The 57671-nt window shown below is 54.2% G+C and carries 45 protein-coding genes and 1 tRNA gene (1 of these 46 running past the window's edge); 19 read left to right on the forward strand and 27 right to left on the reverse strand.

Annotated features, from left to right (window positions below):
- The first annotated feature begins 157 nt into the window (after positions 1 to 157).
- Positions 158 to 940, forward strand: a complete 783-nt coding sequence (locus tag ACLL9E_RS08270; protein WP_411291264.1) for an SDR family NAD(P)-dependent oxidoreductase — start codon at positions 158 to 160, stop codon at positions 938 to 940.
- A 179-nt stretch (positions 941 to 1119) separates the two neighbouring features.
- Here ACLL9E_RS08270 and prfB read toward each other — a convergent pair whose 3' ends face one another.
- From prfB to ACLL9E_RS08285, 3 genes are all read right to left on the reverse strand, one after another.
- The gene (gene prfB / locus ACLL9E_RS08275; protein WP_411291265.1) at positions 1120 to 2247 is read right to left on the reverse strand and encodes a peptide chain release factor 2; all 1128 of its coding nucleotides are present in this window, start codon (positions 2245 to 2247) and stop codon (positions 1120 to 1122) included.
- A 118-nt stretch (positions 2248 to 2365) separates the two neighbouring features.
- Complete coding sequence (locus tag ACLL9E_RS08280) at positions 2366 to 4894, reverse strand: penicillin-binding protein 1A (RefSeq protein ID WP_411291266.1); 2529 nt, start codon at positions 4892 to 4894, stop codon at positions 2366 to 2368.
- 91 nt (positions 4895 to 4985) lie between these two features.
- Positions 4986 to 6191, reverse strand: a complete 1206-nt coding sequence (locus tag ACLL9E_RS08285; RefSeq protein ID WP_411291267.1) for an N-acetylmuramoyl-L-alanine amidase — start codon at positions 6189 to 6191, stop codon at positions 4986 to 4988.
- Positions 6192 to 6729: 538 nt separating this feature from the next.
- On the opposite strand from ACLL9E_RS08285, the gene ACLL9E_RS08290 reads away from it, so the two are divergent.
- From ACLL9E_RS08290 to ACLL9E_RS08300, 3 genes are all read left to right on the forward strand, one after another.
- The gene (locus ACLL9E_RS08290; protein ID WP_411291268.1) at positions 6730 to 9378 is read left to right on the forward strand and encodes an Rne/Rng family ribonuclease; all 2649 of its coding nucleotides are present in this window, start codon (positions 6730 to 6732) and stop codon (positions 9376 to 9378) included.
- A gap of 136 nt (positions 9379 to 9514) precedes the next feature.
- The gene (locus ACLL9E_RS08295) at positions 9515 to 10852 is read left to right on the forward strand and encodes a M48 family metalloprotease (protein ID WP_411291269.1); all 1338 of its coding nucleotides are present in this window, start codon (positions 9515 to 9517) and stop codon (positions 10850 to 10852) included.
- A 40-nt stretch (positions 10853 to 10892) separates the two neighbouring features.
- The gene (locus ACLL9E_RS08300; RefSeq protein WP_411291270.1) at positions 10893 to 11717 is read left to right on the forward strand and encodes a DsbA family protein; all 825 of its coding nucleotides are present in this window, start codon (positions 10893 to 10895) and stop codon (positions 11715 to 11717) included.
- 13 nt (positions 11718 to 11730) lie between these two features.
- On the opposite strand, the gene ACLL9E_RS08305 is transcribed toward ACLL9E_RS08300, so the two are convergent.
- Both ACLL9E_RS08305 and ACLL9E_RS08310 read right to left on the reverse strand, forming a co-directional pair.
- Entirely contained in the window at positions 11731 to 12417 is a 687-nt protein-coding gene (locus ACLL9E_RS08305) for an RlmE family RNA methyltransferase (protein WP_411291271.1), read from the reverse strand.
- A gap of 3 nt (positions 12418 to 12420) precedes the next feature.
- A complete protein-coding gene (locus ACLL9E_RS08310; RefSeq protein ID WP_411291272.1) occupies positions 12421 to 13605 on the reverse strand; it encodes a Ppx/GppA phosphatase family protein in 1185 nt (394 codons plus the stop codon).
- Positions 13606 to 13774: 169 nt separating this feature from the next.
- Between ACLL9E_RS08310 and ACLL9E_RS08315 the strand changes: the two genes are divergently transcribed.
- From ACLL9E_RS08315 to ACLL9E_RS08345, 7 genes are all read left to right on the forward strand, one after another.
- Positions 13775 to 13848, forward strand: a tRNA-Gln gene (locus ACLL9E_RS08315).
- Between the two features lie 171 nt (positions 13849 to 14019).
- Positions 14020 to 14697 (forward strand): ABC transporter ATP-binding protein, encoded by a 678-nt coding sequence (locus ACLL9E_RS08320; protein WP_411291273.1) that lies wholly within the window; start codon positions 14020 to 14022, stop codon positions 14695 to 14697.
- Entirely contained in the window at positions 14687 to 17212 is a 2526-nt protein-coding gene (locus ACLL9E_RS08325) for an FtsX-like permease family protein (protein ID WP_411291274.1), read from the forward strand. Before ACLL9E_RS08320 ends, ACLL9E_RS08325 begins: the two co-directional genes overlap by 11 nt.
- The gene (locus ACLL9E_RS08330; protein WP_411291275.1) at positions 17209 to 18285 is read left to right on the forward strand and encodes a lipocalin-like domain-containing protein; all 1077 of its coding nucleotides are present in this window, start codon (positions 17209 to 17211) and stop codon (positions 18283 to 18285) included. Before ACLL9E_RS08325 ends, ACLL9E_RS08330 begins: the two co-directional genes overlap by 4 nt.
- Before the next feature lie 343 nt (positions 18286 to 18628).
- The gene (locus ACLL9E_RS08335; RefSeq protein ID WP_411291276.1) at positions 18629 to 19747 is read left to right on the forward strand and encodes a sensor histidine kinase; all 1119 of its coding nucleotides are present in this window, start codon (positions 18629 to 18631) and stop codon (positions 19745 to 19747) included.
- A gap of 23 nt (positions 19748 to 19770) precedes the next feature.
- Positions 19771 to 20208 carry a response regulator gene (locus ACLL9E_RS08340; protein ID WP_411291277.1) on the forward strand — a complete coding sequence of 146 codons (438 nt, stop codon included), beginning with the start codon at positions 19771 to 19773 and terminating at the stop codon, positions 20206 to 20208.
- Positions 20209 to 20586: 378 nt separating this feature from the next.
- A complete protein-coding gene (locus ACLL9E_RS08345; RefSeq protein WP_411291278.1) occupies positions 20587 to 21618 on the forward strand; it encodes a PAS domain-containing protein in 1032 nt (343 codons plus the stop codon).
- Positions 21619 to 21720: 102 nt separating this feature from the next.
- Here ACLL9E_RS08345 and ACLL9E_RS08350 read toward each other — a convergent pair whose 3' ends face one another.
- The 3 genes from ACLL9E_RS08350 to ACLL9E_RS08360 are packed head-to-tail and all read right to left on the reverse strand — an operon-like array spanning position 21721 to position 26087.
- Positions 21721 to 23001 carry a glycoside hydrolase family 130 protein gene (locus tag ACLL9E_RS08350; protein ID WP_411291336.1) on the reverse strand — a complete coding sequence of 427 codons (1281 nt, stop codon included), beginning with the start codon at positions 22999 to 23001 and terminating at the stop codon, positions 21721 to 21723.
- A gap of 9 nt (positions 23002 to 23010) precedes the next feature.
- Positions 23011 to 25275 (reverse strand): glycosyltransferase family 4 protein, encoded by a 2265-nt coding sequence (locus tag ACLL9E_RS08355; protein ID WP_411291279.1) that lies wholly within the window; start codon positions 25273 to 25275, stop codon positions 23011 to 23013.
- A 59-nt stretch (positions 25276 to 25334) separates the two neighbouring features.
- The gene (locus ACLL9E_RS08360; RefSeq protein ID WP_411291280.1) at positions 25335 to 26087 is read right to left on the reverse strand and encodes a DUF899 family protein; all 753 of its coding nucleotides are present in this window, start codon (positions 26085 to 26087) and stop codon (positions 25335 to 25337) included.
- Positions 26088 to 26798: 711 nt separating this feature from the next.
- Here ACLL9E_RS08360 and ACLL9E_RS08365 point away from each other — a divergent pair.
- Positions 26799 to 27263 carry an alkaline phosphatase gene (locus tag ACLL9E_RS08365; RefSeq protein WP_411291281.1) on the forward strand — a complete coding sequence of 155 codons (465 nt, stop codon included), beginning with the start codon at positions 26799 to 26801 and terminating at the stop codon, positions 27261 to 27263.
- A 56-nt stretch (positions 27264 to 27319) separates the two neighbouring features.
- On the opposite strand, the gene ACLL9E_RS08370 is transcribed toward ACLL9E_RS08365, so the two are convergent.
- On the reverse strand, positions 27320 to 28360 hold the full coding sequence (locus ACLL9E_RS08370; protein WP_411291282.1) for a phytase: 1041 nt from the start codon (positions 28358 to 28360) through the stop codon (positions 27320 to 27322).
- Positions 28360 to 31197 carry a TonB-dependent receptor gene (locus ACLL9E_RS08375; RefSeq protein ID WP_411291283.1) on the reverse strand — a complete coding sequence of 946 codons (2838 nt, stop codon included), beginning with the start codon at positions 31195 to 31197 and terminating at the stop codon, positions 28360 to 28362. The genes ACLL9E_RS08370 and ACLL9E_RS08375 overlap by 1 nt, the downstream gene beginning before the upstream one ends.
- 236 nt (positions 31198 to 31433) lie before the next feature.
- Between ACLL9E_RS08375 and ACLL9E_RS08380 the strand changes: the two genes are divergently transcribed.
- A complete protein-coding gene (locus ACLL9E_RS08380; protein ID WP_411291284.1) occupies positions 31434 to 32258 on the forward strand; it encodes a hypothetical protein in 825 nt (274 codons plus the stop codon).
- Between the two features lie 58 nt (positions 32259 to 32316).
- Here the strand turns inward: ACLL9E_RS08380 and ACLL9E_RS08385 are convergent, their stop codons facing one another.
- Positions 32317 to 33357: a rod shape-determining protein gene (locus ACLL9E_RS08385; RefSeq protein WP_411291285.1), complete on the reverse strand. Its 1041-nt coding sequence runs from the start codon at positions 33355 to 33357 to the stop codon at positions 32317 to 32319.
- Positions 33358 to 33662: 305 nt separating this feature from the next.
- Here ACLL9E_RS08385 and ACLL9E_RS08390 point away from each other — a divergent pair, with 305 nt between their 5' ends.
- Positions 33663 to 34901 (forward strand): cation:proton antiporter, encoded by a 1239-nt coding sequence (locus ACLL9E_RS08390; protein ID WP_411291286.1) that lies wholly within the window; start codon positions 33663 to 33665, stop codon positions 34899 to 34901.
- Positions 34902 to 34926: 25 nt separating this feature from the next.
- Here ACLL9E_RS08390 and ACLL9E_RS08395 read toward each other — a convergent pair whose 3' ends face one another.
- Both ACLL9E_RS08395 and ACLL9E_RS08400 read right to left on the reverse strand, forming a co-directional pair.
- Positions 34927 to 35724, reverse strand: a complete 798-nt coding sequence (locus ACLL9E_RS08395) for a DUF1206 domain-containing protein (protein ID WP_411291287.1) — start codon at positions 35722 to 35724, stop codon at positions 34927 to 34929.
- 247 nt (positions 35725 to 35971) lie between these two features.
- Positions 35972 to 36178, reverse strand: a complete 207-nt coding sequence (locus ACLL9E_RS08400) for a hypothetical protein (protein WP_411291288.1) — start codon at positions 36176 to 36178, stop codon at positions 35972 to 35974.
- 269 nt (positions 36179 to 36447) lie between these two features.
- On the opposite strand from ACLL9E_RS08400, the gene ACLL9E_RS08405 reads away from it, so the two are divergent.
- The gene (locus ACLL9E_RS08405; RefSeq protein ID WP_411291289.1) at positions 36448 to 37329 is read left to right on the forward strand and encodes an OmpA family protein; all 882 of its coding nucleotides are present in this window, start codon (positions 36448 to 36450) and stop codon (positions 37327 to 37329) included.
- A 45-nt stretch (positions 37330 to 37374) separates the two neighbouring features.
- On the opposite strand, the gene ACLL9E_RS08410 is transcribed toward ACLL9E_RS08405, so the two are convergent.
- Positions 37375 to 38097 (reverse strand): winged helix-turn-helix domain-containing protein, encoded by a 723-nt coding sequence (locus ACLL9E_RS08410; protein ID WP_411291290.1) that lies wholly within the window; start codon positions 38095 to 38097, stop codon positions 37375 to 37377.
- Between the two features lie 230 nt (positions 38098 to 38327).
- On the opposite strand from ACLL9E_RS08410, the gene ACLL9E_RS08415 reads away from it, so the two are divergent.
- Complete coding sequence (locus tag ACLL9E_RS08415) at positions 38328 to 38729, forward strand: UrcA family protein (RefSeq protein ID WP_411291291.1); 402 nt, start codon at positions 38328 to 38330, stop codon at positions 38727 to 38729.
- 123 nt (positions 38730 to 38852) lie between these two features.
- Here the strand turns inward: ACLL9E_RS08415 and ACLL9E_RS08420 are convergent, their stop codons facing one another.
- From ACLL9E_RS08420 to ACLL9E_RS08475, 12 genes are all read right to left on the reverse strand, one after another.
- The gene (locus ACLL9E_RS08420; RefSeq protein ID WP_411291292.1) at positions 38853 to 39392 is read right to left on the reverse strand and encodes a YybH family protein; all 540 of its coding nucleotides are present in this window, start codon (positions 39390 to 39392) and stop codon (positions 38853 to 38855) included.
- 592 nt (positions 39393 to 39984) lie between these two features.
- Entirely contained in the window at positions 39985 to 42543 is a 2559-nt protein-coding gene (locus tag ACLL9E_RS08425; protein WP_411291293.1) for an ATP-binding protein, read from the reverse strand.
- A 119-nt stretch (positions 42544 to 42662) separates the two neighbouring features.
- Positions 42663 to 43064, reverse strand: coding sequence for a response regulator (locus ACLL9E_RS08430; RefSeq protein WP_411291294.1), 402 nt, complete (start codon positions 43062 to 43064; stop codon positions 42663 to 42665).
- Positions 43065 to 43263: 199 nt separating this feature from the next.
- The gene (locus tag ACLL9E_RS08435; RefSeq protein WP_411291295.1) at positions 43264 to 43935 is read right to left on the reverse strand and encodes a hypothetical protein; all 672 of its coding nucleotides are present in this window, start codon (positions 43933 to 43935) and stop codon (positions 43264 to 43266) included.
- A 244-nt stretch (positions 43936 to 44179) separates the two neighbouring features.
- On the reverse strand, positions 44180 to 44344 hold the full coding sequence (locus tag ACLL9E_RS08440; RefSeq protein ID WP_411291296.1) for a hypothetical protein: 165 nt from the start codon (positions 44342 to 44344) through the stop codon (positions 44180 to 44182).
- A gap of 47 nt (positions 44345 to 44391) precedes the next feature.
- Positions 44392 to 44574, reverse strand: coding sequence for a hypothetical protein (locus tag ACLL9E_RS08445; RefSeq protein WP_411291297.1), 183 nt, complete (start codon positions 44572 to 44574; stop codon positions 44392 to 44394).
- Entirely contained in the window at positions 44571 to 45659 is a 1089-nt protein-coding gene (locus ACLL9E_RS08450; protein WP_411291298.1) for an aldose epimerase family protein, read from the reverse strand. Before ACLL9E_RS08450 ends, ACLL9E_RS08445 begins: the two co-directional genes overlap by 4 nt.
- Before the next feature lie 325 nt (positions 45660 to 45984).
- Positions 45985 to 48423, reverse strand: coding sequence for a PAS domain S-box protein (locus ACLL9E_RS08455; protein WP_411291299.1), 2439 nt, complete (start codon positions 48421 to 48423; stop codon positions 45985 to 45987).
- 145 nt (positions 48424 to 48568) lie between these two features.
- On the reverse strand, positions 48569 to 49225 hold the full coding sequence (locus ACLL9E_RS08460; protein ID WP_411291300.1) for a GNAT family N-acetyltransferase: 657 nt from the start codon (positions 49223 to 49225) through the stop codon (positions 48569 to 48571).
- Between the two features lie 96 nt (positions 49226 to 49321).
- Positions 49322 to 50047 (reverse strand): hypothetical protein, encoded by a 726-nt coding sequence (locus tag ACLL9E_RS08465; RefSeq protein ID WP_411291301.1) that lies wholly within the window; start codon positions 50045 to 50047, stop codon positions 49322 to 49324.
- 84 nt (positions 50048 to 50131) lie between these two features.
- Positions 50132 to 51340, reverse strand: coding sequence for a toxic anion resistance protein (locus ACLL9E_RS08470; protein ID WP_411291302.1), 1209 nt, complete (start codon positions 51338 to 51340; stop codon positions 50132 to 50134).
- Positions 51341 to 51421: 81 nt separating this feature from the next.
- A complete protein-coding gene (locus ACLL9E_RS08475; RefSeq protein WP_411291303.1) occupies positions 51422 to 52126 on the reverse strand; it encodes an arylesterase in 705 nt (234 codons plus the stop codon).
- A gap of 42 nt (positions 52127 to 52168) precedes the next feature.
- Between ACLL9E_RS08475 and ACLL9E_RS08480 the strand changes: the two genes are divergently transcribed.
- Both ACLL9E_RS08480 and ACLL9E_RS08485 read left to right on the forward strand, forming a co-directional pair.
- Entirely contained in the window at positions 52169 to 52840 is a 672-nt protein-coding gene (locus ACLL9E_RS08480) for an ABC transporter ATP-binding protein (RefSeq protein WP_411291304.1), read from the forward strand.
- A gap of 142 nt (positions 52841 to 52982) precedes the next feature.
- Positions 52983 to 55493, forward strand: coding sequence for an ABC transporter permease (locus ACLL9E_RS08485; protein WP_411291305.1), 2511 nt, complete (start codon positions 52983 to 52985; stop codon positions 55491 to 55493).
- Between the two features lie 83 nt (positions 55494 to 55576).
- On the opposite strand, the gene ACLL9E_RS08490 is transcribed toward ACLL9E_RS08485, so the two are convergent.
- The gene (locus tag ACLL9E_RS08490) at positions 55577 to 56659 is read right to left on the reverse strand and encodes a bile acid:sodium symporter family protein (protein ID WP_411291306.1); all 1083 of its coding nucleotides are present in this window, start codon (positions 56657 to 56659) and stop codon (positions 55577 to 55579) included.
- A 39-nt stretch (positions 56660 to 56698) separates the two neighbouring features.
- Between ACLL9E_RS08490 and typA the strand changes: the two genes are divergently transcribed.
- A protein-coding gene (gene typA / locus ACLL9E_RS08495) for a translational GTPase TypA (protein ID WP_411291307.1) crosses the window boundary here: on the forward strand, positions 56699 to 57671 show its 5' portion. It continues 863 nt past the right edge of the window; the window shows 973 of its 1836 coding nt (coding positions 1-973); the start codon lies at positions 56699 to 56701; its stop codon lies beyond the right edge, outside the window.

The raw sequence follows: 57671 nt of genomic DNA on the forward strand, positions 1-57671 counted from the left end.
TGCTCTCTCCCGTGGCGCGCCTTATGCTTGCGAACTGCATAAGTGGAGTAGGTCCCGTGATTCAAGGCTAAACCGTGCAAATGCACTTCCACCCGGCCCAGATAGATCCGCGCCCGAGCGCGGCGCAACGATATCGCCTGAACACAGGAACAAGAATATGCCCAAGTTACAGAACAAATCCGCCCTCATCACGGGCGGCGCACGCGGCATTGGTGCCGCGATTGCCCGGCTTTTCGCGCAGGAAGGCGCGCAAGTCATCATCGCGGATGTAGATGCCGAAAACGGTTCGCTCTTGACGGCTGAACTGTCTGGTGCGTTTTTCCATCTGGATGTGTCGGCAGAAAAAGACTGGGATTTGCTGGCTGCAGCGCATCCCGTCGTGGACATCGTGGTCAACAATGCGGGCATCACCGGGTTTGAGGATAGCCCCGGTCCACATGATCCCGAAAACGCCACCCTCGCAGAATGGCACCGCGTCCATGCCGTCAACCTGGACGGAACGTTTTTGGGGTGCCGTTATGCGATCAAGGCGATGCGCGCCAAGGGTTCAGGCTCAATCATCAACATGTCCTCCCGCTCGGGGCTTGTGGGCATCCCGGGCGCCGCAGCCTACGCCTCGTCCAAGGCAGCCATTCGCAACCATAGCAAGTCGGTTGCACTCTACTGCGCAGGTCAGGGTCTCAAGATCCGCTGTAATTCGATACATCCGGCCGCTATCTTGACACCCATGTGGGAGGCAATGATCGGCGACGGACCGGGCCGCGATGCGCGGATGGCGGCGATGGTTTCAGATACCCCGCTCAAGCGTTTCGGCACTGTCGAGGAGGTTGCGGCTGTCGCGCTGCTGCTCGCATCGGATGATGCGAGCTACATGACGGGCAGCGAAATCCACCTCGACGGCGGGCTACTGGCCGGAAGCGCAGCCTCGCCGGGGGAATAGACTTTAGCGCCGCCGGAATGCTGTATTATCTGCCCCGTCGGCTTGCTGCATTGAGCAGATCAAATGTGGCCGATAGTTCTTTCATGCTGAACTTGTTTCAGCATCTTACTTTCACTTAAGTGCGACATTAGGATCCTGAAACAAGTTCAGGATGACCGAACTCGGCCATAGGGTTTGGTTCAATCCACATCGTCCACAGAAACCGCCTCGCCAGTCACGCGCTGTGCAAGCGCGGCGGCGATGAAGTTGTCGAGATCGCCGTCGAGTACGTCGCCGGGATTCGGAGACGTTACGCCAGTGCGCAAATCTTTCACCATCTGATAGGGCTGGAGCACATAGGAGCGAATTTGATGGCCCCAACCGATCTCGGTTTTGGCGGCATATTCGCCACTTGCCACTTCCTCGCGCTTGCGCAGTTCGGCTTCATATAGCCGCGCTTTCAACATCCCCATGGCGGTGGCTCGGTTCTTGTGCTGGCTGCGATCATTTTGGCTTGCAACAACAATGCCTGAAGGTTTGTGCGTAATACGGACGGCGGAATCAGTTGTGTTTACGTGCTGCCCGCCCGCGCCCGACGCCCTGTAGGTGTCGATCTTTAAATCGCCTTCGTTGATGTCAATCTCGATATTGTCATCGATAACGGGATAGACCCAGACACTTGAAAAGCTGGTATGCCGCTTGGCCGCGCTGTCATAAGGCGAGATGCGCACCAAGCGGTGGACGCCGCTTTCGGTCTTGGCGTAGCCATAAGCATTTTCGCCTTTCACGAGCAGCGTAGCCGACTTAATGCCTGCCTGATCGCCCGCCTGATAGTCCACCATTTCGACTTTATAGCCGCGCTGTTCTGCCCAGCGATAATACATGCGCTGAAGCATTTCGGCCCAATCCTGGCTTTCAGTGCCGCCTGCGCCCGCATGAATTTCGATGAAGGTATCGTTGCTATCTGCTTCGCCCGACAGCAATGCCGAAACCTTATCACGGTCCGCACGGTCAGCGAGCGCCTTCAGGGACTTGGCGGCGTCATCGCCAAGCTCGGCATCGCCTTCCATCTCGGCAAGCTCGATCAACTCAACCGTGCCCGCTTTGTCCGCATTGATTTCGCGCACAGTGCCAATGGCTGCATCCAGCCTGCGACGTTCGCGCATCACTTCCTCGGCGGCTTTGGGATTGTTCCACAGGGTTGGATCTTCAACCTTTGCATTCAACTCATCCAAACGACGCAAAGCGCGATCCCAATCAAGCGACATCTTGACGAGGTTAAGGGCGGCATCAATGCGGGCAACATAGCCTTCTGCGTCGGCGCGCATAAGAAACTCCAAGGGAATGAAAGAACAGCCGCGGCCTTTAACCGATTGGACGCTCAAGTCAAAGGTGGCAATGTCCCAAGGATATCAACGCTGCCACAAAAACATCAACATCCACAGACTAATAAATACCGCCTTCTTGTTGGATAAACTCTTGGTCGCGCTTTGTGCCAACACTGGCGCTGGGCGAAGTTGTCGTGCTCGCTGCACCGTCAGTCTGGCTCGTCGTTTTTTTCTTGGGCTTGTCCCCCCGCGCGGCAAGTTCATCCTGGCGAATGGAACGCTTTGGTTCAGTCTCGGCTTTAAAGGCTTCCCAAATGACAGCGCCTTTGGGGTCAGCCCCCGGCCATGCTCCATAGACCCGTTTCCCACTCTTGCGATCGATCCGGACAAGCCGTGTGCCCGCTGGGGCAACGAATGGTGTTTTAGGCATTCCGGCCATTGCAGTGCGTGCAAATTGCTTGAAGATTGGGGCAGCAAGTGAACTGCCCTGCGCGTAACCGCCCATGTTGCGTGGCTGGTCAAAGCCCAGATATAGCCCTGCGACAAGATGCGGTGATCCGCCAATGAACCAGACATTGGTTGGGCCAGTGGTGGTTCCGGTTTTGCCAAACAATGGCCGATCGAGTTCGCGCAACGTGACTGCTGTCCCGCGCTCAATGACGCCTTCCAACATGTGCACGACTTGATAGGCTGTAATCGGGTCCATGACTTGCTTACCCGCTGCGGCAAAGCGAGGCATCGGCTTGCCATTCCAATCGGGTGCGCGGCAGCCAGTGCATGACTTCCACTTGGCCGGCCAGATGACCTTGCCTTTGCGGTTCTGGGCGAAATCAATCAGCGTAGGTTTCAACTCGCGGCCATGATTAACCAGCATCGAATAAGCGTTGACCATTTTCAGCACGGTCGTGTCGCCTGCCCCTAACGCGTACGACAGATAATCAGGATAATCGCCTATCGACATGGCGCGGAATGTATCCGTCACATTGTCCATGCCCGATTCCGCGGCAGCTCGCACCGTCATCAGGTTGCGCGATTGTTCAAGGCCCCAACGCATGGTTTGCGGCCCTGCTCCGCTGCCGCTGAAATTGCGGAAGCATTTCTGACCCAGATTTGCACCTTGCCACACGCAATACGGGCCATCGACGATGATGGAGGTGGGTGTCATGCCATTGTCCAGCGCTGTTGCGTAGACAAAGGGCTTTATCGTAGAACCTGGCTGACGTTGGGCCTGTGTCGCACGATTGAAGCTAGAAATGCGGTTGTCAAAGCCGCCTTGAACGGCAAGGACGCGGCCATTATTCGGATTTTGTACAACCATACCGCCGCCAACCTCGGGCACACTACGGACGACAAAACTGTTTGTACCTTGCGGCGCGACTGCAATGACATCACCAGCCTTCATGGCCGCTGGACCACCGTTCAACCGGGCAATTGTGCCGTCGGCAAATCCCACCCGGCCCTTGCCAAGCGCAACCCCGGCCCGCCAGTTCGCGTAATCGATGCCGATGTTCGTAGACGCAAAACGTGATGGCCATTCATCGTCGGTCACATCGATCGTGCCGAGATTTGCCTTCCAGGCTTTCCCCGCATTGTATCGAAGCAGACCATCGCGCAACGCCTTGGTTGCAAGCAATTGATATTCAGGGTTCATGGATGAGCGCACCCACAAGCCGCCCGAATAGACGCTATATGGTCCTGCGCTGTCGGTTTCCCCGAATTTTTCGATCAGTTGGCGGCGCACTTCTTCCGCAAAATACCCACCAATATTTTTATATCCGGTTCCGCGCTGGGTAACGAGACCAAGCGGCTGAGCACGGGCAGAAGCAAGCTGCGGATCGGTAATCCATTCATTGGCGCGCATTTCGCCAAGCACCCAGTTGCGCCGCGCAATCGCTAGTTCAGCGTTTTTTGCCCGGCCATACCGTTCGGGGGCCTTCGGCAAAATCGCCAAAAACGCCATTTCATGCAATTGAAGCTGATCAACACTTTTCGCAAAATAGGCTTGTGCCGCCGCTTCGACGCCGAATGCCTGCCGCCCAAGCGCGATTTCGTTAAGGTATAGCGATAGGATCTGCGGCTTGGTCAACGCATTCTCGATACGCTTTGCAAGTATCGCCTCTTTCACCTTGCGGGTGTAGCTATATTCGTTTGTCAGCAATAAGTTTTTTGCCACCTGCTGCGTAATAGTCGACGCACCACGCGAGCGTTTGTTGCTAAAAATGTTGTCAAAGAGGGCTGACACAATACCTGGATAATCGATCCCGCCATGGCTGAAAAACGTCTTATCCTCAGCCGCAAGATAGGCATGCACCAGTGTTTTTGGAAAATCAGCATATTCCAACTGAACGCGCCGTTCACGGGCGTAACTATGAAAAGGCTCGCCATTGACGTCGCGCACTACTGTGGGCAGTGGCGATTCATACTCGATGAGTGCCTCGGCATCAGGAAGGTTTCGGGCAAATATAGTCCATGCCAAGAGAATAAGGGCGAAAAACACGAGAACGGCATAAGTAGCCAGACGAAAGCGCTTGCTTTGCCACCAACCCAGCCATTTATCCCGCCACCGTCCGAAAAATCCCTCGGCATCGCGTTTCAGGGTGTAGCTGATGGGCTTGGGCCCTTCGGCGGGTGGGGGGGCGTTATTCATTGCGGGCCCTATCTAGCCGATTTGCTGGGCAGGTCCAGAATCTTAATGCGCAAAAAGACGGGAAACTGTCGTGTCAACTCAAGCCAACACTTTAACGCACAGAGATCCGCCTTGCGAAATGGACCTGGATTGCGTCGGCGAGGGCCCTTGCCACCTTGCGCTGTCCACCAGCGGAGGACAAAAATTTGACGTCACCTTCATTACTTAAATAGCCCGTTTCAAACAACACCGAGGGTGTGTCAGGTGCCTTCAAAACAATGAACGAGGCAAAGCGGTGCGAATTGCCACGAATGCGCATATTTGGCATTGCCTCGCGCAGCAACAATTTTGCAAAATCGGCAGAAACATTCATCGTCTCGCGTTGCGTAAGGTCAATGAGGATTGATGAAACATTGGCGTCCGCCCCGCCCAGATTCACGCCATTGATGATATTCGCCTTGTTTTCGCGTGCGGCCAGCCGCTGTGCCTCCCGGTCCGAGGCAATTTCCGATAATGTATATACCGTGCCGCCATTTGCCTCGGGGTTTTCGGCGCTATCGGCATGAATGGAGATGAACAGGTCTGCATTGAGCTTTCGGGCCAACTGATAACGGTCTTGCAGTACAATAAATTTGTCCGAATCCCGAGTTAGCGCGACGCGCACGCGTCCGCTTTTGAGCATTTCATCTCGCACGGCCTTGGCAATCGCCAAGGTTACATTTTTTTCCTGAAGCCCTCCGTGCGGACTGATCGCGCCGGGGTCATGACCGCCGTGGCCCGCATCTATCACAACCAATGGAAGGCTCTCATCGGCAGGGCCGCTTATTGCAGGTAAGCTCTTTCCGACATTTGTCCGAATGGGCGCAGTGACTTCGTAACGTCGCTTCGGCGGCTCTGCGCGAAATGCCAGCGGGGGCAGAATCTCGGTTTTGCCATGCGCAATCCTGACCGAGAATTCTGTCGGTGCCGCTGGCGTCAAGTTAACCCGAAAGCTCTTGCCATCCGCAGTAAAAGTGCCGCCTGTCACAAGTGCAGGTTCAGCAAGGTCCAATATAATTCGCGCCGTGTCAGTGCTGAGCTGTCCCTGACGGATGGTCTGGATAGGTCCGCGTGCTAATGCTGATCGGCCGGCAATCGCGCCAAATATCTCCACGGCAATGCCATTTGGCTCTGCAAGCGCGAAGCTGTTCACTTTATCAACTACGTCGGCAAACTCAACAATGACCGCGCCGTCCTGCGTCGATGTCTTCTGAATCGTTCCACCCATCGCAGGCGAAGCTAAAATTGGTATGGCAACAGACAGCAAAATGGAAAACATGGATGACTTATGCGACTGCGCAACAATCTTCGTCCAGAATTTTATTTGTCCCACATTGCTGCTACCCCGCATATTCGTGACAATATCGGCCAATGCGGGATGGTCTGGAGCTGTCGCGACATGGTTAATGACAAATTAAGAATAAAAACAGATCACCTATGACGTAAATCAGCAGCAGAATCGCGCGACGCCCTTGCCGACAACCTGCGGGAGTGCTAGCGCCTACGTACAGGGAGTTTTTCGTGAATTTCCCGATAATCCGCCGTTCGGACATTTCTGCACGGCAACGCAACAGGTTGACGCTACATGAGGCATGATATTTCCAACAACGCCGCCCGATCAGGGAATGGCGCATGGGTTGGAATTCAAGCGCGCGCGATACACGCCCGCCATGCACAAGCAGCAGACGCAATTCTCTCTTTTCCACCATATCGCTTTGCCGACATGAACGCTTTGCGTCGGAACCGGCAATGCATCAACAATGAAGCGAGCGGCCTTTGGGTCACAACCAGGCGTTATGCTCGCTGGAGTAAATTACATGACAACGCGTATGCTAATCGACGCGCGTCACCGGGAGGAAACCCGGGTCGCAGTCGTAACAGGGAACCAAATTGAGGAATTTGATTTTGAATCAGCTGAGCACAAGCAGCTCAAAGGAAACATCTACCTCGCGAAAGTAACCAGAGTCGAACCGTCGCTTCAAGCGGCCTTTGTCGATTATGGCGGCAACCGCCACGGATTTTTGGCTTTCGCCGAAATTCACCCGGACTATTACCAAATTCCGCGCGAGGACCGTGAACGGCTGTTGGCTGAAGAAGCCGAAGCTGCAGCAGAAGAAGCCGCCCTGCGTGAGCAGGAGGAAGAAGAAAGCGACGAACCTGCAGACATTATGCAGGGTTCTGCAGAGCGCGAAGACGACGTTACTGACCTGATCGAAGTCGACTCCGACGACAGCATCGACACCATTGACATGACGGAGGGCGAAGAACCCGACCTCAACAATGGCGACGAGTCCGATGAAGACGACCGCGGCGAAACCGAACGTGGCGAAGGTGAAGGCGACAACGGCCGCAATAACCGTCGCCGTCGTGGTCGCGGCGGACGCAACGGCGAGAGCCGTGCGCCAAAGGCAAGTGACGAGGTGCGTGCCAAGCGCATGAACTTGCGCCGCAGGTACAAGATTCAGGACGTCATTCATCGCCGGCAGGTCTTGTTGGTTCAGGTTGTCAAAGAGGAACGCGGCAACAAGGGTGCAGCGCTCACGACGTATTTAAGTCTGGCCGGACGATATTGCGTGTTAATGCCAAACACATCGCACGGTGGTGGTATCAGTCGCAAAATCCACAGTGCAGCGGATCGCAAAAGGCTGAAGTCGATCATTTCCGACCTCACCTTGCCCTCCACGATGGGTTGCATCATCCGAACGGCGGGCCTTGCCCGCACAAAGCCGGAAATCAAGCGGGACTTTGATTACCTGGCGCGACTTTGGGACGAAATCCGCGAGCGCACATTGCGCGGTGCAGCACCCATGCTGATCCATACCGACAGCGATCTGATCAAACGTGCCATCCGCGATATTTATAACAAGGATATCGACGAGGTGTTTGTCGAAGGACCCGATGGCTACAAGGCCGCCAAGGACTTTATGAAGCTGCTGATGCCGAGCCATGCAAAGCGCGTTCAGCATTATGCCGATCCAGTTCCGTTGTTCCAGCGCTATCATGTCGAAGACCAGCTGAACGCAATGTATCAGCCAATCGTCCAATTGAAATCCGGTGGCTATATCGTCATTAACCCGACTGAAGCACTGGTTTCAATCGACATCAACTCAGGCCGTTCGACCAAAGAACACGGTATCGAACAAACCGCGCTGTCTACAAACCTCGAAGCAGCACGCGAGATCGCCCGACAGTTGCGCTTGCGTGATATGGCCGGTCTCGTTGTAATCGACTTCATTGACATGGAGCACCACTCGAACGCCCGCAAGGTCGAGCGCGCAATGAAAGAGGCGCTAAAGCATGACCGCGCCCGCATTCAGGTGGGGCGTATCTCCAGCTTCGGTTTGATGGAAATGAGCCGCCAACGCCTGCGCACTGGCGTTCTGGAAGCGTCCACACGCGAATGTCCACATTGTGAAGGCACCGGCCTTGTGCGGACCGCATCATCAGCTGCCTTGTCCGCGCTGCGTCTTATCGAAGACGAATCCGCAAAGGGCAATGGCAACCAGATCGTGTTGCAGGCAAGCCAAGAGGCGACAATCTATTGCCTCAACAACAAACGAGCTGAACTGGCTGCGATCGAAGACCGCTACCATGTCCGCGTTCTAATCGTTCCGAATGGCGAGACTGAAGGTGCAAAACTTGCGGTGTCCAGTTCGGGCCCACGTCCAGAGCGCCCTGTCGCTCTGCCGCCCATTATTGATATCGAAGACGACGATATCGAAGATGAATTTGACGATGTCGAAGACGATATTGAGGAAGTTGAAGACGTAGCGCGTGAACCACGCCGTGCCCGTGACGAACGTCCACGCGAAGACGGCGAAGCAGCAGAGGGCCGCAAGCGCAAGCGTCGCCGTGGACGCCGCGGTGGCAAGGGTCGTGAACGTGATGGCCGTCCGGAGGGCGAAGAGTCGCGTGCGGACGACAATGAGGCTGCTGGCGATACTCCACCGGAAAATGGCCTGGTTGAAACCGTTGAGGCTGACACCGATAGCAAGCCCAAGGCACGTCGCGGGCGTCGGGGTGGCAGAGGCCGTGACCGTCAGGAAGCGGGCATAGAAGCTGCGACTGAGACGGTTCAACCCGCCAAAGCAACGCAAGCCGAACCTGCCGAGGAACCCGACGCAAAGCCAAAGCGCCGCAGTCGCGCAAAACCAAAAGCCGAAACGGTTGCCGTTGATACCGAAGTGGCGGCGCAAACAACCGACGCGCCTGCGACTACCGACAAACCTTCGGCAGCCAAGGTGAAGGCACCTGCAAAGCCCCGCGGCAAAGCGAAGGAAAAAACCGTGGATGTTGCTGAAGCGGTGGCCGAAGAAGCTCCCGACGCTCCCAAGCCACCAACGAAAACACCGCGGAAAAAGGCCGTCGCAAAGGATTCGCCTCAGGACGTGACCTCAAGTGCTCCGGAAGCGGGGACCGAAGATGGTCCCCCTCGCACCGGTTGGTGGCAACGTACATTCGGCTAAGCCGCATTGGAAAAACACATCAGCCCCGCCAGTTATCAACTGGCGGGGCTTTGTTTTGCCTAACTTCTTCATTGCGTGTTCATACAGATCGCGCCATTCACTTTGTATGAGCCAAATTGCGTTTCGCGCCATCCGCATGGCATTTGTCCTATTTCTTGCTGTCGTCGTGGCAATCCAGCCAGCAATGGCACAATCGATTTTGCGCGATGCCGAAACCGAAGCATTTTTTGACGAGATTTCGGCTCCGCTGATTGCCGCAGCAGGTTTGGATCCAAACAATGTCGACATCATTCTGATCAACGACAAATCGATCAACGCGTTTGTGGCGGGCGGTCAGGCCGTTTATCTGCATAGCGGGTTGCTGGACGCCGCAACGTCCGCAAACGAAGTGCAAGGTGTCATTGCCCACGAACTTGGTCATGTAGTCGGCGGCCACGTTGTGCGTTTCGATGAAGGCATTTCTGCCGCCAGCGGTATCAGCATCGCCAGCCTGATTTTGGCGGCAGCAGCCATCGCTGCGGGTGCAGGCGAAGCCGGTATGGGAATTATGTCGGCTGGGCAACAAGCAGCTATGGGCAAGTTTCTTGCCTATAGCCGCGGGCAGGAAGGCACCGCCGACGCTTCGGGTGCGCAATATTTGTCGAAGGCTGGGATCACCGGCCGGGGTTCCATCAGTTTTTTCAAGAAGCTTCAAAATTTTGAATTCCGCTTGGGTATACCTCAAGAGGACAGCTACGGTCGAACCCACCCTTTGTCGGGCGAGCGCATCGCTGTTTTACAAGACACCTATTCCGCCGACCCTGCATGGAACACGCCGCTGAACCCCAAATGGGAAAATGACTTTAAGCGTATTAAGGCCAAGCTCACCGGCTATCTTGCCGATCCAAACGTGACATTTCGGGATTATCCTGACTCTGACAAGTCGGTTCCTGCGCGTTATGCGCGGGCTTATGCGTGGCATAAATCAGCTTATCCACAAAAGGCTCTCGATGAATCCTCTGCGCTTGTCGCATCTGCTCCAGATGACCCCTATTTTCTGGAACTGCACGGACAAATTCTATTGGAATCGGGTCGGCCAGCGGACGCAATAATTCCATTGCGCAAGGCAGTCAATCTGACCGGGAACCAGCCATTAATTGCCGCGATATTTGGACATGCCTTGATCGCCACTGAAGACAAATCACAACTCGACGAAGCTGTCCAAGTTCTAAAAGCTGCGGTCACAAAGGATAATCAAAACCCTTTTGCTTGGTACCAGCTCGGTGTGGTTTATGAACAAAAAGGCGATACGGCACGGGCCGCGCTGGCGAGCGCCGAGCGCTATTTGATGGAAGGAGCACCGCAATTTGCCTTGCCTAATGCACAAACTGCAATGGCCGGCCTGCCTGAAAATTCGCCCGACTGGATCAGAGCGCAGGATATTAATATGGTCGCCGAGGCAAAGCTGGCGTCATTGAAAAAGCGTCGCCGCTAAATTGCTGGCAGAAAAGCACGTTCAACGCTAACGAGCAACTATGACCGAACATGCCCCAAACCGACGGATTATCCTTGCAACACTTGTTGCTGGGCTGACCATATTGCTTGCGTTAGGGGCGTATATCTTCTGGCCGACCCCTGCCCCGGTTCGGCCATTTAATGTTGTACCTACAGCCGATGGCGCAACCAAATCTGCAGATGAGGCTGTTGCAGCAGCTGGCATGTCCCCGGCTGATCGGAGGGCGACCGAGGCTCTCGTAAAAGCTTATATCCTCGAAAATCCCGAAATAATTACAGATGCGGTCGCCATCCTTCAGCGGCGCGAAGTATCCAAAAGGTTGACCGCAGCCGGGAACGAAATCGCCAAACCGTTTCCCGGAGCAGAGGCCGGAAATCCAAAGGGTGACATTACAATCGTCGAGTTTACAGATTATAATTGTGGTTTCTGCCGCGCGAGCGTGCCTGATGTGCAACGGCTGTTAAAAAGCGATGGCAATATCAGGCTTGTTTATCGCGAACTGCCGATCCTGAGCCAGTCCAGTAGGACTGCTGCCTTATGGGCCCTCGCCGCCGCACGACAGGGCAAGCATAAGGCATTTCATGACGCGCTGTTCGCTGGTGGTCGTGCGGAAGAGTCCAGTATTGTCGCCGCCGCAAGGACCGCCAGGCTGGACATAGATGCCGCGCGGACATTTGCCGCGTCACCGCAAGCGTCTCAAGAGATTGAACGTAACCTTGCGATGATGCAGCAGATTGGTTTCAATGGGACGCCGACCTTCATCATTGGCGACCAAATATTGGAAGGTGCTCTCGGATTTGATGCGCTAAAAAGCGCAGTTGAAAAAGCACGCCGGCAGGGCTGACACGGTTTTTTAGTTAGACTTTTTTACCTTGCGCAATGACATACCATTCCACCGAGCCCTTTCGGCTTGCCGGCGGCTTTGCATGTTTAACCGTGGTGAAGTTCGTCTTCAAAATACTTAACATTGCGGGGTCGGTTCCGCCCGCAAACACCTTTGCGACAAAATCGCCACCTGGCATGAGGACTTTGACTGCAAAATCGACGGCAGCTTCGACAAGCCCCATAGTGCGCAAATGGTCTGTCTGTTTATGTCCAACGGTATTCGCCGCCATATCGGACAAAATGAGGTCAGGCGGGCTCCCAAGCTCGGCTATCAGCCTGTCAGGCGCGCAGTCATGCATAAAATCCATTTCAAGCAAAACAACACCCTCGATCGGATCAACCGGCAGAATGTCGATGCCAACGATCGCGGCCTTTGGCTGTTGCCTGCGGACAACCTGCGCCCACCCGCCAGGCGCAACCCCCAAATCAACGACAGCCTTTTTACCCCGCAGAATGTGGAATTTCTCGTCAAGTTCGACTAACTTATACGCGGCGCGGCTTCGATAGCCTTCACCGTGCGCACGCTTCACATAAGGGTCGTTAAGTTGACGTTCGAGCCAACGCGTGGATTGCGCCGTGCGCCGCTTCGCGGTCTTGACCTTTTGCTTGCCTGCAAGGGTGCGACCTGAGTCTTTGCCACCAAAAAGATTATTCGCCATATCTCAGTTCCGTCGATTGCGACGCTTGGCGTCGCTTGCCATCAGGGCGCGTAATATACCCTCGCGAATGCCACGGTCGGCAACGCCCAACCGCTCTCCGGGCCATATGTCAAATATGGATTCGAGAATAGCGCAGCCTGCCACCACCAGATCAGCGCGCTCGTGACCAATAGTTGGAAACTCCGCCCGCCCTTGAATGTTTCGGCGGGCAAGTTCGCCGCTGATGTCGCGCATGGCCGCGGTCGGCAAATGCAGCCCATCGACCGCACGCCGGTCGTAGCTGTTGAGCTTCAAATAGACACTCGCAAGCGTCGTAACCGTCCCTGAAGTTCCCAACAGTCGACGCTCACCCCCGTCTTTGGGAAGCCGGGCAGCAAAGTCTGAGAAGCTGGCCATGACTTTATCGCGCATGGATTTGTAGACAGCTTTCAATTGCTCCGGACTGTCGCCCTCTGACCGTTCACTTTCCGTCAGCGACACAACGCCCCAAGGAACGCTGACCCAATCAAGTATTTCAGGCACCAGCCCAGTCGTGGACACAAGGACTAACTCAGTTGAGCCCCCCCCAATGTCGAATATTAAAGCCGGGCCCTCGCCGGATTCAAGCAGTGCGTGGCACCCCATCACCGCCAAGCGCGCTTCTTCCTTGGGCGTGATAATATCGAGGTGAATCCCCGTTTCGCGTTTTACGCGCTCAATAAATTGTGCGCCATTTACGGCTTGACGACAGGCTTCGGTAGCAACCGACCGTGCCAGCACAACGTTACGTTTTTTAAGCTTGTCTGCACACACGGAGAGCGCTTCAACAGCGCGGTCCATCGCCTCGTCGCTCATTCTCCCGGTAGACGTTAGCCCCTCGCCCAAGCGCACAACACGCGAAAACGCGTCTACGACGGTAAAATCGTCCCCACCTGCCCGCGCAATGAGCAATCGACAATTGTTAGTCCCAAGATCAAGCGCCGCATAAGCTGTGCGTTCAAGCCAGTTTCTCCGCATTACCACTTGGCGCGCTTGCGGTGTTTCAACCGGGGTATCTGAAAAAGTGGTCGCTACATCGGAACGCGCTGCGCCATCTGCTGAAGCATGCTGCATTTTTGCAGCCTTTGGCGCCGCATTTTTGTGACGGGGCGGCTTTTTGCGTTTTCGCCCGCGTCCCTTTTGCGGCGATGGTGCGACATTCTCGCCCATAGCCGATAACTCACTTCTTATTTTCTATCCGGGCGAATATGCCGCCGGTACCTACCGACCGTGCTACCCGCTGACAGTTAAAAATTCAACATTTTTGAATGTTGCCCATTTCGTCCGGATTCAGCGGGTTGACCACATAAGGGCACCCGCATATACGCGCGGCCTCTGTTCCCCGGTCGTCTAACGGTAAGACTACGGACTCTGACTCCGTCTATTGAGGTTCGAATCCTTACCGGGGAACCAGTATAAATCATTAATATATTGCAATAATTACAATAGCCAGCCATCTTTAGTATAGCGAGAAATTGCGGTCTCTCACATCCCGTTCTAGCCAGACAATTGTTTTGATGGCATGTGCGATATTGCTCCTTTGCGCTATTAAGCGCTCTGGTTCTTTAAACTGAGAGAAACCCGTTGACCTCATTGCTTGAATTGCGCGCGCTTACGAAAAGCGTCCCGGGTGGTCGCGTGCTGTTTCAAGACCTCTCTCTGTCCGTCGCACCTGGCGAACTTGTAGCTATTGTGGGCGAATCCGGATCCGGCAAATCAACACTACTCAACATGGCTGCCGGGCTTGAACGTTATGATGCGGGTCAGATCCTGATTGGTGGCGAGGATCTAGCGCTGCTCGATGAGCAAGGATTGACGGACCTCCGCCGCCGCCAGATCGGCTTTGTATTCCAGGCCTTCCATATTTTACCCTATCTCACACTTCGCCGAAATGTTGCATTGCCGCTGGCGCTGGCAGCAGGCGACAAAAACGACATTGATGCGCGCGCTGATGCAATGATAGAATTGGTGGGCCTTGGTAACAGGGGTAGTGACTATGCGCGAGATTTGTCGGGCGGTGAGTTACAGCGCATCGCGATCGCACGCGCATTAATCCACAAACCTGCGTTGATCTTGGCTGATGAGCCAACCGGCAATCTGGATAGCGAGACTGCTGCGCGGATTTTACAGTTGTTCGCAGATTCTACACGAAATTCGGGATCCGCTGGTTTGCTCGTGACCCACTCTGCGGCTGCGGCGGCAATCGCGGACCGGACATTGGTACTGACAGCCACCGGGCTCGCACCTGTCAATGTCAAGTAACCCGTCAAGGGCGCTCGGCTGGTTAATCATCGGCGAATGGCGTCAGCATCCCGGCCGCATACTCCTCGCCGTTGTAGCTATTGCCGTCGGAGTCGCGCTTGGATTTGCAGTGCATTTGATCAACGGATCGGCGTTGACTGCTTTTGGTCAAGCCGTGAGCACCGTGAATGGCGCAGCTGATCTCCAAGTTAAAGCTGCCAGCGATCTTGGCTTTGACGAGGCGCTTTACGCAAAGGTGATTGGTGTCGAGGGCGTCGCTGATGCAAGCCCGGTAGTGGTGCTCAACGCAAACGACGCAAATGGTCGGCCCTTTCGTTTGCTTGGGCTTGATGTGCTTCGCGCAGCCGAGGTCACGCCAAGCCTGATCGGTGCCCCTGCCAATGCGGGTGCTGGCAATGGCGACGACATGTTCGCCGGCAACGCCCTATTCCTCTCCAAAGACGCACTGACGGCGGGGAAACTGCGCGTCGGTGACACTGTAACCATAAACGCAAATGGACGGGCGCAGCCGATGGTCGTGCGTGGTCTCTTACCCGGCATAGCCGAGGGCCGCCGCGTAGGCGTCATGGATATCGCGGCGGCACAATATCTATTTGGACGGCTCGGAAAGATTGATCGGATTGATTTGAAGTTGGAACCGGATGTCCAACCAGGTGATGTCCGGGCTATGCTTGCAATATTGCTCCGATCTGATGCAATCGTTAGTGACGAGAATGATAATGCACAACAAAGCGATGCACTCTCGAGGGCTTATCGGGTAAATCTGTCGATGTTAGCGCTCGTTGCATTGTTCACTGGCACCTTCCTTGTGTATTCAACACAATCTCTGTCGGTTGCGCGGCGTTTGCAGAGTTTTGCCTTGCTCCGCACTTTAGGTCTTCAACGTAACGGGATAGTTGCCTTAGTCACTATTGAGGGTGCTCTTGCTGGTCTCATTGGCGCTGTTGCTGGGATAGTACTCGGGCTTGGCCTTGCAGTCATTGCCATCAACATTCTTGGCGGCGATCTCGGGAGCGGAATATTCAGCGATGCCCCGCCTGCTTTGGTCTTTGCGCCGTTAGCAGCCGCTGGATTCTTCGCGCTCGGCGTGGCCGCTGCGGTCGGAGGCAGCTGGATTCCGGCTTTGCAAGGCGCGCGCGCAGCACCCGCCGCGGCGTTAAAAAATGCCGGCGATAGTGTTGATCCACGCAATCCGCTGCGCGCGCGCCTGCCCATTGCCCTGCTCGTAACCGGCATAGCGGCTGCATCGTTACCCGCAGTCGGCGGCCTGCCGTTGTTTGGCTATCTGTCGGTGGCGTTGCTGTTGGCTACTGGCATAACAGCGATGCCCTGGCTCGCACGCACGTTGCTAACGCCCTTAGTTCGCAGGCCGCGGCGAAGCGTAGCAACAGATTTGGCAATTCAGCATTTGTATGGCGCACCACGCGCTGCCGCTACAGCATTGTGCGGCATCGTCGCTAGCACAGCCTTAATGATCGCTATGGCCGTGATGGTTACAAGCTTTCGAGGCGCTGTTGATAACTGGCTGGGTGAGATATTAACGGGCGACCTCTATGTCCGTTCTGAACCAGGCTGGGGCGGTTTCGATGAAGCCGCTCAAGATACGATGGCAGCGGCGCCTGGTGTCAAGATTATGCTGTTCAACAAGCAAGTACCCATAACGCTTCAACCTGATCAGCCGCCCATAACGCTAATCGTGCGTCCTGTGGGCGAAGGCCCTGCGGATCTTAAAGTGATCGGGAGTGAAGCAACGCCGCCAACCGGAACCGTCGCGGTCTGGATATCCGAACCTGCCGCGCGAATTTTGAAACGCGAAGTTGGCGATACGATTAGCTTACCAATCGGCAGGAATACTCAGTTCATGGTTGCAGGCATTTGGCGCGATTATTCCCGGCAGCAAGGCGCAATCGTGATCGACGGTACAGACTATATCCGGCTGACTGGTGACCGCGTGCGGGATGATGCTCTGGTGATATTGCAACCGGGTGCTGCCATTACAGATGTGCAGCGGACAATACGGGCAGCTGCACCGACAATATTACAGTCACGACTATCCATGGCAGAACCCGCAACGCTTCGGACCTTGGCCTTGTCGATATTCGATCGAAGTTTCGCCATTACCTATATGTTGGAAGCCATCGCGATTATTGTCGGGTTGGCAGGTGTCGCGGCAACAGCCTCGGCGCAGGCAAACGCCCGAAAACGCGAGTTTGGTATGTTGCGTCACATTGGTGTCGGGCGCGGCCAAATTATTGCCATGCTGGGTGTCGAGGGCGCGTTATTGGGTGCAATTGGCGGGGTCGTCGGTGTGACGTTGGGTATAGGGATTAGCCAAGTGCTCATTCACGTTATCAATCCGCAATCTTTCAATTGGACCATGACGACTCAACTTCCCCTTCTGCTGATGATTATGGTCGTGATCGCCTTGATTGCGGCCTCGGCGATCACTGCAATGCTTGCCGGCAGGCAGGCCGTATCAACGGACGCAATTCGCGCAGTGAGGGCAGACTGGTGATCCGCTGGTTCTTCTTTGGTATAGCCGCTTATGCGCTCACCACCGCCAGCGTGGCACAGACGCCAGACTTCAGCTACCCCGACGTTGAACCCGGTCGCGCATTTACATTTCCCCAAGATCACGGGGCGCACCCTGATTACCGCACTGAATGGTGGTACGTGACAGGCACGGTGAAAACCACAAAGGGCGAGGAATTAGGATTTCAAATTACCTTCTTTCGCACGCGCCCCCGTGTAGATGCGCGCAACCCGAGCAAGTTTGCACCGCAGCAAATTCTGTTTGCGCATACCGCAGTTTCTGATCCATCGATTGGCAAGCTGCTGCATGATCAGCGGTCAGCGCGCAGTGGTTTCGGCATCGCAGAAGCCAAGGTTGGTGACGCCGATATTCGCATTAAGGACTGGCGCTTTTTGCGTCTGCCCGACGGTCGGTTTGCCGCAAAAATAAAAGCGCGTGGCTTTTCGCTCAATCTCTTGTTCAAGCCGACGCAACCAGCAATTTTGCAAGGTGAACGGGGCTATAGTCAAAAAGGGCCCGATCGCAAATCGGCGAGCTATTATTACTCGCTGCCGCAAATGGCTGTGACAGGAACAATTACCCGGGGGGAGTCAACGGCCAAAGTTACCGGACGTAGCTGGCTCGACCGTGAATGGTCATCACGCTTACTGGGCGCAGGGGCGGTAGGTTGGGACTGGGTCGGGCTTAATTTCGACGATGGTAGTTCGTTAATGGCGTTCCGCGTGCGTGGAAAGAATGGCCGCGCTGCTTGGGCTGGTGGAACATATCGCCGAGCAAATGGAAATGACCTAACGCTTAAACCAAACGACGTCCGTTTTACGCCCACACGTACATGGCGGTCAAAACGTACCGGGGCGGTATATCCCGTCGCGCAAATTCTGACGATCAAGCTGCCCGAAGGTGAAAAACGTCTGGAGCTAACACCTATGTTTGCCGACCAGGAACTGGATGCCCGGTCCAGCGGGTTACCCGTATATTGGGAAGGTTTAGTGCGTACGCAGAATGGCCGCGGTTACCTAGAGTTGACGGGATATGCAGCACCGCTGTCAATGTAACACGCTCTGACACAGATATGATAAAGGTCCCGACCATCTCGAGTGACAAAATTTGGCCGTTATTGACGGTCGGCATGTTTGGAAGCTGTCTCCATCTTTGCGAAAGCTGCCGTTTCGTCTTGCTGTTTCTGACCGTGCTCGGCGTGAGAGATAGGGCTGCGGAAAAATCACACAGTTCTTGTGCCCGGCATCATGCGGCATTGTCTGAGGCCGGAACTTTACCCGCAGCCACGCATTATCGAACCATGCGAACGCCCTGAAGGGTGTCGGTTTAGGCCCTTCCACAAGCGCGACCTCCCGGTATCTGGCTTTCGTTCCGCAAGCCTCCGGTTCTCGAAGGCTTATGATGTCCGCAGAAAAACATAGTCCAGAAGACGTAGCGCTGAGCCTGACATTGGCTATCGTAAGGTCGTCGCCCGCGCCGTTGCTGCTTCTGGACGGCCAACTCAATATTATCGCGGCGAGCATGTCGTTCTGCGCAGTTTTCAGCGTCGACGAGGCGCAACTGACTGGGCAACCTCTCTATGCCCTGGATGACGGCAAATGGGATATTCCCGAACTGCGATCCTTGCTGACCGCAACGATGTCTGGTGAAGGAACGCCGCCCGCGCGCGACGTCGACCTGAAACAGCCGCAACGGCCCGTTAGGCATCTGATTATTCAAGCGAGCCAGCTGACCTACCTCGATCTTGAACAGACACGTATCCTCGTCACTGTGTCGGACGTCACGCAAGCGTGGGCCGACGCGACGAAGAAAGAAGAATCAGCCCGCGCAGCCCACGTCCTGTTGCAGGAGGTTCGCCATCGGGTTGCCAACAGTCTGCAGATTATCGCCAGCGTATTGCTGCGCAATGCGCGAACGACCACATCGGAAGAGACGTGCGGCCATCTCGAAAATGCCCATCATAGGGTGATGTCCGTAGCTGCTCTCGAACGGCTGCTTTCAACCTCCGAACACGGCGACATCAATGTGCATGCCTATTTCACCAAACTGTGTGAAAACATCTCGGCCTCCATGATCAGCGACGTCGATCAAATTGCATTGATTGTCGAAGGTGGAGACGGTGTGGTCGAAGCCCGGGTGTCGGTGAGCCTCGGCTTGATCGTCACCGAGCTGGTGATAAACGCGATCAAACACGCTTTTCCGGATGGCCGGCCGGGAGTCATTTCGGTCAACTATAACTTCCACGGGCCAAATTGGGTTCTTTGCGTTCGCGACGACGGTGTCGGCATGCCGTCGAAAGCGCCGGTCCGAACCGGTCTGGGCACCAGCGTCGTCGCGGCGCTGGCCGCGCAGTTGCATGCCTCGGTGGAAATAACGCCCGAGCATCCAGGCACGCAGGTTTCCATCACGCACACCCGGATCGCCTTGGTGGAAAATGAACCCGAAACGGCGAGCGGGCCGCCAACGGGGACACGCACGGCGTCCAGCGCGATCAGAAATCAACGAGTAGAGGAATGACTATGACAACCGCAAACGATAGCATGACGATTCAAACTCTGATGATTGTCGAGGACGAGGCGCTTGTGGCGATAGTCCTGCGAGACGAGCTGCAGGAGGCAGGATATAAGGTCCTCGACCTGACAGATCGTCACAACGAGGCGCTGGTAGTCGCCAAAGCCGAAAAGCCGAATCTGGCGTTGGTTAACATCCGGCTCGCGGGCGGTGACAATGGCATCGAACTCGCAGAGCATCTAAAGGCTATGGGAATACCTGTCTTGCTCATCAGCGGCCAGGTCAGCCGGGCAAGCTCGGCAAAAACCGTGGCAATTGGCTCGATGCCCAAGCCTTATGATGCCGCAGAGATGGTGCTCGCCGTGGCCTACCTTCTCGCTCGTCTGAAAGGGGACCACTCTTTGCCAAGGCCTGAACAACTCGAAGTGTTTGACGACGAGAGTTTCGAACTCGACCCGGCGGCATAAAGTTTCATGCGGCGTGGTCGGCCAAGAACAGCTTTCAGCCATTTCAACGGTGTCGCTATCAAAATCAAATGTAAAAATAAAAGCGACCAACGGAATGTCACTTAGTAACCATGCGTGTTCTAAAAATAGCCCGTTAACGCTCGTCATAGGGACAAGCACTTATTATGTTCACATCGCTAAAATGTCGCTTAGACTTCACCCGGTGTAGTACACTTGGGAAACGCAGCACTCGCACCTCAATTCGTGACGATTACTTTGCAATCGCAAATCGCTGGGTACGACTGTCAACGGTAACAGATTATCAGGATCGTTTTGCTGCCGCAGGCGATTTTGATAGTTCAAATTCTTTGTTTCGTCGAACTTCCGACTGACAAGCTGATGACCATTTTACTCAACGGCGCGTCCTTTTGTGGTGACCAGTCGGCAGCCGCTGCGGATGAGGACCTCCCTGATCGCCGGGAGTTGGGTCTCGTTGCAGTCGAAAGATCCCGAATGCCTATGGTGGTCACCGACCCGCGTCAGCCAAACAACCCAATTATACTTGCAAACCAGGCATTCATTGATCTTACGGGTTACGCCGCCAGTGAGGTCATAGGACAAAATTGCCGTTTCCTCCAAGGCCGCGACACGCTGGCCTCAGATGTTGAAAAGTTAAGCGCGGGCCTTTCGCACGGGGAAGACCAACTTGAAATTGAGATACTCAATTACCGAAAGGACGGAACAGCCTTCATAAATGCACTTATGATCAGCGCAGTCCGAAGCGACCAGGGCGAGCTTCTGTACTATTTTGCATCGCAGGTCGATGTGACAGCCGAGCGCAGGGCACAAGAGCTTGAGGCCAGCGAGCGCCGACTGCTCATGGAAGTTGACCACCGGACAATGAACGCGCTCGCACTTATACAAAGTATAGTTGCCCTATCGCGCGCCGAAAATGTGCAGGGGTTGTCGCGCTCAATCAATCAGCGCATCGGATCATTAGCCTGCACACATAAACTTTTGGCCGAGCGAAAATGGCGATCCGTCAAGTTGTCCGAACTGGTCGAAACGCAATTAGTAGGGAAATTTGAAGCTAATCGGGTAATCGCCGAAGGTGAAGCTTTACAGTTATTGCCCAAAGTTGTTCAGCCTCTGGGGCTCGTACTGCATGAACTGCTTTCCAATGCGCAAGTCCATGGTGCGCTAACGGAAGAAAAGGGCCTTGTACGTCTTAGCTGGAGCATTGATCATGGCATACTGACTCTATGTTGGAGGGAAACGAACTCCGTACCTTTACAACTGCTTCTGAAAGAGGGCTTTGGTCTGCAAATTGTAAGAACGGTTGTAGAGCAGCAACTCGGCGGGCATTTGGTAATTGATCGCTATGATCGTGGTCTCCAAGCCAAGATTGCAATTCCGGACGCAATTGTTTGATTTCCGAATTCGCTGCAACTTAGCCAGAAACAGAGTTAGTTGATCAAGATAAAATGAGATAGCAAAGCTTGAAGCCTGGCAAAGCCTGTAATGTACACGCTACTATCTCATCGCAGCCAAAATCTCATTAATCGCGACAAATGCAAAACATACAGAGCTATCGGCGACGCCGTATGGCAGGAAGAGATCGTCTCCAACGCGAATTGCGCCGCACGTGTAGACCACATTTGGAACATAACCTTCGCGGTCTTCATCAGCAGCAGATAAAATTGGATTGGGCGTACGGCCGATTACCTTTGAAGGGTCGGATTTGTCGAGCAATGCAGCGCCGATCGCATATTTACGCATCGCGCCAACGCCATGGGTCAGAACCAGCCAACCTTCATCCAGTTCAATCGGGGCCCCGCAGTTTCCTATTTGAACGAGCTCCCAAGGGAATGACGGCTCCATCAAAAGTTCGCCCCCATCCCAGCAATCAATCGATTCAGATCGCAGCAAATATAGGTTCTTCCCGTCCTGCCGCCCGATCATGCAATATTTGCCGTCAATCTTTCGCGGGAAAAGTGCCATGCCCTTATTGCGACCCGCGCCTCCTTTTATCGGCGTTAGGGTAAATTCTCGGAAATTGTTGGTTCGAAGAAGTTCAGAGCGAATGTCATGCCCGCTATAAGCAGTATAAGTGCCAACCCACTCGCTCTCTCCGCCGTCATGCTGAAATTCTACCAGCCGTAAATCTTCAAGCCCGTTTCGTTGCGCTTCCGTCACTGGAAAAATTACGGTTCCGGATATGTTGCTATCCCGATGGCAATAGAGTGAGGACACGTCATCCGGCGTGCCAGCTTCATGCTTTCCTAACATTGCCGCCGTGGCAAAGGGTGGTTGCGGCATCAAAACCAGTTGCCTGTCAGCCGAGATAATCCCTTCGCGAAACGCGATTGTTGAAATATGGCCCTCCCCCACAGCGCGAAGCGACAGAAGAATCCTGACGCTGCCGGGTTGCAACCCCGTCTGATTGGGATGCGCTACGACGCTGGGATTCATTAAGGCGGCCGCGGCAAAACTATACTCATGACAAAAATATGCGCCGATCAGTTGCCGCATTTCTTTTTTGAACGGCCCTGACAACCCCAATCGCGGCTCAATTTCGTTGAACCGTTCCTCAAATACCTTTTCAATCTGCCAATGCCGATCAGCAAAATCGCGCAACACTACGCTGAGTTCAGCCCGAACTGTTCGCGCGTCCAAAGCAAAAATTTTACGTGCGAGTTTTTGGACCCGCTCGAGGTCAGGCCCTGAAGCTTGCCAAGCCAAATGAAATGGGCGCACGACGACACGTGCCGGGTCGGCATGCAGCCGCAATTCATGTTGAACGAGTTCGACGATGACGTTTCCCTATCTAACTTTTGCAATAAACTCTTTTATTGCGATTGTCGCATGTTGATAGGCCAGAACCGATTCAGCGCCCTCATTAAGATTGATGCCGCGAGGATTTAATCCGTCGTGGCTTGTGCCCGATACAGGGTCGGCAACCGCGATGCCGCGGTCGTTGGCGCCTGAAAACCAATCATAGGCTTGAGTTGCTTGTGTGAGCCAGCCTGGGTCACCAGACAAGTCATAAGCGGCAGAAGCAGCATCAATGGATGCCCAAATTTCCACAGGCTGTTGATCAAACGGATTTGGCTTCTCATATGCCCTTCCGAAGCTGCTTGATCCTACCGGACGGAAATGGCCGTCGGAAACTGTTTGCATATCGCTAATCCAACGCAATGTTTCGATACCGCACTTGTGGACTTCACAGCGACCCAAACGCATACCAGCCCGGATCATCGCCTCCGAAAGTCGGCAATTATCATAGGCCAATACGTCCTCAAACCACGTCCAATTTTCCCTGCTGGACTTATTGAAAAGTTCAAGCAACCGATCCGCGCCAGCAGTTAATATCGACATTGCTATTTTATGCCGGCCGTCAACTTCCAGCACTTGATCTGCGCCAAGTATTGCAAAAGCAATTGCGCGCGGGGATCCAAATGTTTCCGCAGATGATACCGTGCGGTCGAACAGACCCTGTGCCCAATGCCTCAGCCCAGCCGAAGGTGCCCAGCGGACAGTGGAACCCAGCGCCCAAAGTGTCCTTCCGCAGCTGTCCTCGGACCCGACCTCTTCGAGCCAGTTTCGTCCAAAGCCCATGAAATTCCTAAATTCATGACGGTCTTCGTTCCAGGAGCTTTGAACAAACGCAGCAAAGGTTGTGCCCAACCGACGTACCGTTGCAGAATTGCCGTTCAATCTGTTGGTAAGCATCAATGCCCGGGCATTATCATCGACGCAGTATCCATGCGCTCTGTCAGGAACGTTGCTGATGCTGTGTTGCAATATTCCAGTATCATCACAAATTCTTAGCAAGCCATCGATCCCGATCGAAGCAGGTACCGGAGCTGCTTTTATAGACACCCGCACTGCGTTCATAACATCAACACAACGGGCAGCAAAAGCTGGCCATATCATATCCCGGTTTCGATTATACGCGCGGTTCTGCAAAGCCGAGAGTCTGTCTTTGTCACTCAACAGGTCAATTACCTCGGTTGAGATTGCGCCGCTATCATTGAACGGCACGATAATTCCGTGATCATCCGAAAGAAGCTCAACGGCGTGGACATAGGGCGTCGACACCACCGCTTTACCTAGCGCTAAAGCGTACGATAAAGTGCCTGAGGTCGATTGGTCCACTCCGGTGTAAGGGGTAACATAGATATCGGTTGCCTCGATCAAATCGAGCAGCAATTCTGTTTCAAGAAACGTGTCGAGCCAATATATGTGTTGATCAACGCCTAGCGTAGACGCGAGCGTTTTGAGCTTTTCCCGATAGCTTTCACCTTCGGCCGCCACTAAATTGGGGTGCGTGGCCCCAGCAATGCAGTAAAGCAGACGGGGCTGCTCCGCAATTATGGCTGGCATTGCCGCAATGACTGCTTCAATCCCCTTACCTGGGGAAAGAAGTCCAAACGTCAGCATGACGTCCCTGCCTTCAAATCCAAATTTGGACTTGAATTGCGTTGATCGCCCAAACGGCCGATCGGGAACTCCGTGGGGGATAAGGACGATCTGGTCGCTATCTGCGCCGTAAACGCTGCCAAGCAAATCTCGCGAACGTTCCGACATGATCACCAACTTGCTCGCGTGCGCAATTAGCCTGCGCATCACGCGCATCTGGTCAGGGTTCGGTTTTGCCAAAACGGTATGTAATGTAATGACTAAAGGGGCGGCGATCCGGTCAGTGAGTTCAAGCACCATATCCCCTGCTGGCCCGCCAAATAGCCCAAATTCATGTTGGAGCCACACAACATCTGCACCGCTCGCATCAATTTCCTGGGCGGCATCAATATAGCTCTGCGGGTCGCCCTCAGTTATAGTTGAGCTAACGGAATCATCGAACGCAATAGCCGACGGTGCAGACGTCATCGCGTAGACATGGATTTGCAGATCGGGTTGCGCAGCTTTTAAAGATGCATGCACATCGGCAGTGAACGTTGCAATGCCGCACCTGCGAGGGGTAAACCCGCCAATCAGGGCGACGATGTTCGACTTTACTTTCGTTGTCGATCCGCCAAATGGCCGGATTTCATCTTTAAAAGTACTGCGTTCGATAAATTCAAGCACACGAAATCCTTATAAGTTTTGGGAAAAGCCGAACGACGGATAATTATTAGACAAATGCATTAGGCTTGATCTCTATATTCCAGTTTCGGATACCAGTCGGTTCCGCGTCCATCTGGCGTCAGATCAAGAATGTTCCAGAGCGGGGTTGGAGCAGGTGCGCCATGGGCATCTTCACCAGGGTCGGCTGTTTCACCCGATTCCCCTGCCCAAAAATGATAGACCGTGCTGCTCTCCCTTTTCCAAACATCGAGTGCGGGCCATTCGCTTCCGTCGGGAGCGAGTCCGCGATAATCGTTAGGGAAATCATCGCCGACACATTGATAGAATTTAAGATTGCGCCATCCGCGTTCACGGGCGAAAGCCAGTTGCCTTGCAACGGGTGAACGACCGATCACCGCCAGCGCGACGCGCTGTTCTATATCAACGGCGGGAATATCAAGCGAGCCCAGAAGCGATGTGCACATGGGACACGGGCGCTCACGGTCCGGCCCGTACATCCAGAAATATGTCACGAGTGTGTTATGGTCGGCAAACATATCAGTGAGCCCAACCGTTTTGCCCTGCTCGTCGAGGAATTCATAGCCAGCTGCTTCGCCACCCATCGGCAAGGCGCGGCGCTGTTTTGCGACGCGTTCGATTTGACGGCGTAGGTTGATCTCCTCGACAAGCAACGCTTTACGAGCTGCACGATATTCCTCGCTGTCATTGGGATAAAGCTCCGCCGACTTTTCGGCGAGGTCGGCTGCGGGTTTTAAGCCAATGTCATTTCCCTGCTCGATCTTCACCCTTAGCGCTTCTTTGATTTCTGGCATGATTTGTCCCTCCAATAGGGGAAACGACAGGCCTGACGGCGCGGTTTCGACATAAATGCTGCGAATTCAACACCGAGGTCAAAAAGTTGCCGAGCATATCGCTCCATCAAATAACAGCGATTAGAGGCCTTTGTTCCTACCCATAGAGCAGCTCAAGGGCACCAAACCTTCAAACTGGCGTTAGGCAAACCGGAGGGGCTATTCGAATTAACGAACGGCTGATGAAGTAAATACCATCAAAGAATGGCTCTCCATCGGCAACAATATGCCGGAATTAACAACGGTAGAAAACTGACGTTGGATGCACAGTGTGCCCAATACGTAGTCAGAAAAATAGCAACTTATTGTACTATTGAACCAATAAAACCTTTTGCGGTAGTTCATTCCGGCTTGGACAGATGTGATTTGCAAGTTCAGTAACTTTTTAAGTAATATCACACGTCTAAAATTACATCAGAATTTGCCTTTCGAGTATACCGCCGTTTTCTTGGTGCTGGGTCTCACGACAATAAATGTCTGTGCGCGGGTTCAAATTACTGCGGTACAGAGCATGTCGGCACGTGAAGCCGTGAGCGAACCAAAAGCCAAAATATCATTATTTTTCTTGCCGATGCTGCGGGCGGTTCTGCCTTTAACGGCGCAACCATCATACCCGCCTCTACGAACCGCCCTGTGGTCGTTGCCGATAAAATTGATACGCGGGCCGCCACGTTGCAGGCGCTCGATATTCTCGAAAAATCACCGCGGGGTTATTTTTTGGTCGTGGAATGGGATGCCCATATTGATGACCCAATAGAGGGTTTGCAGAACTTAATCAGTTTCGACAAGTTCATCGCAGAAGTGCAAGCGCGGGTTGATCTAAAAGACATCCTTTTGCTTTTTACCGCCGATCATTCCTTTGGCTTCCAAATCGACGGTGGTACGCGCGGAAAAGACATTATGGAAGGCTATGACATCTGGAAAACAGCCAAAAATAATGCTCCAGCGGATGCCGAAGAAACAACGGTTCGCCTAAAGAATGTGCTCGTAAATGAAAGTCACACGGCAGAAGAAGTTCCCGCCTCGGCTATTGGTGCCGGGGCTGAACGCGTGCGGGGCTATTTTCCGAACACGCATTTGTTCCATGTGATGATGAGCGCGCTAGGATGGCGACCGGACCAAATATTGACCGAATAATTTGCGGGGCCGCCATGCGCATAGAATCGAACAAGCAGAACGTTGGCGGAATAGCGTTACGGGGCCTCGAGATTTAAAGCTTCCACAACATCGGCCCAACTTAATAGTTTAAAGTTCTGCGTTTCGGGTAGGTTGTCACCATCCTGCACAACCAAGAGCCCGCGCGGAAACTCTGGTCCGAAATCGCCAAGCATGAGTTCAATGCCGTCGGTTTCCTGCACGCCGTCGACGGACCCGTCAGCGACGCGAAAGCGCCCAACATAGGTCGCATCAGGCAGCTGATACACAGCATAAGCATTGTCACCCTGGCTCGACACGATGACATAGCCCCCGTCAGTTCCGGATGGAGCCAAGGCGACGCCCTCGGCATCCATGACGATTTCCTTGCCATCGGCCTTCGCCAATGCGGCCGCGGTCACCGGCCCATCGGGCGCCGCGTCAAATTTCCACAGGCCGACATCTTCTTCGGCCACATATAAAATGCCGGTGCGATCATCAACAACGCAGCCTTCCGACTGGGTGCCCAGCTTCATACTGCGCACGACTTTTGACGTCGGAACTGAGCCGTTGGTATTGATTTCAAGTTGGTCGATCCGGCCATCTTTGAGCACAACAAAACCAAATAGTTTTTTATCTCCGGCGCGCTGCCAAAGGCACATGCCATATGCCTCGCCCTGCCCCACAGACAGCGTGACCAAGGGCACCAATTTTTTCGCGACGGTATCAAGCCGGAACAATGCCATCTGTGCTTTGGCCAGATCCTGCCTGTCACTAGCTGCTATCAAGACGCCTATGCTGCCGCCCACGTCGCGCAAATCGACATTGTTGAGGCGCGGTGACGGCGTAAATCCAACTTGCCGCCCCTGCAGATCATAAACATGAATTCCGCCACGCTTGTCGGTGGCTATAATCAGACTTTGCCCTGGATTGGCCGCCTTGCGCCAGATCGCAGGGTCATCTGCCGCGTCATCCAAGCTGGCTACCGGCTGTGTTTCCACTTTTGCCGTAACGGAGGCAGTCGGCAGCGGGCTCCACGCCGGCTGCGGAGTAGCGCAACCGGCGAGAAGAAATGGCAAAGTCCAGATGATCGTTCGCATCAGAATGTGAACCTGATCCCGCCGTTATAGCGGCGACCAAAACGTTCATACTCGATTGTATATTGCCCGTTGCGAACCGCAGGTACGCCATTTGCACGCAAGATATTCGAAGGGTCGGAATAACGACGCCCGGGATTGTTCAACAAATTCGACGCGTCGAAGTAAACTTCAAAGCCGTCAAAAATCTCATAGCGCGCCGAGAAATCAAGCTCGTCGTCCTCGGCCCAATATGTATCTCCGGCATCGCTATTGGTATCTGCAAAACCATCCGCCCATGTGGTCCGGTTTTGATATTGCAGACGAAGCGACAGACCGTATTTTTCGTAATAGGCCCCAACATTATACGACACTTGTGATGTGCCCGGCAGCACCACTTCACGCTCGGGGGTCGCGACGGTAATGACCTGCGCGGCACCGGACCCAGTCACGCTGAGAACCTCTGGCTTGGTTACTTTGCTGTCATTGTATGTTGCGTTGGCGGTAATCCCGAAACCACCCATCCAATCGGGAAGGCCAAGATCGGATGTATATGGCTCCAGCTGAAACTGAACCGCTGCCTCAAATCCGAAAATCCGGCCTTTGCCGCCATTGGTAATACCGCTGAAAGCATAGCCTGAACGGTCGATTCCGTTGGTGTCTAGCGCATTTGAGCCAAATGTACGGCGCGCTGTGTACAGTACGTCCTCCACCTTTTTGTAGAATGCACCGACCATGAAATAACCCTGCGGCTGTACATAATATTCATAATAAGCGTCAACGCCGTAAGCGCGCTCGGGCTTCACTGCCGGGTTGCCGCCCGATATCCGTTGGTCGGAATCGTTGACAACGACATTTGGACGCAGCTGGTCATAATCCGCGCGTGCAGCGCCGCTCGTAAAGCCAATCCGCAGTTTTTGATCATCCTCCACGTCGAAGTTCATGTGCAGGCTTGGAAACGCAAGCGTCGTGCTGCTCTCGGCTTCAATTTGGCCATTAACGCCAGGAATTGTCGCCAGTGCGCGCCCCCGGTTGGTAACTTTTTCGACGCGAACACCGCCAACGAAGCTGCCCCAGTCATATTTGCTGTTCGCCATGATGTAGCCGGCAAGAATGCGCTCGCGGACATTATACTGGTTTGCACTCACCGGCGCGAAACCCTGAATGGTTTTTGCCCGCTCCAGATAGTCCCGCATTGCATCAAGGCTGAAATAGCGGAAGGTATAGCCCATCGGTATTTCACCTTTGAACGGGATATCAAGCGAGAACGGCAAGTAGGTCGTGCCAAGTCCAGCAGCCGCAAACTGCGCCGCTGTGTTCAGCACAAGGTTGCGCTCGCGGTTAATCTTGGTCCGCTGATCATACTGAATGCCAGCGCGAATGACGGTATCGCCTCCGAACAAGTTAGTGTTATGCGACAGCTCACCTTTAAAAGTGTAAGCCGTTGTAGGATCGACCGCATCAAGCGATGTGAACGAGCTCAGTGGCTTGGTGAAGCTGTCGATTGCCGTTACTGGCGTGCCTGCCTGAAAACGCGTTGGCCCCGACAGCTGGTTTGTTGTGAACAACTGGACGCGCGCTAATTCCGGATTTGTGAAATCATACGCAACGGTCGGACGCAAGGTCCGCGTAGACGGGCTTTCCCAGCGCGCCTCACCAACGACCGAACGGTCATCAACCGATTTCGTATAATTGGCGGCCCATTTGAAGCCCCAGTTGTCGCCAAGTTGATGCTTGCCCTCAAGCGTGTTGGTAAAAACTGACTGACGGAATGCGCGCAGCGTCGAGCGTTGGTTGATGTCGATTCCGTAAACAGTGCCGGCAAACGGGCTGTTTATGCAAGCGTCGGCGTAAGCAGTCGTCGTTGGCGTGCTGGTGCCGCCAGTGCACGCCGCTGTATTGGCGACAAGATCACCCTGACGGTCGTCGAAGTCGAATATGTAATTGTCGCGCGCCTCATCATCGGTAAAGATCGTGTAGAGCGAGCGGACCGAAATTGTGTTGTCGGCATCGGGGCGGAAATCAACACGGCCCGATATCGAGTAGTTTTTACGGGTTAAACGATACAGCTTGTTCTCGGTTTCACGCGCCCAGAACCGCGTTGCAAATCCGGGACGACGGTCAGCCGAAACCTGCTCCCAATCAATCTCGTAATTGTCAGTGATCATGTTGCGCTCGTAATAGCTGCCCGAGAGCAAAACGCCGATTTCACCGATATTTGTGTCGAACTTGTTGGAAAGCGTCAGTGAACCTTCATATTCGCCGCGTTTGCCAAGTTCGGTCTGACCGGCACCCAATTTGCCAGCGATGCGCAGGCCGTCATAATCAAGCCCCGATCGCGTGATGATGTTGACGTTACCCGAAATTGTTTCACCGGGCATGTCAGGCGTGACGGCCTTGGACACGATAATTTGCGCTGCCAGTGCCGAAGGAATGCTGTCAAAACGCGCATCACGACCTTCTGGGCTCACGACGTTAATGCCGTCGAACGATAAGGTCGTCCAGTTATTGGGTGCACCGCGCAAAGATATATAGCGCGCCTGACCCTGGTCACGTTCGACCGCAACACCGGGGAGTCTTCCCGCCGCTTGAGCAATGTTCTGGTCGGGCAAGCGTCCAACAGAATCCGCGGCGACAACTGTTACCAACGAGTCCGAATTTTTTTGAATAAGCAAGGCTGCGGCTTCCGATTCGGCGATTGGGCGCGAACCTGTGACAACGATTGCATCTTCGTCCGAACTTACTTCGTCGGCCGGAATAGCCTGAGCCGACGCTAAAGTCGGCATAAATGCGAGCGCGGCTGCGCTGCTCAACATTGATGCGTTGAAAAATGCGCGCGAAAATCTCGAACGTGATGTCATGTGATTTGCCCCTGAAAGTCTTCTGAACCGTCATGGGCGTTAGCTATCTATTGTGACTTCGCCGCTTAGGCACAATTACAAAATTGGGTCTCAAATGTTACAGTTTAGTGGTGCCGGTATGGAGAAGCCCAAATCCGCACAGGACTCCATCGGCGCCAACCGACACCGATTGAAGTAAAAAGCAATTAATGTCATACTAACCATATCGCAGCGCGTAATTTCGGGGGAAATTGTCGATGCCGTACAAATATGGTCATTATTATGTTGGCTTCGTGCTGGCAGTAATTTTAGCTGGCTTTTGGGCGAGCTATTTTCGCATCATTGGCGGCGTTCCATTTGCTTTTCATGTGCATGCTTTCTCATCGACCAGTTGGCTCTTGCTCCTGATCCTTCAGAGCGTCGCCATTCATCAGCGTCAGAATGCGTTTCACAAGCTCGCTGGACTGGCAAGCCTTGGCCTTTTTCCAATTTTAATTGCTGGTTTTGTGCTGATCATAAATGTGTCTGCGGCGCGTTTTGCTGGTCAAGAGAGCCCGTTTATCATGGTGCTTGGGCCATCCTTTGGCATCGGCATGATCATTGCCATCGCGGGGTATTTGACACTTTTTTATTCTGCGTTGCGGCACCGAAATAATATACGGTTACATGCGGGCTATATGCTCGCGACACCGTTGATATTGTTTGAGTCTCCTTTCAGCCGGCTTATGGAACAAGCATTTCCATGGATGAATTTTATTGGCAGCGAGGGACCGATCGCGGTCTTGGACACTATTGTGATCAGTGACGGTATCGCGATCCTCTTTGCCATGACGCTGTATTTCAGAGACCGGAAAAATGGTGCGCCATGGCTGGTCGCGTCAGCATTTGTGGCAATCCAGGCGGTCGCGATGTGGTTTGCGCCGTCGATGCCTGTATTGAGCAGCCTGTTTGAGATGTATGCGATGTTGCCTGCCGGGTTAACACTTGCACTTGGAATATCGGCGGGCATCGCGGCGGGCTATTTTGGATGGCAGCACGGGCGTGGCAAAATGAGGTCACCGGCCCGCCCGAGCTCCATTTAAAGTCGTCCCAAAAAGGCAATTCTGAAAATTAGTGGAGGCATAAAGGGCCGTAAGCCCGTCAACCTTCAATCAGGACACCCTGATATGCGACGTCCTCAAATGCCTGCCCGGCACCCATCGCAACGCATATCAGGGCATTTTCTGCGATTTTTACGTTGAGACCGGTGGCAAGCGCAATGGCCTCGTCCATCCGGCCAAGCAATGCGCCGCCGCCAGTAAGTGTGATCCCTTCATCGATGATATCGGCTGAAAGCTCCGGGGGTGTTTGCTCAAGTGCGGTCATCGTTGCCCCGACAATCTGCGCAACCGGGTCAGCCAAAGCATCGGCCATTTCGGCTTCGGAAATTGTAATCTCGGACGGCCTGCCATTGACCAAGTCTCGTCCTTTGACGCTGATGGTCTTTCCGCTGCCTTCCGGCGCAATGGCACTGCCAACCGCAATTTTTACGCGCTCCGCGGTCATTTCGCCAATCATCAGATTATGTTTGCGCCGGATGTAGGATGTGATCGCATCATCCATCTTGTCCCCGCCAATGCGTACAGAGTTGCTATAGGCAACACCGCTCAACGAAAGGACGGCGACCTCCGTTGTGCCTCCGCCAATGTCCACTACCATTGCGCCGATTGGTTTGGTGACCGGCAATCCTGCACCGATAGCGGCCGCCAGTGGCTCTTCGATCAATTGGACCCGCGCAGCCCCCGCATTCGATGCAGCATCCCTGATCGCGCGCCGCTCTACCATAGTGGAACTTGAAGGTACGCAGATTACGACGTTATAGCGCCGCGGTAACCGGCTTGGTCCGCCCAACGCCTTGTTGATAAAATGCTTAATCATTTGTTCGGCAACTTCAATATCCGCGATCACACCATCACGCAGCGGCCGGATCGCTTGGATATTATCCGGTGTCTTTCCCATCATCAGCTTGGCTTCATTGCCCACCACTTTCACCCGCTTTATCCCGTCGCGGGTTTCGAGTGCCACAACAGAAGGCTCGTTCAGTACGATGCCCTTGTCGCGCACATAAACAACGGTATTTACGGTCCCAAGGTCAATCGCCATGTCGTGGGCAACAGAAGAAAACATACGCAAAATATTCATAGCGGGTTGAGATCGCCTTTAATCAGTCGAGGAAAAGTCGGGCTTTCACCAAATACGAAGCCGTGTGTCGGCGAAGCGCGAAGCACTTTGTTAGGATAAAGAAAGGCCCTGTTGTCGGTAGGTACGTGACCGCAACATGAACAACGCGGCAAATACAACATAAAATGGGACAATTGGCAGAAGACGAAAAATAGCCTTGTGCCGTAAGACTGGAACAGCGACCAAGTTCTGTTGTTCACCCTGCCACATGCCCTCTTGTTTCTCCACATGTTGCCAAGCAACAGATATCATCCTTGTAATAAGCGATGTTTGAATTTTCATCCTATCATATCGTGCTTTCGGTCGTGGGTTGCGCCATATTGCTGGCTCATTGGCTTCCACGTTGGATTTCAGGGCGCGAACCCGCCGCATCGGCGTTACTAATTGGTGCGGGCTATTTGTCGTTTACCTTCATTCCCGGGGCTCCAAGTCCTATCAACCCTGTCGACTTCCCGAAGATATGGGAGATGACCAGCGAGATATGCGTTGTCATCGGGCTATTTGGCGTCGGCATCCGTATCGACCGGGTGCGCATGTGGAAAAACTGGCAAGCTACCGTCCGTTTGCTTGCAATAGCTATGCCGCTGACGATCCTTGCGCTGGCCCTCGTTGGAATGGCTGCTGCCGGCATGACTTTGGCAACCGGGTTGCTTTTGGGGGCAGTGCTCGCCCCTACTGACCCAGTTCTGGCATCCGATGTCCAGGTCGGCCCGCCATTAGAGGGCGGAGAGCACCCGGTACGGTTCGCGTTAACAACCGAAGCCGGGCTCAACGACGGTTTGGCATTTCCGTTCTTGTATCTTGCGATGTCTTTAGTCGCTGCAGGGGACTGGTCAGCCGGACTTTTGGGTGAATGGCTGGCCATCGACGTTGGCTACCGGATCGTAGTTGGCGTTGGCTGTGGTGTCGTGCTTGGATGGCTGCTGGCCAAGCTTTTGTTCGATTATCCACGCGAAAATGCGTTGTCAAAGACGGAGTCGGGACTGGTAGCCTTCGCCGGCGTTTTAATCATCTACGGCGCTACTGAGCTGGCTGAAGGCTATGGTTTTATCGCGGTCTTCATTGCGGGGCTAACTTTGCGCAGGTCCGAAACAAACCACGACTATCACACCAAATTGCATGATTTTGTAGAGGCACTGGAACGGGCTCTCACCGCGCTTCTGCTTGTTGCGCTTGGCGCTGCAATACCTGCGCTCATTTCTTATGTTACATGGCAAGTATGTGCGATTGCGGCGGCGTTGCTATTTGTAATCAGGCCTGTGGCAGCATGGCTTGCATTATCAGGTACGACATTAAAGTCACGCGAACGCCATGTTGTCGCCTTTTACGGTATTCGCGGAATTGGCTCGGTTTATTATCTTGCTTATGCTGCCACGCACATCGACTTGCCCGATGCACCACAGCTTTGGGCAATTGTGGCGCTCACGATCGTGGCGTCGACGATCATGCATGGCTTTACCGCTGGCTTGGCCATTGACCGCGCAACAAATGACCCGCGTGCTTAACCCACGCGGACCCAATTATTGGCTGTCAGCCGAGCTTGGACTTTATGCGCGAGCTCAAATGTTCAACGGGAACTTGGTGAATGACACGGTAACGGGCCTCGATCAGGCTGAAAAAACCAAACGCTAACAATCCAGCAGCGACCACCATATCCCATGGGCTTGTCAACCAACTCAATGCCTCGGCCATTCCGCCCGCCTCGCTTGCTTGTTCGGACAGGCCAGCTGATATGAAAAAGAAACCCGTAATCATGAATACTACCCCGCGGGCAGCATAGCCAAGACGGCCGCTCCATTTTGCCCATGGCTGGTTTGCGATTTTGGGTTCAAGATGTTCGAGATAACTTGCCTTAACAGCTTTAACCAACTGAAAAGCTCCCACCGCCAGAAGGACCAAGCCAACGACGGCTAACATCGTCGCCCCGCCGGGAATGGCGAGCACCGACTGGGCATGCTCTTGCGGACTGGAACTGCCTTCGGCGCCTGAGCCCCTGGACAATTTGATCGCTTGCCACGCCAACAGTAAATGGATCACTCCGCTCGCCCCAGCGCCCAATCGCTTTCCAAGCCCGCTATGATCGTCGTCATGGCCCTCAATGTTCAAAATGGCGTCAGTTAGCCGCCAAAGTCCGTAGCCGATTAAGCCAGCCGCCATCAAAAGGAGCACGATGCGTCCACCGCCTTGGCCGAGATATTGCAACGCACCTGCTGGATCTTCTGCGCGGCCAGTTGTGATAACGAAGATTGCGATTACGATATAAAGCAGCCCCCTTGTTGCAAAACCCGCTCTGGTGAGCGTTACGAGGCGTGCTGAAGCGTCCACCATTATTCCTCCGTCGTTGTCGAAAAATGCTTTAAAGTAGACAAATCAGCGCTGAGCGCGGTTTTGTCCAACTACACAAGGCCCGGTAGGCTCGTGCATTGGTTCAACGAGAGAATTGGCATTACGTTCCTCAAATAGTACCTAATCTGCTCCAGCCGGGTCATGATGGGGACCGCCCAGTGGCCCATTTTGTTAAAATCTAGGGCACGATGCCGCGATGTTTAGATGCGTAATCTTTAAAATACAAAAATCAGTCAAATGCATCTATTTGCATGATAATATTAAATCTATGTTTGGAAAATTTCCAAACACTGGTTTTGGTTTTACCAGCGCTATTTTCAATCTGATGCCAGTTCCCGGTCACGCGACCGGAGAGGCTGTAAGCGTCTTCATCAATGGCACCAATAGTTTGAACCGCCGCCTGTCGATAAGATGGGCGGCGGCTTTTCTTTGTCAAAATTCTGCCGTTGCAATTCGTCACCACGTTCGCGATTTTCCGAATTGATCTGCTGTGCCCGCAACATTTCAAGAATACTGACGCATTATTACGCGCTCAACTCACCGCAACATCGTCTCCACATAGCCGCATTCTGCAGATGCGTTCATCCACGAGAAAGGATGAAAATACCAGCGCTCACGCTTCCGATTGCTGGATCCGTTCGGGTCCGAACCTGCAACGCGTTCCTTGGACTATCAATTCTAGGCAGAATTTGGAGTAAACTTTACATGACCCGCAAATCGAAAATCTACAGCAGCGCTTGCCTGCTTGCCCTGCTCACACTTCCGGGCTGGGCTTCCGCATCGGCACAACAACAGGATATTCAAGAAGCCGAAGTTGGCACCACAGTCGTTGGATCCCCCCCCGCAGATTTGACCGGCCTAACCGCTGGACCAGATATAGACGGTTTTATTTCGGCGCGCAGCGATAACCGGATCCAAGTGACCACCGCCGACGGAACAAACACCGTTGTCTTTCTCAGCGACGGAACCGAGATCCGTTCAAGTAATGGTCTTTTTGGCATGAACCGTACCAAGCTCGCCACGGGCTCGCTGCTGAACGGTCTGCCAGTTACGGCCAAAACTGTTCAATGGGGCGGCGGCCTGGTTGCAAGCCAGATCAAACTTCGCGGTAAGGACCTGAAAACTGCAACGATGATCCGCACGGGCACTGTGCAGGGCTTTGCCGAGCAAACAGCGGCGACAGAGGCTTTGCGCAGCCGCGTAGCTGACATCGACCAGTATAATGTCAAAGGGACGACCAATGTATACTTTGACACAGGAAAAACCAATTTGTCGCAACAGGCACAAGCTGATCTGTGTTCCGCAGCGACTCAAGCCAATGCCATGGATAACGCGCTTGTGCTTGTTGTTGGGTACACAGACTCGACCGGCGATTATGACTTCAACCAGGAATTGAGTGAAAAGCGGGCGAGCCGCGTGGTCAACTATCTGCAGCAGGCTTGCGGATGGAAGCCGTATCGCATGTTGACACCAACGGGCATGGCAGAGGCAGATCCTGCCGCGGATAATACCACCGATGAAGGCAAGGCACAAAACCGCCGTGTCGCAATCAACATTCTGGTCAGCAAGGGTCTGGACGGAATGTAAACCCCGGGAAGGTGGGCCTTGCGCCCACCTTCACATATCCATCATTCAGCCAACATTTAAAAAACGTTCCAGAGATTGCATAATCCCGTCTGTAATATCCCCCTGCAACACAAACAAATCGGCGAATTCATGGTCGAAGTTTTTTGACCATTTATGCGCGCCATCCTCTCCATCGATAAGCTGTGCGGTTATGCGGACGCGTGCGCCGGCCATGCGCACACTACCTTCAACAAGCGCATCGACGCCTAATTTCTCGCAGATATGGCGGGCATCGACATTGTTATGCTTGAATGCAAAACTCGACGTGCGTGACGACACCTTAATATGCGGCGTGCGCGACAGGGAATTAATCAGTTCTTCCGAAATACCATCACCCAGATAATCCATTGCAGGATTGCCGGTCATGTTCAGGAACGCCAGCACCGCTATCGAGCTATATTGACGGAGTTCTGTGACCGAGTTGTAATCCGTGAGGCGGCTATCCAGCCTGTAGCCCAACCCACGCACGGTAATTAGTAACCTCGCGTCAGACCCGAGCGCCCTGCGCGCGGATGCCACATGGACATGCAAGGCATTTTCATCAACGATAAGCCCCGACCAAACAATATTCATCAAATCATATTTGGTGACAATTTGGCCTTTAGCAGCCGCGAGCGTGGACAATATCTGCAGTGCCTTGTTGCCGATTGGCACCGGGCGGTGATCATACCGAAGCTGTCGGAACGGCAACAATATATGGTGCCCAAGCATCACTTCAAATTGTTCCATAGGTCCAGTCCACAAATATTGTGTGCCGTGTCACGGCGAGTCTGCGACCATTATTCAGAAATTTACCAGACTTTACCGCTGGTGTCATTTCGTTTCAGAAACTTCAGATAAAATTCAGGTTCATTTAATGGGGACGACAACGTCAATTCCCTGAATAACTGATAGAAAGCCTTCCTATTGAAGATGAAAACATGGCCGCGCCCCCCACCACCGTTTTGAAAGGCATAATCATGACTGGAATAACATTTATCGGCTCTGCCGCTGCGAACCGATCACTGAAAATTGGAACCATCCTGGCACTTGCAGTATCCATAACAGCGCCACTTTTCGCCCAAGACACGGTCGTTGAGGGCAAGGCCAAGCGTAACGATGTCGTTGAGCGCCGGGTCCATTATTCGGACCTCGATCTGGCAAGCCGACAAAATCAGGATGTGCTGATTTCGCGAGTCAGGAAGGCAGCCAATCAGGTTTGCAATGTCATCTACAGTGGACAGTCCCCAATGATGAAATACGAGTCCCGCTGCCCGCAATCGGTCTATCGCGAAGCTAAGCCTCAAATTGATCTGGCGATTGCAAATGCCAACAGCGGAACACGCGTCGCGATTGTATTGGCTACACCGCGGAGCCGATGATCACCGTTAGCTGCATATATACTTAACATTGCGCCTGCACCGACGACCAATTCAAGGTCGCGCGTGCAGGCAATTTTCTTGCATTCAGGAATTCACATGACGTCGCCCGCGCGGCGCGAGGCTTCATTTCGCAGGAGGAGCAATTTTGTCGGTGCGATCAGCGGATGACCAGTGGATGTGGACAATCCGCCACCCTGCATCAGTCAAGTTTAAAACCATTGTTTCAACCGATCGGCTGTTGACCGGACGCCCACGAAAGTTGCCTGTAACAATTTCGACACGCATGACTGAGGCCATGTTCCCTTCTTTGGTAACATGCTGGCTCACAGGCGTGCGTATAGTTGCCGCGCTGAATTCCGCGTCAGATTTCAGATGATGGGCCGCATATTCAGCGCGGCTGTTTTCGACGCCGCCCGATTCAAAAATCATAACTTCTTGGGCCAACAACCCAAGCGCCGTCTTGCTGTCATTGCGTTTTAATGCGGCGTGAAAGGCATCGACAACCCCAACCGCGGTGTTTGGGGCTACCGGCACGCTTTGCCCTGTTGTCGCTGGCGCAGTTGGCGATGTGGCCGAGTCAGGATGCGCGACAGCCGGGAGCAAAGGGGTTGCTACAAGAGCCGCGATTTGTGCAAAACGAAATTTAGCAGTTATGATTTTCACGTGACTTATCCTTTATAGGCAATACCAGTTATTGGTCGCCCATCGGCGACATCATGCCAATAAAGGCGATCAACCCGATAACCAATATCGCCATTATAAGCTCAGCGCCAAGGCTTACCCAAAGTTTCGCCAAATTGGTCCTTTGATTACTGGATAATATGTGCTGCCGCCCAATCCACTGATTTTGCAAAAAGCTTCTGGATTGAACGCGAATCGCTTCGGCAGGGCAAATGTCCAGCGGTTCCGGATACCCCGCTTACAGCTACCCCAGCCGACGCAAAGTCGCTTGCGATTGCAGAGATTGCCAGCGAAGAACGACCACGGGCTGACGATCGCGATGGTGCACCTTATCGGGTTTCAAAACGCTTGGCCGCCGAGCAGTTGCCCGACAAAAACGGTCTTAAACTGATCCTTACTGGCCGCCTTGCCTCCGACCAGAAAATCCCGTTCCAATGCACGTCAGTAGATCCCAATCAGCGGCCGTTCTGCGTAATCCTGGCCAGATTCGACAAGATGCAGATTACAAATGCCGCGGGGTCTGAAATTTATGGGGAATGGGCGGACTGACAGCTACGAAACTATGTTTCCCGCTTCAATTCACCACTGCCCCAGCCAACGGCAGTTCGATCGTAAAGCACGCCCCGTTGCGGTTTGAACTTGCCCGGATTACACCGCCCAAATCGCTGATGATGCCGTAGCTAATGGATAGACCAAGGCCAGTTCCTTCTTTCGCCGGCTTGGTCGTGAAAAACGGATCGAATATCTGCCGAAGTACGTCGGGCCGAATTCCTGTCCCATTGTCCGTCACCGTGATAATCGCTTGATGGTCGCAACGTTCAAGACCGATTACTATCTTGCCTTTGGAAACCTCAGCCCCTCGCTGCCGCGATCGAATGGCGTCATTGGCGTTGAGGAGCAAATTTAACAGAACCTGTTCCAGTAGCATTGGCAGGGCGATAACATGAAGCGGACCGCCGTGCTTCTCCACGGACACCTGCGTGCCATCAAGTTCGAATTGTGGTGCCACCATCGTTACAACGGCGTCGACAGCAGAGTTGACGTCAAATGGATGCGCCGATTCCTTTGGCGTTCTGCCAAACACGCGCATTTGAAGAAGGATCGGTGATGCACGCTCAACCTGAGCCAACACATTCTCCAGTTTCGGCATGAATCGGTCGGCATCCATTTGGCCCCGCAATGTATTCTCGCGAAGATTTGATGCAGCCATTTTTATGAAGTTAAGCGGTTGGTTCAATTCGTGGGCCGTGCCTGAAATCATACGGCCAAGGCTCGCCATTTTATCAGCTTGCAAAAGCTGCTCTGCCGCAGTCTTGCGCTGCGATATATCCATAATAACGCCGTTGCCCTCCAACTTCCCCGTGTGGGGATTGGCTTCAACACGCATACTGTCCCAGACCCAGACATAATGGCCACTTTTGTGCCGCACCCGATATTCGACATTTACTGCCTTATCGGGCGAAAGGACCCCAAAGGCTTCATTACGCAGAAGAATATCGTCTGGGTGGATGACTTGGATCCACCATCCCGGTGTAGCCGTATCAGCGGGCGTGTATCCCATAATTTTTTCCAGGGAATCGCTGACATACACAAGGTTTCCTTGGCCGTCCGCCATCACATCCAGCGCATAAACGATCACCGGCGCTTGCTGTGCGATATTGTACAACCGCCGCTGCGCGCTCATCAGAGCGCCGCGCTCCAGCCCCATTCTTGTACCAGCGCGCGCAATTTTGCCTGAAATCTCATTCACTTCTTCAATAACCGCGTCACCAACCGGATCCCGCGGTGCCCCCGAAGCAGCAATGTCGTAGGCCGACTGTGACAACCGGCGAAACGTAAGCGAAACGCTCCGACTCAGCTTAGACGCTGCCACGGTAATCAGCAGAACAAAAATGATAAGCGCGAAAAATTGTCGCAGTTGCACTTGGCGTGCTTTAGCCACCGCAGGTGCCAGTGGTGCAACGGTAATTACCTGCCATCCGGGCAGATCCGCCATCATGTTTGACCGCAGTACCTGCGCCATTCCGACGTTTGCCATGACGGCTTGGCCATAAATGACTTTATTCATAAGCACCGGAGCACGCAGAGACGCTATTCGTGTGGCGTTTGGTAATTGTTTAAGTTGCGCAAGCGACGACGCTTGGCCGGGCGACAACGTTAATATCTCCTGCTGCGGGCCTACAAGAAACACGCCATGATCTTGGCTCTGCCGTTGCCCGATTATAAGATCTGTCAACACATCTGCCCGCAACTGCGCGACAATGACTCCAGCTTCGCCATTGGTGTTGAATGGAACAATTAAACCAAATTGCGATGGCTGGTTCCTACCCTGGGGCGATGCAACAACACGAAGCCTAGGCTGGGCAAGGACAGCGTTTTGGCTTGGTACCCGATTTACCAGCGGCATGGCATCTCCGGCTCCGGACGATTTGCTGCTTTGTCCCTGGCTGTTAATTCTTATCTCCGCGAACTCGTGTAACAGATTATCCATGATCCGACTGTTCGCGCCGGCGGTGCCCTCAATTTGTTGTTCCGCGTACACCCTAAGCACCGCGCTTCGGGACTCGATCCAGCTTTTTAACGCAACGTCGCTTACACGCAGCTGATATTCAAGGCCTCTGCCCACATATTGCCGCGCCGCCTTTTCCCGGCTCGGCACATCGAGCGCGAGGTAAGCGGTAGTAGGTATCAGGATAACCGCCATCAATAATGTAATGACAGCACTTTCCGTCCTCAGCTTTGGCCAATGCCCAAATTTTGAAAGTGGATTTGCGGCGATCAGCGCCACATAAAATATTTCACCAAGGACAATGTTCAAAATGCCATTGGCCGCATGCTTGAGTATTACCAACACCAGCGACAGCATATCCATTTGGAGAAATGCACCGCATGTGACGAAAAGCAAAGGTGCGCCAAGTACAAGCCAGAAAATCACGTCACTGCGCACGGGAGAACTTCTCCGGGCATAAAACGCTACGAAAATGGCTTCGCAAATCCACACCAGCCACGCCCATGGATGGTTCCACAGAAAGATTGTCCAAAGGCTCGAGACCGAAATTGCGACGACCAAAGTTTGTGGAGCGACAACACGAACAAAGGCATAAATAAGGGCATTTCCAAAAAGAAAATGCACGCCCCATCCAAGGGGTAGTTCAAGTATATTGAATGCAAACCCAAGTAGTCCGAGAGATATTGCTACAACCGCATCTTGAAGCCGAGTCTTCGGCAGCAATGATGCGGTTGACCGCAAACTCAAGGTCTGGACATCGCCGCGTGGACCGCTGCAACCAGTGCATTAGTGTTGGCCGGTTTCAGAAACACGGGCACATCGGGGACGAAATCAAACTGCGACGCGCTGGCATCGCCCGTCAATATGATGAATTCAACCCGTCGTTCAGGCGGAAGCGCCGCACGCACGTCATGGATCATGCGCGCACCATTAAGCTTTGCCATGCGTAAATCAGTGATGACTACGCCAATATCCGGTGTGTTGAGAACAAGGTTGAGCGCTTCAACAGGGTCAGCGCTCGTTTCTGTTGGAAAACCCGCAAATTCGAAAAATTCTTGATACTCGGGCAAAATATCGCACTCGTCATCGACAACAAGAATTTTGCACTTAACCCGATGGACGACAGCCCTATTTGCCTGAGTCACGCACCATATCCCCCCGGATTTATAACTTTAATTATATGAGGTGTTACGGCATTTTACACTACAGGGTTTTCGGAAGTTTTATAAATAGTTCCCCAAGCAATGATACCTACCGCGTTTCATTGTTCATCGCAGGATAAGGGCAAAAAAAGTGCCCCGCGACAAGCCGCGAGGCACCCATTTAATCTAGATAAGCTTGGCCTTAAACCGCCATGTTGCGCGCACGCGATGATGAATGGCCACCATATCGATACAATACATCTTGCGCTTGTGACTGGTCCACGTCGGACGAATTTACCGTCACCAACACACCGCCATGTTTCATTTGGCCACCATAATAAGTAGCATCTTCATCGCTGACCCCATGCTCCTTCAACGCTTCGTTGAAAGTACCAGCAGCGGCACCCGCGATTGCACCGATTGCCATTGCCTCGGGTACGACACTAGCCGCAATAGCACCAATCGCTGCAAGTGGACCGACGCCTGGAATGGCCAATGCGGCAACGCCGAGACCAGCGCCTAAAGCACCGCCGCCCAAAATACCACGCAGGTAACTTGTATGTTCCTCATCAGTGACCTCACCGCCACCTTCGCGCGTCGTCATCGTGCCTTTTGATTGCGCAATAATCGACAAATCACTGTCTCTGACGCCAATCTCACGCAATGCGACAACGGCCTGTTGCGCCTCTTGCTCATTGTCGAAAACCGCAGACGCAACGCCTGTCTGGTGCGTTCCGGACTGCTGGTTCATTTGCCCATTGTCCATATCAGCACCCATGCCGCTTTGCGCGCCGGTAATGCCGTTTGAGTTGTTTTCATAAGGTCCACGGTTGGCATCGTTACCACCAAACGCTGATCGATTATCATCAGTCATATAGTCTCTCCTTAATGGCGAATTTCCGGGGAACCCGGCGACCTCATAAGGCCGACGGGCATGTCATCGCACTGTGAAGTCAACAGCCGCTGCGGCGTTAAGTTCCCGCGTTTCTAGGACTAGCAAAAGTGAAAATCAGGCGACGGGAATATAAATCGCGCCAGCCTGTTTAGAGGGCAAATCTTCCTTGCGAACTACTGCCTGACAAGCGCGCCCGACACCTTGGTGGCGCGCTGAAACGTGTCTATTCGGCAAGCGGCGGCATGATCACAGGCCAGCCATCGACCCACTCCATCGGGCTCAAAAGCATCACACGCCGCGAGTTGACATCATCGGTCGCCTTTTCGCGTGAACGGGTGGCGTCCACTGCATGATAGAGTGTCCAATATTGGCCGTTGCCGTCGTGCACGATGGCATTGTGCCCTAGCGCAATCCAACGGCCATTCTCCCCTAAAATCAAGCTGTTGGGTGTGCGAAAATCAAACGCGGTGCCTTCAAGGATGCAGGGTCGGGAAAATTCGCATCAAGGACAGGGTTGGCAACAAACTGACGTGCAGGTGCAATGTCCCGAACCGCCGCGCAACCGTTCAACACGCTAACCGATAATACGATGGTGAACGCAAGAGCTCGAGAGTTCATGCAAGTTCTTCCTTGGTCGTACCAAATCGCCAGATAATGCTATTTTCGTAGACCTCCCCCGGAAGGAGCGTGACCGACGGGAACGCCGGCTGATTAGGTGCATCAGGAAACATCTGCGGCTCAAGCGCGATCGCGTCACCCATGCGATAGCTTTTCCCCGCCTTTCCGGCAGTGGAACCGTCAAAGAAGTTACCTGAATAAAATTGCAGCCCCGGTTGGTTGGAATACAATGTCATAGTCCGCCCGGAATGTGGATCCTCCAGCAAGGCCAAAAGGCGCGGTGCAGGTGCGACGGCTTCATCAATGACCCAATTATGGTCAAACCCCCGACCATGACGCAATTGTTCATCGGCAACATCGCGGACATGGTTCTTGATGGGCGTGGGCGTGCGAAAGTCAAACGCGGTGCCTGCAACATTGCGCCGTTCTCCAGTTGGAATAAGCGCGCTGTCGACGGGCAGAAAACGCTCGGCTGGTATCATCAGCAGGTGATCCATCGCATCATATGCCGAACCCTCGCCCCCTAAGTTCCAATAAGCGTGATTGGACAGATTCACGCACGTCGGCGCATCGGTCGTGGCGCGGTAATGGACGGATACTGCATTGTCCTCGCTTAACCGATACGTCGCAGTCACCGATAAATTTCCAGGATATCCCTGATCCCCGTCTGGGCTAATATACAGTAACGTGACCGACAACGCGTCTTCGTCGCAATCCGTCACAATCCAATTGACCTTGTCAAAGCCGACTTCCCCGCCATGCAAGGAATTCACGCCGTCATTTGCCGGCACATGATATTCTGTGCCGTCCAGCGTGAAACGGGCATGTGCGATGCGGTTGGCAACCCGACCAACGGTTGAGCCAAAAAACTGCGGTTGCGCAACATATTCATCCAGCGTTGTATAACCTGGCGTAACATCGGCGACATAGCCCCGTACATCAGGGATGCAGACCGACTGAATGGAAGCACCATAGCTGATGATTTTAACCGACATGCCAGCGGCATTGGTCAGCGTGACCGCTTCGACGCTATCCCCATCGGCGAGCTTCCCAAAAACCTCTCTGCTCGTTTTCGAACCCGCCAACGACTATCTCCTGTCTATTTAAGATGATTTATATGATAAGATAGCGACGGATAATCCATTGGGGCCAGACGGATCATCCATTGGGGCCATATGTCAAACAGCCAAAGCCCCTGTTGAAATCGCGGCCCGACTGGTGGGCACCCGGGCATGCATCGGTCGCCCGGGACTGGATGGAAAGCCGCAATTGTTTTTCCATGCGTTTCACCCGAATACGGGCGGATACAACACATTTCGTGCGCTTTTGACCACGCAATTGTATTTCACCAAAGACATAGTCACGACCGGCAAAGCTGGGCCGGTTGAATGATCTCGCCAACGCCGTCGGTTATTGCCGGCGCTCCGCAATGCAGCGCTCCACGTCATTCAGTTCGTAGGGCTTGCTGAGTACCCCTACCGATCTCGCTGCAATATGGGCCGCCAGATCGCCATCAGCAGGGTGACCGGATGAAATGATGATTCCCGTGTGGCCGTTCGTCACAAGCTCAGTGACCCAATTTTCCGCACTGCCATCCGGAAGGCTGATGTCGGTGATCACAATGTCGAAATCGCCGCTCGCAAACGCGGCTTGCGCGTCGGACAAATTGCCCGCCTCTTTTATCTCTGCGCCCAGTTCATTCAGCATTTCAGCCAGATTCATGCGTATAAGTATCTCGTCTTCGACAACAAGTACGCGCAACCGCTCTGCGTCCTCGCCGCCAGCTTTTGATTGCGATTGGTCGTCCGGCTCCACCGTAGCTGCCTTCTTTTCAACTTTTGCCATGACGCGGCCAATTTTTTGAAACAGCTGGTCATTCGTATAGGGCTTGGACAGCAGTTCTACCCCTTCGTCGAGCCGGCCCGCATGGACAATCGCATTTTCGGTATATCCCGACGTAAACAAAACGCCGATGTCGGGTAGGATCTCTTTCGCACGCCGCGCAAGTTCCGGGCTACGTAAATTGCCGGGCATGACGACATCGGTGAAAAGCAAGTCGACCTTCGCGCCGCTTTCAATGATTGCTAGCGCCCGCTCGGCATTGGTAGCTTCAACGACGGTGAAGCCAAACTCGCGCAATGTTTCTACAGCGGTGCTGCGGACTATGGCGTCGTCTTCGACTACCAATATTGTCTCGGCCGACGCCGTTTCGTGCGGAAACTGATTTAAAGGTACGTCGCGTTCGGTATCCTCCGCAGTCCGCGTGCGCTGCAGATATATGCGGACTGTCGTGCCGATTCCAACTTCGCTGTATATATTGATATGACCGCCGGATTGTTTCACCAATCCGTACACCATACTTAGGCCAAGGCCGGTTCCGCTGCCTGGTTCCTTCGTTGTGAAAAAGGGATCAAATGCCTTTTCAAGCACGTCAGGTGCCATGCCCGCGCCGGTGTCCGTTACCGCCAGCATGACATATTGGCCCGGCGTCAAATCCGCATGTGCCGACGCATAACGCTCGTCCAGAACGACATTTCCGGCCTCAATCGTAAGCTTGCCGGTCCCTTTCATCGCATCCCGCGCGTTGATTGCCAGATTGAGCACGGCGTTTTCCACCTGCGCTGAATCAATCAGGCAATTCCAGATGCCCTCCTCGGCGATGGTTTCTACTTCAACAGCCTCACCCAGCGAACGGGTCAGCATTTCGCTCATGCCATGTATTAACCGGCCGACATTGATGGATTTTGGCTGCAGTGGTTGCTGGCGGCCAAACGACAAGAGGTGAGATGCAAGCTTGGCTCCGCGCGCGACGCCGCCCATTGCGTTTTCTAACCGCTGTCGCGCCCGTGGGTTGTCTCCGATGTCGCGGCGCAGTAATTCAAGGCTGCCACCAATGACCTGAAGCAAATTATTAAAGTCGTGGGCAATCCCGCCAGTGAGCTGACCAATCGCTTCCATTTTTTGTGCCTGGAGCAGTTGCTCTTCCACACGTTTACGTTCCTCGATTGCCTCCGCAACTTTGATCTGAAGCGAATCATTGAACCGGTGCATCGCGTTACGCGCAGTAATCTCGTCGCTAATATCGCGCACTTCGACAATGGTTCCTATGGCCACATCATTATCGTCACGAATAGGCGAAGCTGTAAAACCTACCGGATAGAAACACCCATTTTTATGGACAAAGGTTTCTTCGCCCACGACCTGGTTTTCCTCGGGAAAGGCACGGTCAATCGCACATTCGTGCAAGGGAAAGTGCCGCCCATCAGGATAGCTGTGATGGATGACGTCATGGAGCGGCCGCCCTTGCGTCTCTTCAAATTTGTAGCCAGTTAATTTCTCAGCCGCGCTGTTCATGAATATGCATTGCTGTGAATCGTCCATCACAAACACCGCCATTTGGGTGTTATGCAAGATCGCATTAAGCCGCCCCGAAACATCCCTCAGTTCGCGTTCGATCTTATTGCGGTTAGTGACATCCTGGATCGCTGCAAAAAACACAGGCGGGGCATCATCACTTCGAATTAGCTGCAACTGAACTGCGACGTCGTAATGCGTGCCATCTTTACGACGGTGAACCGTATTGAAGTTCACCACGGGAATGCTGCCCGATATCAAAGGTTCAATTAATTCCCTAAACTGCGCTTCGCTGATTTCAGGCTTGAGGTCCCACGGGGTTAGATCGCGCAAGTCGTCCATGGTGTAGAGCAGATTATCGCGTGCCCCGCGGTTGACGAGTGTGAAGCGGCAGTCTTCGACAGAGAAGACATAAACTTCGCTGGCGGAACCTTCGACGATTTGTCCGAGCCGCTCATTGGACAAGGGCGATGCATGGCTAATCCTAGTATCCATTGCCTCATCCCCTTCGTCCGGACATTCGTCCGCAAATAGTCTCAGCTTGCACGTCGCTGTACCGAATAATCGCTAGCAAATCACCTGCTTTGAAGCAATTACCTTGCTGACGATTGTTCCTTTTTTCTGATGTAGTTATGCAAACCTATGCTTTAATATCATGCGTATTTGGAGGTTGCAAAAATCTGTTCTGGCCACGTGCAGCAAATACGGCTTTCAAACCGGCGGATTCTTCCTTGCCACTAAGAATATTGAGCGCCTCGCGCACATCAAGCCAATAATGACTTACACTGTCCAGCGCCGCCGTCCGTTTTGCACCCAGATGGGAAACCAGATTTTGCGCTGCGCGGTTTTCCGCCAGCATCTGCATTTCGAGAACAGGCAAGTCCTCTTCAAGACAATCCAGCAGGACCGCCGCAATTAACATCCGGGCAAGGCCAAGACCGTGAAACTCATCGAGTACCGCAATTGCAAGCTCACCATGCCAAGGCAGTTCCTCAGAACGAATTGCATGTGCTGCTGCAATCGGCGGGTGGTCTTGCCCATCAATCAATATTGCGCCCCAGCCGATATGGTCATGGCCGTCGACCGCACTCAAGCGTTTTACAATCGATTCAGGCGGTGTGCGAAAGGCAGAGAAGAAACGTAAATAGCGTGAACGGTCCGACATTTCTGCGATGCCAGAACGGATATGTGCTTCATCGCTTGGCCGAATAGTGCGCAGACACACCGGTCGACCGTCCGACAAAACAGTCTCGATTTCACAGAACTTCATTGGGGAACGATTAGTATCTTCATCCATAAGCAACGGTATAACGCAAAACGCACCTTAAAGCAGCGTCAGTGGTTAAAAATCTGGAGTACTCGACGAATACGGACAACAAAATGATGTGTCTGATTATTGTCCCTGCCCATCGGCATCAGCATTGTCATAACGCATTTCCAGATAGCGGCCACGCACCGCAAGCTTGTCAAGCTCTCCGCGCGAAATCTGCCCCGTCATCGTTTCTATTTCCCGGTCGATGGTTTTAAGACCGTCAACGAGCTGCTGCGCTGGCGTTTTACCAGCATGCTCCTTGTGCTTCAGGCTATCGGGAATCCTCTTATAGCCGTTGATAAGCTCAGGCAGATGTTCGCCAACCAATTTACGCACTTCGCGCGCGGCGGGGTCATTGTCGTCGAGCGTTTGAAGTTGCGGTGCAAGCTGGTCCAGCCTTATGCCGATATCCTGCATCAGCGTCACCGCCGGCGGCGGCAATGCGGGTCGTTGTGCCTCGAGCCAGATTTCCGTTTTACCCGCCAATGTGCCAAGATCGGTCAGTTTGAGGCTTTCGGTGGTTGGCAGTGGCATTTCAGGGTAACGCATCAATACAAAGGCGGCGGCGGCAACCAGTAAAGCGGTTATCATAACGCCCCAGAAGCCAATACCACCGATGATCCCGCCGACTATGCCAGCCCCTATCAGAACGACCCCGACGGCAATCACCGCCTTGCTCAACTTGCCCCAAAAATGGGCGCGCCGCAGCGCTTGGGACTTGGTGCCGATCGGCATCATGCGCACATTGCGCAGCGAACGCGCTGCTGCGGTCAGGGTATCATCGGAGTTGGAAGCGGGGCTGTTCATTTTTTACCTAGACTTTGTCATTCCCGCGAAGGCGGGAACCCATGATCGGACTGCGCAGGAATGACGGGATAGTGTCGGCACTGTCTACCCCTCCAATGCCGCAAGTAGTCCGCTGTCCTGCGTTGCCTTTACGGCTTGTGCCTGACCTTCTGCGCGCGCGATGTAGCCTTTGGACTTCTCGACTTCCTTCTCGAGCGCTTCAGACGTTTGCTTCATGCTATCGAGCGCCTTCATTTTGAACGTGTCGATTGCATCCATCGTGTCGTAGATGTTCTGGAAAGCGCGGCTCAGCGTTTCCAACGGAATGGTCGCGGCTGCCGCCTGTTCATGAATGCGTGCGGTATTATCGCGCAGCAATTGGCCCGTGCTGTCGATAATATTGGCTGTTGTCGTGTTGAGCGAGGTAATCTGGTCCAAAACCAGCTTCTGGTTGGTCATCGCCTGCGCCACAGTCACAGCCGTGCGAAGCGCGCCAACGGTAGTCGTCGACGCCCTGTCCACGCCCTTTACCAGTTCGACGTTGTTCTTTTTCACCAGATCAAGCGCCAGATAACCCTGCACCGTAACAGCCATTTGCGTCAGCAGATCCTGCGTGCGCTGCCGTACATAAAACAGTGCGCTCTCCTTGATCGCCCGCGACTTCGCCGGATCGGACAACTCAAGCTCGGCGGCTTTCTCCTCCAGCTTCGCGTCGAGTTGCTTCGACATGACAATCATCTGTTCAAGCTTGCCCATGGCAACCCAAAGGTTCTGCCGCTCCACATCAATGGCGGCATTGTCCATCAACAGCTCGTCCTTGCCATTGCCAAGCCGACCGAGGATTGAACTGATATGCGTTTGCGAGCTTTGGTAGCTGTCGAAATAATTGCGCAATTTGTTGCCGAACGGAATGATACCAAACAGCTTCTGCTTGGTCATCAAGTTACCCTTTTTGGAAGGGTCGAGGTCTTCGACGACACGGCGTAATTCGGCGAGGTCCGCGCCAACGCCCGAGTCTGCATCCATGCGGCGAATAGGCTTATCGAGGAAACGGTTCGACTGGGCCGATGCTTCCATAATTTCCTTGCGGCCCATGTTGGTCAACTGGTCGACGCGCTTGCCGAACTCGGGGCTGTTGACGTCCTGCGCTATCAAGTCGGAGACATAAGCCTCTACCCGCTGCGCAAGCTTACTTTGCTGCTCGTCGGTGACCGGCACCAGCCCCATTGCCTGTTGCGATGTTACTGTTGGCACAGGATCAGGTGGGGTCAGTTTCAGCTCTTGTACTGTTTGGGTAACGGTTTCGGTCGACATCGCTAAGTCCCTCTGTCCATGCAATTCATTACAGATGGAACGAGTGCCCGCGCATTTCAAGCACTTCCGTCCCCAGCTGTATTATTTTTCTAATACAGCTTTGTCGTTGCCATTCAAAGCGGCTTCGACCAGCGGCGATAATCCTTCGACAACCCGCGATACCCCTTTGGCGTTCGGGTGGATGTTGTCCGGCAGCATTAACGCGGCTTCAGTCACGACTCCGTCCAGAAAAAACGGGTATAGAGGCGCGTCATATTCTTTGGCCATCTGCGGGAATATACCGTTGAAAGACTTCCCGTAATCTTGGCCCAAATTCGGCGCAGCGACCATGCCGGTGAGAACGACGGGAATGTCACGCCGTTTCAGTTCATCCATCATCGCGGTCATGTTCGCTCTGGTTTCCGCAGGTTTGATCCCGCGCAACATGTCGTTGCCACCAAGGCCAAGCACAACAAGATCGGGCTTTCGCTCCAAATTATCGAGCACAAAGGCGAGCCGCGCCTTTCCGGCTGCGGTGGTGTCGCCCGATACCCCGGCATTGTGGACGCGGGCATTGATGCCGTCTGCCTTCAGCGCAGCCTGCAATTGTGGGGCCAGTCCCTCATTGGGTGCCAGTCGGTATCCTGCATAAAGACTGTCACCAAATGCCACCACCAACCGGTCATATTGCGTAACCTTGGCACTAACCTGAGCGTCGGCCTTCGTTTCTGCTACAGGATTAGACCCGCATCCCGACAGCCCTTGGATTGCGACACATAAGGCACCATATAGCCAAAAACTTCTCATAAGGACTTTTCCTTGCACGCTCCGGTCAACATACATGCGGATATGGCAATCCGTGCAGCAAATGTCACCCTAAGCCTTGGTAGCAACGACGCATCGGTGTCAATTCTACGCGGTGTCGACCTTGCGGTGCCTTACGACAGCAGCGTTGCTTTGCTTGGGCCCTCCGGCTCTGGTAAATCATCATTGATGGCGGTGCTTGCAGGATTGGAACAAGCGAGCGGCGGAACTGTGCTGGTCGACGGCCTCGATTTTACCAAGCTGGACGAGGACGAACTGGCGCGTGCACGGCGGGGCCGTATCGGGATCGTGCTTCAGGCATTTCATCTGTTACCGACGATGACGGCGCTTGAGAATGTCGCGATTCCGCTTGAACTGGCGGGTATAGCGGATCCCTTCGGAAGGGCGCAAAGCGAACTTGAGGCGGTCGGACTTGGCCACCGGCTGACGCATTATCCCTCGCAATTGTCGGGTGGTGAGCAACAACGTGTTGCCATCGCCCGTGCCATGGCCGCCGGGCCGAAGATCATCTTTGCCGATGAACCAACCGGCAACCTTGACGGTTCAACTGGCACATCGATAATTGACCTGCTGTTCGAGCGCCGTGCGGCCTTGGGGGCGACGTTACTCATCATCACGCACGACCCGGAACTTGCCCGCAAATGTGATCGCGTGATTTCGATGCATGACGGCCATGTTGTGGAGACCGCAGCTTGAGCCAAGAATTTAAAATCCTCCCCGATTCGGGGAGGTGGCAGCGCGATGCGCTGACGAAGGGGGGTTTGAGCCTTTCGCCGCGCCAATTGCCCCCTCCACCACGCTGCGCGCGGTCCCCCTCCCCGTACCGGGGAGGATTTGGATGACGCTCCCCCTCGCCGCCATATGGCGCATATCGCGCCGCGATTTGTCCGCGCGTATTCGCGGGCTCCGATTGCTTGCGATTTGCCTGTTTCTTGGCGTTGCAACTTTGGCGGCCATCGGCAGCCTGACCGCCGGGATTGCAGACGAGCTATCTCGACGTGGCCAGACAATCCTTGGCGGGGACGTGGAAATTGGCATTGCGCAACGTGCGGCATCAAACGCCGAAATGGTCGCACTGCGCAAAGCAGGCATCGTTTCGGAAACGATCCGCTTGCGTGCAATGGCGATTGGCGCTGAACCCGACAGCGACAGCCTGCTCGCCGAGCTAAAAGCCATTGACGGCATCTACCCCCATTATGGTGCGCTAACCTTGCGCAACGGCGGCAGTGTCAAGGCGCCCGCGAAAGGCGAAATCTACATCGGACGAACCTTGTCGGAACGGCTCGATATTGAAAACGGTGGCACCGTTCGCTTTGGCGAGGCCCGATTCAAGGTTGCTGGCATCATTGACCAGGAGCCCGACCGCCTAGGCGAAGGTTTTACACTTGGCCCAGTGGCGATCATAAACATGGCTTCATTGCCCGACACTGGCCTTATTCAGCCGGGCAGCATGTATGAGGCAAAATACCGCATCAAACTGGGCCCAACCCAAGACGCCGCCGCCGTCGCAAAAGCGCTTGAGGCGCAGTTTCCGTCCGCTGGTTGGGACATCACCGACCGGTCAAATGGCGCGCCGGGAACGCGGCGTTTCATCGAACGTATGGGACAGTTCCTGACACTCGTCGGCCTAGCCTCCTTGGTCATTGCCGGCATCGGCGTCGGTAATGGCGTCAGCAGCTACCTCGCCAGCAAGCGCGCAAGCATTGCCACGTTGAAAGTGACAGGCGCCGACAGCGGAACGATTTTCCGGATCTACATGCTTCAAATCCTGACCGTTGCCACAGGCGCGATCATCGCCGGACTCGCGGTAGGCAGCGTCATGCCGACGGTTATTGGCTGGGTTGCTGGTGACATCCTTCCTGTCGCGCCGGGCTTCAATCTGCACCCGTTGCCACTGCTCGTCAGTGCGATTTATGGGCTGCTGATCGCCGTCGCGTTTGCGCTGCCCCCGTTGGCACGTGCGCGCACCGTCCCCGCCGCCGGACTGTTTCGCGCAATCGTCGAGGGCAATGCGCGGATCGACCGGCGCAGCACGGCGTGGGTGTTGTCTGCAATCCTTGCGATCATCGCCCTAGCTGTGCTCACCGCACGCGAGCCACTGTTTTCGCTGGCGTTTATCGGTGCGGCATTTGGCCTTTTGCTGTTGCTGACGGGAATTGCGTGGCTGCTGCGCGCCATTGCACTTCGGATTCCACGGCCAAAGGCCCCACTGCCTCGGCTTGCACTTGCAAACCTGCACCGGCCGGGCGCGCAGACCCAGGCGTTGGTGGTGGCGCTTGGATTAGGCCTTACCTTATTCGTGACGCTCGCCGCCATTCAGACCAGCATCAATAACGAAATCAAGAACAGCGTGCCCGACCGGGCCCCAAGCTTCTTTGCTCTCGACATTCCGCGCGACGGGGCGGCTCAGTTCACGCAAATGGTCCGCGATGCCGATCCCAAGGCGACCATAAACATGATCCCCGCCTTGCGCGGTACTATCATCGAATACGGCGGACAGCGCGTTGACCAGCTTGAAGAACTGCCCGAGGGCGCATGGGTGCTCAACGGAGACCGCGGGCTCACCTACAGCAAGGAACTTCCCAAAGGCAGCGAGATTGTCGCTGGCAAATGGTGGCCGGCCAATTACACAGGCCCTGCCCTCGTCAGCCTGGAAGCCGAGGTTGCCAAAACCCTTGGCCTCAATGTCGGCGATACCCTGACGGTTAGCCTCCTTGGTGTCGAGGTCCCTGCCAAAATAGCATCATTGCGCACGGTCAAATGGGATAATTTCGGCCTCAATTACGTCATGGTATTTTCGCCCGGCAGCCTCGACGCCGCGCCGCACAATATGGTGGCCACGCTGACGGTGTCCAAGCCAGCAGAGCGCATATTGGCAAAATCAATCCCCCCGACATTTCCGTCATCCTCGCTCATCGAAGTTGGCGAGGTGACTTCGCAAATTACCGTTTTGCTGACCCAAATGGCGCAGGCCATCGCGGCGGCTGCGTCCATTGCGATATTGGCAGGCATCGCGGTGCTTGTCGGTGCCATAGCCGCAGCCCGCCAGTCGCGCGTCTATGACAGCGTGATCATGAAGATGCTGGGCAGCACAAGGGGGCAGATTTTGGGCGCGCAGGCCATGGAATATGGCATATTGGCCATCGTGCTTGGTTTGGTTTCGTTGCTGCTTGGCATGTCCGCGGCTTATTATGTGGTCGTCCAGATTTTCGACTTCAGCTTCGTGCCGGATTATGAAGTGTTAGCACTCACGTTGGTCGGCGGCGCTGGACTGACTTTTGTGCTTGGCATCGTTGGATCACTCCCGATTTTGGCCGCACGGCCTTCTGAGGCGCTGCGATCGCTATAAACCCAATTGTCATTGCCGCGAACGCGGGAATTCATGGTCTCACCCTTCGGCAAAGACTGAAAAATGAAACCAAGGATCCCCGATCAAGTAGGGGATGACAGATTATTGTGCTGGGAGGTCTCGCTCGCCAAATGCGTCGCCAGCGGAGCAGACAATATCAGCTGCGCCATATGATAGGCCAGCGTCGGTAACAGCACCATTCCTGCAATCGCTGGCGGGAATATCGTTGCGGCGAGCGGCGCACCGATGGCGATGCTTTTCTGCCCGCCGGAAAACAGCATCGTAATCCTGTCGCCTCGTGGCAGTTTCATCATGCCGCCAAGCACCCACGCGCCACCGAAGCCGACGAGCAACATGACGGATAAGGCAAGCGCAAGCCAAGCAAGTTCATCGCCACGCACGATGCTCCAGATGCCCGCGACGACTGCGCCTGAAAACGCAACATAAACGGCAATGGCAATTGAAATGCGGTCCATCCATGTCGCAAGGTCCTTGTGGCTGTCGACCCATGGTTTGAACCAGCGCTGCATGATCTGACCCAGAACAAAGGGCAAAAGCAGGATGAGCGCAATCCGGCCTACGGCTTGGCCGTTGATGTTAGCTTCCCCGACATGCGCCAACAATGCAAAAAGCAAAGGGGAAAGCACTACACCGATCAGGTTGACCAACGCCGCTGCAACGACCGATGCCGCCACATTGCCCTTGGCAAGCGCAGTGTACGCCGCCGCCGACTGCACTGTGGAGGGCAGGATGCCGGTAAAAAGCAATCCAAGCGCAAGCGTTGCCGGCAGGATGTTGTCGAAAATATGCGACAGTATGAGTCCAACTGCGGACATCACCCCAAATACAAACAGAAAAATCGCCCCCTGAAGCCGCCAGTTGCGAACTCCATTTATGACCTCATGCCGTGGCAACCGCACACCGTTGAGGAAGAACAACAGGAAAATCGCGCCTGAGGAAATCATCTGGGCAACTTCAGCCCCGCTTCCCCGAACCGGCAGGAAGCTCGCCAACAAAATCGTTGCGAGCAGCAGAAGGACGAACCGGTCAGCGAAGATACGAGCGAACATCACCGCGCTTTGACCGTTGCAATCACCTAATGCAACACCAGCGATGTTGCGCCGCAGCACATATTGGGTTAAAGGCGCGCGAGAATCTGGTGGCATGTGGCTGCTATGAAGACCTTCCAAAAGGCCCATTTCCAAATGTCATTGCGTAACATCGCCATCATCGCGCACGTCGATCACGGCAAAACCACCCTTGTTGACCAACTTTTTCGTCAGTCGGGCACATTCCGCGACAATCAGCGCATCGAAGAGCGCGCGATGGATTCGAACGACCTCGAAAAAGAACGCGGGATTACCATCCTTGCGAAGTGCACATCGGTTGAATGGGACGATCACAAGGGCGAAAAAACGCGCATCAACATCGTTGATACGCCAGGACACGCCGATTTCGGCGGCGAAGTGGAGCGCATCCTGTCGATGGTCGACGGCGTTATTCTTCTTGTCGATTCTTCGGAAGGTGCCATGCCACAAACGAAGTTTGTGACTGGTAAGGCGCTTGCTTTGGGCTTGCGCCCAATCGTTGTCGTCAACAAGGTTGACCGGCCTGATGAACGCATTCAGGAAGTGTTGGACGAAGTGTTCGACCTGTTCGTATCGCTTGATGCAACGGATGAGCAGCTTGATTTCCCTGTGCTTTATGCATCTGGCCGCAACGGCTATGCGTCGATTGATCCGAGCGCACGCGAAGGTACGCTGACCCCGATGTTCGAAACCATCGTCAGCCATGTGCGCGAGCCAAAAGCTGACGTCGACGGCGAATTCAAAATGCTTGTAACGCTGCTCGACCGCGACAACTTCCTTGGTCGAATTCTAACCGGACTTGTTTTGTCAGGCACCGTAAAGGTGAACCAGCAGATCCACGCGCTGAACCCTGACGGCAAGATCGTCGAAACTGGCCGCGCTTCAAAAATCATGTCCTTCCGTGGGCTTGAGCGCGTTCCTGTGGACGAGGCAAAGGCTGGCGATATTATTTCCATTGCCGGTATGACGACCGCGACTGTTGCTGACACGATTGCCGAGCCAACGGTTACCGAACCGCTTCAGGCGCAACCCATCGATCCGCCAACCCTGTCCATGCGCTTTTCCGTCAACGACAGCCCAATGGCTGGCC

This window comes from Sphingorhabdus sp. (assembly GCF_046596595.1).
Lineage (GTDB): Bacteria > Pseudomonadota > Alphaproteobacteria > Sphingomonadales > Sphingomonadaceae > Sphingorhabdus_B.

Coding starts and splice junctions, on each gene's coding strand:
- ACLL9E_RS08270 (WP_411291264.1), top strand. CDS start 158: ATGCCCAAGTTACAGAACAAATCCGCCCTCATCACGGGCGGCGCACGC.
- prfB (WP_411291265.1), bottom strand. CDS start 2,247: ATGCGCGCCGACGCAGAAGGCTATGTTGCCCGCATTGATGCCGCCCTT.
- ACLL9E_RS08280 (WP_411291266.1), bottom strand. CDS start 4,894: ATGAATAACGCCCCCCCACCCGCCGAAGGGCCCAAGCCCATCAGCTAC.
- ACLL9E_RS08285 (WP_411291267.1), bottom strand. CDS start 6,191: ATGTTTTCCATTTTGCTGTCTGTTGCCATACCAATTTTAGCTTCGCCT.
- ACLL9E_RS08290 (WP_411291268.1), top strand. CDS start 6,730: ATGACAACGCGTATGCTAATCGACGCGCGTCACCGGGAGGAAACCCGG.
- ACLL9E_RS08295 (WP_411291269.1), top strand. CDS start 9,515: ATGGCATTTGTCCTATTTCTTGCTGTCGTCGTGGCAATCCAGCCAGCA.
- ACLL9E_RS08300 (WP_411291270.1), top strand. CDS start 10,893: ATGACCGAACATGCCCCAAACCGACGGATTATCCTTGCAACACTTGTT.
- ACLL9E_RS08305 (WP_411291271.1), bottom strand. CDS start 12,417: ATGGCGAATAATCTTTTTGGTGGCAAAGACTCAGGTCGCACCCTTGCA.
- ACLL9E_RS08310 (WP_411291272.1), bottom strand. CDS start 13,605: ATGGGCGAGAATGTCGCACCATCGCCGCAAAAGGGACGCGGGCGAAAA.
- ACLL9E_RS08325 (WP_411291274.1), top strand. CDS start 14,687: ATGTCAAGTAACCCGTCAAGGGCGCTCGGCTGGTTAATCATCGGCGAA.
- ACLL9E_RS08335 (WP_411291276.1), top strand. CDS start 18,629: ATGATGTCCGCAGAAAAACATAGTCCAGAAGACGTAGCGCTGAGCCTG.
- ACLL9E_RS08340 (WP_411291277.1), top strand. CDS start 19,771: ATGACGATTCAAACTCTGATGATTGTCGAGGACGAGGCGCTTGTGGCG.
- ACLL9E_RS08345 (WP_411291278.1), top strand. CDS start 20,587: ATGACCATTTTACTCAACGGCGCGTCCTTTTGTGGTGACCAGTCGGCA.
- ACLL9E_RS08360 (WP_411291280.1), bottom strand. CDS start 26,087: ATGCCAGAAATCAAAGAAGCGCTAAGGGTGAAGATCGAGCAGGGAAAT.
- ACLL9E_RS08370 (WP_411291282.1), bottom strand. CDS start 28,360: ATGCGAACGATCATCTGGACTTTGCCATTTCTTCTCGCCGGTTGCGCT.
- ACLL9E_RS08375 (WP_411291283.1), bottom strand. CDS start 31,197: ATGACATCACGTTCGAGATTTTCGCGCGCATTTTTCAACGCATCAATG.
- ACLL9E_RS08380 (WP_411291284.1), top strand. CDS start 31,434: ATGCCGTACAAATATGGTCATTATTATGTTGGCTTCGTGCTGGCAGTA.
- ACLL9E_RS08385 (WP_411291285.1), bottom strand. CDS start 33,357: ATGAATATTTTGCGTATGTTTTCTTCTGTTGCCCACGACATGGCGATT.
- ACLL9E_RS08390 (WP_411291286.1), top strand. CDS start 33,663: ATGTTTGAATTTTCATCCTATCATATCGTGCTTTCGGTCGTGGGTTGC.
- ACLL9E_RS08395 (WP_411291287.1), bottom strand. CDS start 35,724: ATGGTGGACGCTTCAGCACGCCTCGTAACGCTCACCAGAGCGGGTTTT.
- ACLL9E_RS08405 (WP_411291289.1), top strand. CDS start 36,448: ATGACCCGCAAATCGAAAATCTACAGCAGCGCTTGCCTGCTTGCCCTG.
- ACLL9E_RS08410 (WP_411291290.1), bottom strand. CDS start 38,097: ATGGAACAATTTGAAGTGATGCTTGGGCACCATATATTGTTGCCGTTC.
- ACLL9E_RS08415 (WP_411291291.1), top strand. CDS start 38,328: ATGACTGGAATAACATTTATCGGCTCTGCCGCTGCGAACCGATCACTG.
- ACLL9E_RS08435 (WP_411291295.1), bottom strand. CDS start 43,935: ATGACTGATGATAATCGATCAGCGTTTGGTGGTAACGATGCCAACCGT.
- ACLL9E_RS08445 (WP_411291297.1), bottom strand. CDS start 44,574: ATGAACTCTCGAGCTCTTGCGTTCACCATCGTATTATCGGTTAGCGTG.
- ACLL9E_RS08455 (WP_411291299.1), bottom strand. CDS start 48,423: ATGGATACTAGGATTAGCCATGCATCGCCCTTGTCCAATGAGCGGCTC.
- ACLL9E_RS08460 (WP_411291300.1), bottom strand. CDS start 49,225: ATGGATGAAGATACTAATCGTTCCCCAATGAAGTTCTGTGAAATCGAG.
- ACLL9E_RS08465 (WP_411291301.1), bottom strand. CDS start 50,047: ATGAACAGCCCCGCTTCCAACTCCGATGATACCCTGACCGCAGCAGCG.
- ACLL9E_RS08470 (WP_411291302.1), bottom strand. CDS start 51,340: ATGTCGACCGAAACCGTTACCCAAACAGTACAAGAGCTGAAACTGACC.
- ACLL9E_RS08475 (WP_411291303.1), bottom strand. CDS start 52,126: ATGAGAAGTTTTTGGCTATATGGTGCCTTATGTGTCGCAATCCAAGGG.
- ACLL9E_RS08480 (WP_411291304.1), top strand. CDS start 52,169: ATGGCAATCCGTGCAGCAAATGTCACCCTAAGCCTTGGTAGCAACGAC.
- ACLL9E_RS08485 (WP_411291305.1), top strand. CDS start 52,983: ATGACGCTCCCCCTCGCCGCCATATGGCGCATATCGCGCCGCGATTTG.
- ACLL9E_RS08490 (WP_411291306.1), bottom strand. CDS start 56,659: ATGCCACCAGATTCTCGCGCGCCTTTAACCCAATATGTGCTGCGGCGC.